The 54,772-nt window shown below is 65.4% G+C and carries 53 protein-coding genes and 1 pseudogene (2 of these 54 running past the window's edge); 28 read left to right on the plus strand and 26 right to left on the minus strand.

Annotation, left to right across the window (positions count from 1 at the left end; translation table 11 throughout):
• From EGM87_RS12820 to aspS, 3 genes are all read right to left on the minus strand, one after another.
• A protein-coding gene (locus EGM87_RS12820) for a polyphosphate kinase 2 family protein (RefSeq protein ID WP_025547463.1) crosses the window boundary here: on the minus strand, positions 1 to 70 show its 5' end (the start). It extends 713 nt beyond the left edge of the window; 70 of the gene's 783 nt are visible here — the first part of the coding sequence; its start codon is at positions 68 to 70; its stop codon lies off the left edge, out of view.
• Positions 67 to 1,449, minus strand: a complete 1,383-nt coding sequence (locus EGM87_RS12825; RefSeq protein ID WP_253719077.1) for an APC family permease — start codon at positions 1,447 to 1,449, stop codon at positions 67 to 69. Before EGM87_RS12825 ends, EGM87_RS12820 begins: the two co-directional genes overlap by 4 nt.
• 93 nt (positions 1,450 to 1,542) lie before the next feature.
• Complete coding sequence (aspS, locus tag EGM87_RS12830; protein ID WP_137710203.1) at positions 1,543 to 3,327, minus strand: aspartate--tRNA ligase; 1,785 nt, start codon at positions 3,325 to 3,327, stop codon at positions 1,543 to 1,545.
• 128 nt (positions 3,328 to 3,455) lie between these two features.
• On the opposite strand from aspS, the gene rnd reads away from it, so the two are divergent.
• The 3 genes from rnd (at position 3,456) to EGM87_RS12845 (ending at position 5,546) form a co-directional block, all read left to right on the plus strand.
• Positions 3,456 to 4,622: a ribonuclease D gene (gene rnd / locus EGM87_RS12835; protein ID WP_025547468.1), complete on the plus strand. Its 1,167-nt coding sequence runs from the start codon at positions 3,456 to 3,458 to the stop codon at positions 4,620 to 4,622.
• Positions 4,623 to 4,635: 13 nt separating this feature from the next.
• Positions 4,636 to 4,932: an I78 family peptidase inhibitor gene (locus tag EGM87_RS12840; protein ID WP_025547470.1), complete on the plus strand. Its 297-nt coding sequence runs from the start codon at positions 4,636 to 4,638 to the stop codon at positions 4,930 to 4,932.
• A gap of 209 nt (positions 4,933 to 5,141) precedes the next feature.
• Positions 5,142 to 5,546 carry a DUF1801 domain-containing protein gene (locus tag EGM87_RS12845; RefSeq protein WP_103000371.1) on the plus strand — a complete coding sequence of 135 codons (405 nt, stop codon included), beginning with the start codon at positions 5,142 to 5,144 and terminating at the stop codon, positions 5,544 to 5,546.
• Between the two features lie 57 nt (positions 5,547 to 5,603).
• Here the strand turns inward: EGM87_RS12845 and EGM87_RS12850 are convergent, their stop codons facing one another.
• Positions 5,604 to 6,287: a hypothetical protein gene (locus EGM87_RS12850; RefSeq protein WP_025547473.1), complete on the minus strand. Its 684-nt coding sequence runs from the start codon at positions 6,285 to 6,287 to the stop codon at positions 5,604 to 5,606.
• Between the two features lie 171 nt (positions 6,288 to 6,458).
• Entirely contained in the window at positions 6,459 to 6,845 is a 387-nt protein-coding gene (locus EGM87_RS12855; protein WP_025547475.1) for a PH domain-containing protein, read from the minus strand.
• Between the two features lie 102 nt (positions 6,846 to 6,947).
• On the opposite strand from EGM87_RS12855, the gene EGM87_RS12860 reads away from it, so the two are divergent.
• Together EGM87_RS12860 and EGM87_RS12865 are read left to right on the plus strand one after the other, a co-directional pair.
• Positions 6,948 to 7,175 carry an AbrB/MazE/SpoVT family DNA-binding domain-containing protein gene (locus EGM87_RS12860; protein WP_025547477.1) on the plus strand — a complete coding sequence of 76 codons (228 nt, stop codon included), beginning with the start codon at positions 6,948 to 6,950 and terminating at the stop codon, positions 7,173 to 7,175.
• Positions 7,176 to 7,178: 3 nt separating this feature from the next.
• Positions 7,179 to 7,568 carry a type II toxin-antitoxin system death-on-curing family toxin gene (locus tag EGM87_RS12865; RefSeq protein ID WP_025547478.1) on the plus strand — a complete coding sequence of 130 codons (390 nt, stop codon included), beginning with the start codon at positions 7,179 to 7,181 and terminating at the stop codon, positions 7,566 to 7,568.
• 50 nt (positions 7,569 to 7,618) lie between these two features.
• On the opposite strand, the gene lepA is transcribed toward EGM87_RS12865, so the two are convergent.
• Positions 7,619 to 9,424 carry a translation elongation factor 4 gene (gene lepA / locus EGM87_RS12870; RefSeq protein WP_025547480.1) on the minus strand — a complete coding sequence of 602 codons (1,806 nt, stop codon included), beginning with the start codon at positions 9,422 to 9,424 and terminating at the stop codon, positions 7,619 to 7,621.
• Between the two features lie 187 nt (positions 9,425 to 9,611).
• On the opposite strand from lepA, the gene EGM87_RS12875 reads away from it, so the two are divergent.
• Positions 9,612 to 10,382: a CsgG/HfaB family protein gene (locus tag EGM87_RS12875; RefSeq protein WP_025547481.1), complete on the plus strand. Its 771-nt coding sequence runs from the start codon at positions 9,612 to 9,614 to the stop codon at positions 10,380 to 10,382.
• Positions 10,383 to 10,484: 102 nt separating this feature from the next.
• Here the strand turns inward: EGM87_RS12875 and EGM87_RS12880 are convergent.
• Together EGM87_RS12880 and EGM87_RS12885 are read right to left on the minus strand one after the other, a co-directional pair.
• Positions 10,485 to 11,236, minus strand: a protein-coding gene (locus EGM87_RS12880) for an IS5 family transposase (protein WP_148564693.1) whose coding sequence is annotated in 2 segments (ribosomal slippage) — positions 10,485 to 10,906 and positions 10,906 to 11,236 — 753 coding nt in all. Because the reading frame shifts where the segments join, the coding sequence is not laid out codon by codon here.
• Positions 11,237 to 11,290: 54 nt separating this feature from the next.
• Positions 11,291 to 11,806 (minus strand): hypothetical protein, encoded by a 516-nt coding sequence (locus tag EGM87_RS12885; protein WP_137710202.1) that lies wholly within the window; start codon positions 11,804 to 11,806, stop codon positions 11,291 to 11,293.
• Positions 11,807 to 11,934: 128 nt separating this feature from the next.
• Here EGM87_RS12885 and EGM87_RS12890 point away from each other — a divergent pair, with 128 nt between their 5' ends.
• The 3 genes from EGM87_RS12890 (at position 11,935) to EGM87_RS12900 (ending at position 16,243) form a co-directional block, all read left to right on the plus strand.
• Positions 11,935 to 13,455 (plus strand): fumarate hydratase, encoded by a 1,521-nt coding sequence (locus tag EGM87_RS12890; RefSeq protein WP_137710201.1) that lies wholly within the window; start codon positions 11,935 to 11,937, stop codon positions 13,453 to 13,455.
• Between the two features lie 409 nt (positions 13,456 to 13,864).
• Positions 13,865 to 14,782: a DMT family transporter gene (locus tag EGM87_RS12895; protein ID WP_044660371.1), complete on the plus strand. Its 918-nt coding sequence runs from the start codon at positions 13,865 to 13,867 to the stop codon at positions 14,780 to 14,782.
• Between the two features lie 96 nt (positions 14,783 to 14,878).
• Positions 14,879 to 16,243, plus strand: coding sequence for a methyl-accepting chemotaxis protein (locus EGM87_RS12900; RefSeq protein WP_025547487.1), 1,365 nt, complete (start codon positions 14,879 to 14,881; stop codon positions 16,241 to 16,243).
• Between the two features lie 277 nt (positions 16,244 to 16,520).
• Here the strand turns inward: EGM87_RS12900 and uvrB are convergent, their stop codons facing one another.
• Positions 16,521 to 18,704, minus strand: coding sequence for an excinuclease ABC subunit UvrB (uvrB, locus tag EGM87_RS12905; protein ID WP_137710200.1), 2,184 nt, complete (start codon positions 18,702 to 18,704; stop codon positions 16,521 to 16,523).
• Between the two features lie 341 nt (positions 18,705 to 19,045).
• On the opposite strand from uvrB, the gene EGM87_RS12910 reads away from it, so the two are divergent.
• Positions 19,046 to 19,591 carry a DUF3617 domain-containing protein gene (locus tag EGM87_RS12910; RefSeq protein WP_137710199.1) on the plus strand — a complete coding sequence of 182 codons (546 nt, stop codon included), beginning with the start codon at positions 19,046 to 19,048 and terminating at the stop codon, positions 19,589 to 19,591.
• Between the two features lie 109 nt (positions 19,592 to 19,700).
• Positions 19,701 to 20,204, plus strand: coding sequence for a DUF3617 domain-containing protein (locus EGM87_RS12915; RefSeq protein WP_137710198.1), 504 nt, complete (start codon positions 19,701 to 19,703; stop codon positions 20,202 to 20,204).
• 319 nt (positions 20,205 to 20,523) lie between these two features.
• Here EGM87_RS12915 and EGM87_RS12920 read toward each other — a convergent pair whose 3' ends face one another.
• Both EGM87_RS12920 and EGM87_RS12925 read right to left on the minus strand, forming a co-directional pair.
• Complete coding sequence (locus EGM87_RS12920; protein ID WP_061937845.1) at positions 20,524 to 22,821, minus strand: putative bifunctional diguanylate cyclase/phosphodiesterase; 2,298 nt, start codon at positions 22,819 to 22,821, stop codon at positions 20,524 to 20,526.
• A gap of 158 nt (positions 22,822 to 22,979) precedes the next feature.
• Entirely contained in the window at positions 22,980 to 24,740 is a 1,761-nt protein-coding gene (locus EGM87_RS12925; RefSeq protein ID WP_137710197.1) for a fatty acyl-AMP ligase, read from the minus strand.
• A gap of 150 nt (positions 24,741 to 24,890) precedes the next feature.
• Here EGM87_RS12925 and EGM87_RS12930 point away from each other — a divergent pair, with 150 nt between their 5' ends.
• The 4 genes and pseudogenes from EGM87_RS12930 to EGM87_RS12945 all read left to right on the plus strand — a co-directional run.
• A complete protein-coding gene (locus tag EGM87_RS12930; RefSeq protein WP_044660375.1) occupies positions 24,891 to 25,415 on the plus strand; it encodes a regulatory protein RecX in 525 nt (174 codons plus the stop codon).
• 49 nt (positions 25,416 to 25,464) lie between these two features.
• The gene (locus EGM87_RS12935; protein ID WP_137710196.1) at positions 25,465 to 25,983 is read left to right on the plus strand and encodes a DUF192 domain-containing protein; all 519 of its coding nucleotides are present in this window, start codon (positions 25,465 to 25,467) and stop codon (positions 25,981 to 25,983) included.
• 49 nt (positions 25,984 to 26,032) lie between these two features.
• Positions 26,033 to 26,431, plus strand: a complete 399-nt coding sequence (locus tag EGM87_RS12940; protein ID WP_025547500.1) for an NADH:ubiquinone oxidoreductase subunit NDUFA12 — start codon at positions 26,033 to 26,035, stop codon at positions 26,429 to 26,431.
• A gap of 227 nt (positions 26,432 to 26,658) precedes the next feature.
• Positions 26,659 to 26,829, plus strand: a pseudogene (locus tag EGM87_RS12945) (DUF2155 domain-containing protein); the annotation flags it as partial.
• A 35-nt stretch (positions 26,830 to 26,864) separates the two neighbouring features.
• On the opposite strand, the gene aat reads toward EGM87_RS12945, so the two are convergent.
• The 6 genes from aat to EGM87_RS12975 all read right to left on the minus strand — a co-directional run bounded on the left by aat (position 26,865) and on the right by EGM87_RS12975 (position 31,485).
• On the minus strand, positions 26,865 to 27,629 hold the full coding sequence (aat, locus tag EGM87_RS12950) for a leucyl/phenylalanyl-tRNA--protein transferase (protein ID WP_044660376.1): 765 nt from the start codon (positions 27,627 to 27,629) through the stop codon (positions 26,865 to 26,867).
• Between the two features lie 114 nt (positions 27,630 to 27,743).
• Positions 27,744 to 28,778 carry a tRNA preQ1(34) S-adenosylmethionine ribosyltransferase-isomerase QueA gene (gene queA, locus EGM87_RS12955; RefSeq protein WP_137710195.1) on the minus strand — a complete coding sequence of 345 codons (1,035 nt, stop codon included), beginning with the start codon at positions 28,776 to 28,778 and terminating at the stop codon, positions 27,744 to 27,746.
• Between the two features lie 111 nt (positions 28,779 to 28,889).
• Positions 28,890 to 29,666: a peptidylprolyl isomerase gene (locus EGM87_RS12960; protein WP_137710194.1), complete on the minus strand. Its 777-nt coding sequence runs from the start codon at positions 29,664 to 29,666 to the stop codon at positions 28,890 to 28,892.
• A gap of 94 nt (positions 29,667 to 29,760) precedes the next feature.
• Positions 29,761 to 30,273 (minus strand): pantetheine-phosphate adenylyltransferase, encoded by a 513-nt coding sequence (gene coaD, locus EGM87_RS12965; RefSeq protein WP_025547507.1) that lies wholly within the window; start codon positions 30,271 to 30,273, stop codon positions 29,761 to 29,763.
• 4 nt (positions 30,274 to 30,277) lie between these two features.
• Positions 30,278 to 31,198, minus strand: a complete 921-nt coding sequence (locus tag EGM87_RS12970; protein ID WP_025547509.1) for a polyprenyl synthetase family protein — start codon at positions 31,196 to 31,198, stop codon at positions 30,278 to 30,280.
• 26 nt (positions 31,199 to 31,224) lie between these two features.
• The gene (locus EGM87_RS12975) at positions 31,225 to 31,485 is read right to left on the minus strand and encodes an exodeoxyribonuclease VII small subunit (protein ID WP_025547511.1); all 261 of its coding nucleotides are present in this window, start codon (positions 31,483 to 31,485) and stop codon (positions 31,225 to 31,227) included.
• A 167-nt stretch (positions 31,486 to 31,652) separates the two neighbouring features.
• On the opposite strand from EGM87_RS12975, the gene EGM87_RS12980 reads away from it, so the two are divergent.
• A complete protein-coding gene (locus EGM87_RS12980) occupies positions 31,653 to 32,033 on the plus strand; it encodes a hypothetical protein (RefSeq protein WP_025547512.1) in 381 nt (126 codons plus the stop codon).
• Between the two features lie 160 nt (positions 32,034 to 32,193).
• Here EGM87_RS12980 and EGM87_RS12985 read toward each other — a convergent pair whose 3' ends face one another.
• Entirely contained in the window at positions 32,194 to 32,622 is a 429-nt protein-coding gene (locus EGM87_RS12985) for a DUF805 domain-containing protein (RefSeq protein WP_025547513.1), read from the minus strand.
• Positions 32,623 to 32,727: 105 nt separating this feature from the next.
• Between EGM87_RS12985 and purL the strand changes: the two genes are divergently transcribed.
• The 3 genes from purL (at position 32,728) to EGM87_RS13000 (ending at position 37,003) form a co-directional block, all read left to right on the plus strand.
• Positions 32,728 to 34,905, plus strand: a complete 2,178-nt coding sequence (gene purL, locus EGM87_RS12990; RefSeq protein ID WP_137710193.1) for a phosphoribosylformylglycinamidine synthase subunit PurL — start codon at positions 32,728 to 32,730, stop codon at positions 34,903 to 34,905.
• Positions 34,906 to 34,988: 83 nt separating this feature from the next.
• On the plus strand, positions 34,989 to 36,158 hold the full coding sequence (gene purT, locus EGM87_RS12995; protein WP_137710192.1) for a formate-dependent phosphoribosylglycinamide formyltransferase: 1,170 nt from the start codon (positions 34,989 to 34,991) through the stop codon (positions 36,156 to 36,158).
• A gap of 125 nt (positions 36,159 to 36,283) precedes the next feature.
• Positions 36,284 to 37,003, plus strand: coding sequence for a dienelactone hydrolase family protein (locus EGM87_RS13000; RefSeq protein ID WP_137710191.1), 720 nt, complete (start codon positions 36,284 to 36,286; stop codon positions 37,001 to 37,003).
• A gap of 17 nt (positions 37,004 to 37,020) precedes the next feature.
• Here EGM87_RS13000 and EGM87_RS13005 read toward each other — a convergent pair whose 3' ends face one another.
• On the minus strand, positions 37,021 to 38,151 hold the full coding sequence (locus EGM87_RS13005) for a M14 family metallopeptidase (RefSeq protein ID WP_044660382.1): 1,131 nt from the start codon (positions 38,149 to 38,151) through the stop codon (positions 37,021 to 37,023).
• Positions 38,148 to 38,762: a DUF4136 domain-containing protein gene (locus EGM87_RS13010; protein WP_083198934.1), complete on the minus strand. Its 615-nt coding sequence runs from the start codon at positions 38,760 to 38,762 to the stop codon at positions 38,148 to 38,150. The genes EGM87_RS13005 and EGM87_RS13010 overlap by 4 nt, the downstream gene beginning before the upstream one ends.
• 208 nt (positions 38,763 to 38,970) lie before the next feature.
• Between EGM87_RS13010 and ykgO the strand changes: the two genes are divergently transcribed.
• Both ykgO and EGM87_RS13020 read left to right on the plus strand, forming a co-directional pair.
• Positions 38,971 to 39,096, plus strand: coding sequence for a type B 50S ribosomal protein L36 (gene ykgO, locus EGM87_RS13015; RefSeq protein ID WP_004210176.1), 126 nt, complete (start codon positions 38,971 to 38,973; stop codon positions 39,094 to 39,096).
• Positions 39,097 to 39,099: 3 nt separating this feature from the next.
• On the plus strand, positions 39,100 to 39,726 hold the full coding sequence (locus EGM87_RS13020) for an HAD family hydrolase (protein WP_025547522.1): 627 nt from the start codon (positions 39,100 to 39,102) through the stop codon (positions 39,724 to 39,726).
• A gap of 53 nt (positions 39,727 to 39,779) precedes the next feature.
• Here EGM87_RS13020 and pyk read toward each other — a convergent pair whose 3' ends face one another.
• Entirely contained in the window at positions 39,780 to 41,237 is a 1,458-nt protein-coding gene (gene pyk / locus EGM87_RS13025; RefSeq protein ID WP_025547524.1) for a pyruvate kinase, read from the minus strand.
• A 102-nt stretch (positions 41,238 to 41,339) separates the two neighbouring features.
• Here pyk and EGM87_RS13030 point away from each other — a divergent pair, with 102 nt between their 5' ends.
• The 5 genes from EGM87_RS13030 (at position 41,340) to ruvC (ending at position 43,768) form a co-directional block, all read left to right on the plus strand.
• On the plus strand, positions 41,340 to 41,639 hold the full coding sequence (locus EGM87_RS13030) for a DUF1244 domain-containing protein (protein WP_025547525.1): 300 nt from the start codon (positions 41,340 to 41,342) through the stop codon (positions 41,637 to 41,639).
• Positions 41,640 to 41,690: 51 nt separating this feature from the next.
• Entirely contained in the window at positions 41,691 to 41,933 is a 243-nt protein-coding gene (locus tag EGM87_RS13035) for a DUF2312 domain-containing protein (RefSeq protein ID WP_007688707.1), read from the plus strand.
• Between the two features lie 23 nt (positions 41,934 to 41,956).
• Positions 41,957 to 42,283 carry a heavy metal-binding domain-containing protein gene (locus tag EGM87_RS13040; RefSeq protein WP_170825568.1) on the plus strand — a complete coding sequence of 109 codons (327 nt, stop codon included), beginning with the start codon at positions 41,957 to 41,959 and terminating at the stop codon, positions 42,281 to 42,283.
• A 68-nt stretch (positions 42,284 to 42,351) separates the two neighbouring features.
• Positions 42,352 to 43,095, plus strand: a complete 744-nt coding sequence (locus EGM87_RS13045; protein ID WP_007688711.1) for a YebC/PmpR family DNA-binding transcriptional regulator — start codon at positions 42,352 to 42,354, stop codon at positions 43,093 to 43,095.
• Between the two features lie 181 nt (positions 43,096 to 43,276).
• A complete protein-coding gene (gene ruvC, locus EGM87_RS13050) occupies positions 43,277 to 43,768 on the plus strand; it encodes a crossover junction endodeoxyribonuclease RuvC (protein ID WP_025547533.1) in 492 nt (163 codons plus the stop codon).
• 189 nt (positions 43,769 to 43,957) lie between these two features.
• On the opposite strand, the gene ppc is transcribed toward ruvC, so the two are convergent.
• Positions 43,958 to 46,657 (minus strand): phosphoenolpyruvate carboxylase, encoded by a 2,700-nt coding sequence (gene ppc, locus EGM87_RS13055; RefSeq protein ID WP_044662821.1) that lies wholly within the window; start codon positions 46,655 to 46,657, stop codon positions 43,958 to 43,960.
• A gap of 139 nt (positions 46,658 to 46,796) precedes the next feature.
• On the opposite strand from ppc, the gene EGM87_RS13060 reads away from it, so the two are divergent.
• Positions 46,797 to 48,251, plus strand: a complete 1,455-nt coding sequence (locus EGM87_RS13060) for a helicase HerA domain-containing protein (protein WP_044662822.1) — start codon at positions 46,797 to 46,799, stop codon at positions 48,249 to 48,251.
• Positions 48,248 to 48,715, plus strand: coding sequence for a low molecular weight protein-tyrosine-phosphatase (locus EGM87_RS13065; protein WP_044660383.1), 468 nt, complete (start codon positions 48,248 to 48,250; stop codon positions 48,713 to 48,715). The genes EGM87_RS13060 and EGM87_RS13065 overlap by 4 nt, the downstream gene beginning before the upstream one ends.
• A gap of 132 nt (positions 48,716 to 48,847) precedes the next feature.
• Here EGM87_RS13065 and EGM87_RS13070 read toward each other — a convergent pair whose 3' ends face one another.
• From EGM87_RS13070 to EGM87_RS13085, 4 genes are all read right to left on the minus strand, one after another.
• Positions 48,848 to 49,633 carry a S1/P1 nuclease gene (locus EGM87_RS13070; protein ID WP_044660384.1) on the minus strand — a complete coding sequence of 262 codons (786 nt, stop codon included), beginning with the start codon at positions 49,631 to 49,633 and terminating at the stop codon, positions 48,848 to 48,850.
• A 159-nt stretch (positions 49,634 to 49,792) separates the two neighbouring features.
• The gene (locus tag EGM87_RS13075; RefSeq protein ID WP_044660385.1) at positions 49,793 to 51,796 is read right to left on the minus strand and encodes a TonB-dependent receptor; all 2,004 of its coding nucleotides are present in this window, start codon (positions 51,794 to 51,796) and stop codon (positions 49,793 to 49,795) included.
• Positions 51,797 to 51,848: 52 nt separating this feature from the next.
• Positions 51,849 to 54,065 (minus strand): aldehyde oxidoreductase molybdenum-binding subunit PaoC, encoded by a 2,217-nt coding sequence (gene paoC, locus EGM87_RS13080; RefSeq protein ID WP_044660386.1) that lies wholly within the window; start codon positions 54,063 to 54,065, stop codon positions 51,849 to 51,851.
• Positions 54,066 to 54,068: 3 nt separating this feature from the next.
• Positions 54,069 to 54,772, minus strand: partial view of an FAD binding domain-containing protein gene (locus EGM87_RS13085; protein WP_044660387.1) — the 3' portion only. 247 nt of this gene lie beyond the right edge of the window; 704 of the gene's 951 nt are visible here — the last part of the coding sequence; the start codon falls outside the window, past its right edge — the gene reads right to left on this strand; the stop codon is at positions 54,069 to 54,071.

A 54,772-nucleotide genomic window follows, 5' to 3' on the forward strand; every position in this document is an offset into this window, starting at 1 on the left:
CGGCCAGCTTCGCCTCATAATCGCCCTTGAACGTCGCGCCCTTCTCATAATCGGCAAGGTCGATGGTCATGTCTGCACCTTCCACTGGCCCCGGCGGCAAAGCACGAGCTTATACCAAAGCACCGAACCCGCAATCTGGGCGGCGGTTGCAATCAGGCCGGGCCGCCCCTCCCCGGCATCGAGCCAGCTGGTCCAGACCACATAGGCCAGCGCGAGCAGGGTGACGACCGGGGCAAGCGGATAAAGCGGCATGCGATAGGGCGCATGGGCGCTCGCCCCGCTGCGCCGCCCGGCCATGGCGGCCAGCGCGATGCCGCCATAGATCGCCACCAGCCCGGTGCCGTTCAGCACCAGCAGCATGGATAGCGGCAGGAAGCAGGCGAGCGTTCCCATCCCGCCGACGATCAGCGTCCCGATCCAGGGCGAATCGAAGCGCGGATGGATCGCCACCAGCCAGTCGTCGATGCGCGGAATCCAGGCCCGGTCCCGCCCGGTCGAATAGAAGAAGCGGGCGCAGGCCAGCACGCAGGCGATGATCGCGTTCACGATCGCAAGCACGATGCCGACCGACACGAGCGCCGAAAGGCCGGCGCTCCCCCGCTGCCGCACCAGCAGGCCAAAGGGATCGTCGACGGCCAGCAGGGTCGCAAGGTCGATCCTCGCCAGCAGCAGCGCGAGCAAGGGCACGCCTTCGAACAGCAGCGCGAGGCCGAGGGCGGCGAGGATGGTTCCGGCGATCCGTCTGGGCGCCTCGTGCATCTCCTCCCCGAAATAGACCGCCATGCCATAGCCGTTGAGCGCGAAGATCGCGATGGTCGTCGCCACCCCGATGGAGGCGGCGCTGGCCGGGACGAAGCCCTGCCCGGCCGCTGCCACCACCGGATCGGTCAGGAATTCCAGCGCCGGCCGCGCATGGTCGGCAAAGCCCAGCACCATCACCACGGCCACGGCTGCCAGTTCGACCAGCAGGAACAGCCCGGTGATGACCGCATTCACGCGGATATTGAGGATCGCGACCAGCGTCGATCCGATCATCACCGCCACCGCGACCGGCACGGCGGGCAGGCCCGGCACCACCGTCGCCATGACCGATGCGATGCCCAGCGCCGCGACCGGCGGGAAGAGCACATTGTTGAAGACATTGACGCCCAGCATGACGAAACCGGCCATCGGCCCCAGCGTCTGCGCCACCGCGACATATTCCCCGCCCGCCACCGGCCAGGCGGAGGAGAGTTCGGCATAGATGAAGGCGGTGGTGACGCAGATCAGGCTGGCGAGGATCATCGCCCAGATCGCGCCGGTCCCCGCCTCCTGCAACATGCCGGGTATGATGACGAAGACGGAGGATGCCGGGGTGGTCGCGGACAGGGTCAGGAACAGGACGCCCGCCACGCCCAGGCTGCGCGCCAGGGCCGGCGGTTTGTCCGGCAACATCTGTTCGTCGAGCATGGCCTGTCCCCCTTGCCCGTCCTTACATCGAAGGTTCGGCGGGAGTGCAAGCCTCTCCTGTCGTTCGGGCTCAGGGCGAGCGGAGGTTGGGAATCAGGCCTTCGCCTGCGGCTCCACGACGCGGATGTGCAGTTCGCGCAACTGCTTGAACTCCGCCGGGCTGGGCGCCCCCATCAGCAGGTCTTCCGCACGCTGGTTCATCGGGAACAGCGTGATCTCGCGCAGGTTCTGCGCCCCGCAAAGCAGCATCACGATGCGGTCCACGCCCGCCGCCATGCCGCCATGGGGCGGCGCGCCATATTGGAACGCGCGATAGAGGCCGCCGAAGCGCTCCTCCACATCGGCCTGGCTGAGGCCCACCTTCTCGAACGCCTTGACCATCAGTTCCGGCGACTGGTTGCGGATCGATCCCGAGGCGATCTCATAGCCGTTGCAGACCATGTCATATTGATAGGCCTTGAGGCTCAGCGGGTCCTGATGCTCCAGCGCATCCAATCCCCCCTGCGGCATGGAGAAGGGGTTGTGCGCGAAATCGATCTTCTTCTCATCCTCGTCATATTCGTAGAAGGGGAAGTCGACGATCCAGCACAATTCGAAGCGATCCCTGTCGATCAGGTCGAGCTGCTCACCCACGCGGATGCGCGCCAGACCCGCCAGCTTGGCCGCCCGGCTTTCCTTGCCCGCCGCGAAGAAGACGCCGTCATTGGGGCCAAGGCCCAACGCCTCGATCAGCTTCGCCGTCCGTTCCTCGCCATGGTTCTTGGCGATGGGACCGCCGGGCACGCCGTCCTTGATGTTGATATAGCCAAGGCCCGAATAGCCTTCGCTGCGCGCCCAATTGTTCATGTCGTCGAAGAATTTCCGGCTGCCCGCGCCTGCGCCCGGTGCGGGAATAGCGCGGATCACGCTGCCGCTCTCCACCAGCGAAGCGAAGATGCCGAAGCCGCTGCCATGGAAATGCTCGGTCACATCGCTGATCAGGATCGGGTTGCGCAGGTCGGGCTTGTCCGACCCATATTTCAGCATCGCCTCGGCATGGGGGATGCGCGGGAAGCTGCCCGCTGGCGTCACCGGCCTGCCGTCGGCGAATGCCTCGAACACCTGCGCGATCACCGGCTCCATGGTGTTCCACACGTCTTCCTGGGTGACGAAGCTCATCTCCAGGTCCAACTGGTAGAATTCGCCCGGCAGGCGGTCGGCGCGCGGGTCCTCGTCGCGGAAGCAGGGCGCGATCTGGAAATAGCGGTCGAAACCCGCGACCATCAGCAACTGCTTATATTGCTGCGGCGCCTGGGGCAGCGCGTAGAATTTGCCCGCATGGATGCGGCTCGGCACCAGAAAGTCTCGGGCGCCTTCGGGGCTCGACGCCGTAAGGATCGGCGTCGAATATTCGGTGAATCCTGCATCCTCCATGCGGCGGCGCATGTCCCGGATGATCTGCGTGCGCTTGACGATGTTCGCGTGCAGCGTCTCGCGCCGCAGATCGAGGAAGCGGTAGCGAAGGCGGATGTCCTCCGGATATTCCTGCTCGCCAGCCACCGGCAGCGGCAGGTCGGCGGCGGCGGACAGCACCACCGCGTCCAGCGCGCGAATCTCGATCTCGCCGGTCGGCAGGTTGGGGTTCACCGCTTCCTTCGCCCGGGCGACGACCTTGCCCGTCACGGTCACGACGCTTTCGGCCCGCAGCGACTCGATCACCCTGAACACCGGCCCATCCACCTCGGTGACGATCTGCACCATGCCATAATGGTCGCGCAGGTCGATGAACACCAGGTCGCCATGGTCCCGCTTGCGATGCACCCAGCCGGACACCCGCACCTCATTGCCGACCTCCGCCGTCGTAAGGGCGCCGCAGGTGTGGGTGCGATAGGCATGCATGGCGTTTTTGGTCTTTCAGCTTCGTTTTACGGAAATGACAAATTGTTGCAGCGCCGCTATGGGCAGTCCTGTCAAGCATTGACGAGCCCGTGCGCGACGGGCCAGCCCATAATAAGATCGAAGACCATATGCAAATCCATCCGCTGATTACCGACAGCAAGACTCTCGCCCAATTCTGCGCCCGGATCGCCAAATCGCCCTATATCGCGGTCGATACCGAATTCATGCGCGAAAACAGCTATTGGCCCGATCTCTGCCTGGTGCAGGTCGCGGACGAGCATGAGGCGGCGGCCATCGACCCCAAGGCGCCCGGCCTCGACCTTTCGCCCCTGCTCGACCTGATGGTCGACAATGAGGATGTGCTGAAGGTCTTCCATGCGGGCGGTCAGGACCTGGAGATCATCTACAACCTGACCGGCAAGACCCCCCATCCGATGTTCGACACGCAGATCGCGGCGATGGCGCTGGGGCTGGGCGAACAGATCGGCTACGGCAATCTGGTCGACGCCTGGCTGGGCGTGCAGCTCGACAAGGGCGCGCGCTTCACCGACTGGGCGCGCCGGCCGCTCGACAAGCGGCAGATCGATTATGCGATCGGCGACGTCACCTACCTGATCCAGATTTTCCCCAAGATGCTGGAGGAACTGCGCCGGACCGGCCGTGGCGACTGGCTGGATCAGGAGATGGAGCGGATCAGCGATCCCTCCAATTATGAGAACAGGCCCGACGAGGCCTGGCAACGCGTCCGCATCGCCAGCCGCAAGGCCGATGTGCTGGGCCGCCTGAAGGCGCTGGCGGCATGGCGCGAGATGGAGGCGCAGGACAAGAATCTGCCACGCGGCCGCATCGTCAAGGATGAGACGCTGGCCGACATCGCCAGCCACCCGCCGCGCACGCAGGAGGATCTGGGCAAGGTGCGCGGCCTGTCTGCCACCTGGAAGACCAACGACATCGGCAATCGGCTGATGCTCGCCCTTGCCGCGCACAAGCCGCTGGCCAAGGAGGAAATGCCGGAGCGCGATCCCAAGCGGCCGGGCCTGGGCAAGGATGGCGCGCTGGTGGCGGACCTTCTGAAGCTGCTGCTGAAAATCCGTTCGCGCGACATCAACGTCGCCGCGCGCCTCATCGCCCGCAGCGACGACATCGACGCGCTGGCGGCCGGCGTGCGGGAAGACCTCGCGATCCTGGAAGGCTGGCGCTATGAACAGTTCGGCCGCGATGCGGTCGACCTGGTCGAGGGCCGCCTTGCCTTCGCGGTCAAGAATGGCCGCCTCAAGATGACCCGCACGCAATAGGAGTTCAGGACGGATGCGAACCGCCATGCTTCCTCTTCTGTCCCTGCTTGCCGCCTGCGCCGGCGCGAACGGCGAAGGCCCCGCCACGCCGCCGCCCACCGCCGAAGGACCATGCCGCGACGAGGGGCTGGACCGCTTCATCGGCCAGACCGCCAGCGCGGCGACCGGCGCCGAATTGCTCAGGCTTTCCGGCGCGCGCACGCTGCGCTGGGGCGCGCCGGGCATGGCGATGACCATGGATTTCCGCCCGGACCGGTTGACGGTCAGCTATGACGGGAAGATGGCGATCACGACCGCGCGCTGCGGCTGAGGATCGCAATGGAATAAACCTTACCGCACAGCCGTATCCCATCCGGCGCCGGTCGCGATCCCCCTGATCGCGGGCGGCCAGCCCCACGGGTGGTCCCCAAAGGGCGGCGTAGCGGTGGCGCGGGGAGGCAGGCCCCTCCTGGCACCATCGCTACGCCATTCCCGTTTCGTTGCGATCCGTTTAGGGTGCCGGGCAAGAGGAGCGGCGCGATGAACGACACTGACTCTCCCTCCGCGCTGATCGACCGGCGCATCGCGGAACTCAGCGATTGGCGGGGAGAAACGCTTGCCCATGTCCGCGCGCTGATCAGGGAAGCCGATCCGCAGGCGGTCGAGGAATGGAAATGGCGGGGCGTCCCGGTCTGGTCGCATGGCGGCATTCTCTGCACCGGGGAAAGCTACAAGGCGGTGGTCAAGCTGACCTTCGCGAAGGGCGCTTCGCTGGAGGACCCGGCAGGCCTGTTCAACGCCAGCCTGGACGGCAATGTGCGCCGCGCCATCGACATAAGGGAAGGCGAGACAATCGATGCCGACGCGTTCAAGGCGCTGATTCGCGCCGCCGCGGCGCTCAACATGAGCAGGCTGAGGAAGAAAAGTCAGATGACATCTGAATAATGGAAGAGCGGCGCGCCCATAACCAACGGATCAGACCACAGCGCCGCCCACGCCCCATCAACATTCCAGCCCGATCAGCGTCCCGCTGCCGATCCGCCCGACATAACGCTTCCCGTCGATCTCCAGCCAGTCGGGCGTCACTTCCAGCCGCCGCCCCCTGATCGTGGTGCGCAGATGCTCGACGGCAATGCGGTTGCGCGCCACGATGCGCAGCACCGCCAGCCCCTCGCCCCGCGCCGCCATCATGCTGTAGCGGTCGCCGCGCAGCAGGAAGTGCCAGCTACCGTCCGTCGGCATCCACTCATTGCCGTTCACGACCTGCACCGGCTCGCCATCGGGGCCACCCATGCGCACGCTGATGCGGGTCGCGCCATTGCTTCGGCGCGGCGGCGCGAAGATCAGGATCGGCTCCCCCTCCAGCGTCAGCGGGATCGGCGTGTCCCTCAGCAATTGCGAACCGCCCATGATCAGCGTCGGCAATTCCGGCGAGAAGGGCAGGCGGTCCCGCGCGAAATGGCGCTGCCGCACGACGGGATTGGCATGGAAGCCCTGCACCTGCATCGGCGTCAGGCGCCCTTCCTCCACCAGCCCATGGCAGGTGGGGCAGAGCAGCGTCACCCCATGACTTTCGGGCAAGCGAAGATAGCGGTAGATGGTCACGCCACAGCGGACGCAGGCGAAACCGCAAGCCTGACGCACTTCGTCCTGCTGCTGCGCGGTCAGTTCTGGCAGCGACGGCATCACACGCAAGCCCATGCACGACGACCCCTTGCTCACCTGCCCGCGCCACTGCGGACCGGCGTTCCTCCGGCGTCCTTCCTGCTGGCCGTGGGCGCTCCAAAGCACCCCTTCTCGCTATTGCACTATCGTTGAAATAAATGCGGACAAGTCAAGAGGCTGTTCACCATTCTCCTACCGCTGGGGCAGCAGGTCGAGATTGCGCGAAGCCGCGATCGCCCGGATGCGGTCGGGCCGCGGCATGGACCTGATCGCGATTTCCGCCATGTCCCCGGCGCTGAACAGTTCCACATTGCCGACGTTGAAGATGCGCTGGCCCAACGTCTGGGTGATGCGCACGCTGCGGATGCTGGAAAGCGCGATCTCCGTCCGCTGCTTGGCCAGAAGGCCCCGTTCCAGCAGCACTTCCCGGTCGGAAAGCGCCAGCCGCTCCCCCTTGTGCAACACCCACCACACGCCGATGGCGAGGATGCCTACGACGGAGATCAGCAGGAGGATGAACAGGAAGGGATGCGCGCGGAACATCGCGGGATGCTCGTCATACAGCCATGTCTCGCTCATGCCGGTCCCCTGCGGTTGGTCGTGAGCATTGACCATGGACGCCCCGCCGCCGTCAAGGCCGCCGGGCTTGCGCCGCGGCCGGATAATGGTTATAACATCCGTATGAACACACCGCTCAAGATCACGAAGATCGGCAATTCCGCCGGGGTCATCCTGCCCAAGGAGGTGCTGGCGCATCTCAATGTCGGCGTCGGCGAGACCCTGTCGGTCGTCACCACGCCGCGCGGCATCGAATTGAGCGCAGCCGAACCCGATTTCGACGCTCAGATGGCGGCAGCGCGGGAAGTCATGCAGCGCCGCAAACGCGCACTGCGCGAGCTTGCGAAATAAACCATGCCCCGCAATTGGGTCTGGGTGAGCGCCGAAGTGGCGCTTGCGGCGCATGCCGAACAGTTGGCCGAGCATGGCGGCGGTGAAGGCGTGCGCGACTCAGGCTTGCTGGAAAGCGCCATGGCCCGCCCGCAGAATCTGGCAGCCTATCATGAACCCGATGCGGCGGAACTGGCGGCTGCCTATGCCTACGGCATTGCGCGCAACCATCCCTTTGTCGACGGCAACAAGCGCACCGCCGCAGTTGTCAGCGAAACCTTCCTGGCGCTGAACGGCTATGTGCTGACGGCCACCGACGCCGAGTTGGTAGTAGCCTTCCTGGCTCTCGCGGCCGGAGAACTGAGCGAGGAGGAAACCACCGCCTGGTTCCGGGACCATCTGGCGGCGGAATGAAGTCCCTTTCGTTCGGACAGGAATAGCGTACTCCTGCACCGGCAGGAGCCTCAGTTCTCATCCCCCATGCGCAGCGCGGCAATGAAGGCTTCCTGGGGGATCTGGACGGACCCATATTCGCGCATCCGCTTCTTGCCCTCCTTCTGCTTCTCCAGCAGCTTCTTCTTGCGGGTGATGTCGCCGCCATAGCATTTCGCAGTCACGTCCTTGCGCATCGCGGCGATCGTTTCGCGGGCGATCACCTTGCCGCCGATCGCCGCCTGGATCGGAATCTTGAACAGGTGGCGGGGGATCAGGTCCTTCAACCGCTCGCACATGCCGCGCCCGCGTGATTCGGCGGTGCCCCGGTGGACGATCATGCTGAGCGCGTCCACCGGCTCATTGTTGACGAGGATGCTCATCTTGACGAGGTCGCCTTCCCGCGCCCCGATCTGATGATAGTCGAAGCTGGCATAGCCGCGCGAAATCGACTTCAGCCGGTCGTAGAAATCGAACACCACCTCGTTGAGCGGCAGTTCATAGGTCACCTGCGCGCGCCCGCCGACATAGGTCAGGTTCTTCTGGATGCCCCGCCGGTCCTGGCAGAGCTTCAGGATCGAACCCAGATATTCGTCGGGGCAGTAGATCACCGCCTCGATCCACGGCTCCTCGATATAGTCGATATGGTTGGCGTCGGGCATGTCGGCGGGGTTGTGCAGATGCCGCACCGTCCCGTCATTCATGTGAATCTCGTACACCACCGACGGCGCAGTCGTGATCAGGTCCAGATCATATTCCCGACTCAGCCGCTCCTGGATGATCTCCAGGTGCAGCAGCCCCAGGAAGCCGCAGCGGAAGCCGAAGCCCAAAGCCGCCGATGTCTCCATCTCGAAGGAGAAGCTGGCGTCGTTCAGCCGCAGCTTGGAAATCGATTCGCGCAGCTTCTCGAAATCATTGGCGTCGACCGGGAACAGGCCGCAGAACACCACCGGCTGCACTTCCTTGAAGCCGGGCAGCGGTTCCTTCGCCGGATTCTTGACCGTGGTGATGGTGTCGCCGACGCGGGTCTGGCTGATGTCCTTGATCTGCGCGGTGATGAAGCCGATCTCGCCCGGCCCCAGTTCGCCCAGTTGCTCGATCTTCGGCCGGAAACAGCCGACGCGGTCGATCAGATGCTCGGTGCCGCCGATCATGAACTTGATGTTCTGGCCCTTCTTGATGACGCCGTTGACGACGCGCACCAGGATGACGACGCCCAGATAGGGGTCGTACCAGCTATCGACCAGCATCGCCTCCAGCGGCGCCTCCCGGTCGCCCTTGGGCGCGGGGATCTTGGCGACCACGGCTTCCAATATGTCGTCGATGCCGATGCCCGCCTTGGCGCTCGCCAGCACGGCTTCCGATGCGTCGAGGCCGATCACCTCCTCGATCTCGGCCTTCACCTTCTCCGGCTCGGCGGCGGGCAGGTCGATCTTGTTGATGACGGGCACGATCTCATGGTCATGCTCGATCGACTGGTAGACGTTGGCCAGCGTCTGCGCCTCCACCCCCTGCGCGGCGTCCACCACCAGCAACGCGCCCTCGCAGGCGGCGAGCGAACGGCTCACCTCATAGGCGAAGTCGACATGGCCCGGCGTGTCCATCAGGTTCAGCTCATAGGTCTCGCCGTTCTTCGCGACATAGTCGAGGCGCACGGTCTGCGCCTTGATGGTGATGCCGCGCTCCTTCTCGATATCCATGTTGTCGAGCACCTGCGCCGACATTTCCCGGTCGGTCAGGCCGCCGGTGCGCTGGATCAGGCGGTCGGCCAGGGTCGACTTGCCATGGTCGATATGGGCGATGATCGAGAAATTGCGGATGTGCGAGAGATCGGTCATGGCCCGCGCCGATAGCAGCCATTTGAGGGCCTGTCAGCAGGCTCGCACATCCCATGCCCGTTAAGGCTATGGCGGTGATAACCGTTCGCATTACTTGCGCGCCCGCGCGGTTGTGCTAGAGCATGGTGCAAATATCGGGGCGCCACAAAATCAAAACGACTTCAGCAACTTTCAGGGGTGCATGACAATGCGTGTGTTCGCGAAGTTCGTCGCTGCCGCAGCCGGTCTGGCTGTCGCGGCTTCTCCGGCGATGGCCGCCGACAAGGGCTCGTCAGCCCGGCAGCAGCAGGCCAAGAAAACCGCCGAAATTCCTCATTGCACCCGTCGCCTCGGCACGGTGGCCATCGTCGAGCCGGACAACCAGTGGTGGCGTGAGCTGAACCTGGGCAGCCCGGAGGCGATCCTCAAGGTGTTCATCCAGCAGTCGGGCTGCTTCGGCATCGTCAACCGCGGCCGCGCCATGGCCAGCCGCAACATGGAGCGCGCCATGGCGGACTCCGGCGAATTGCAGGCGGGGTCCAATCTGGGCAAGGGCCAGGTGAAGGCGGCGGATTATTATCTGCAGCCCGACATCGTCTCCTCCAACAAGAATTCAGGCGGCAATGCGCTGGGCGGCATGCTCGGCGGCTTCCTGGGCGGCCGGACCTTCGGCGCGCTGGCGGGCGGCATTTCGGTCAAGAAGAGCGAGGCCAATGTGACGCTCTCCATCGTCAACGCCCGCACGACCGAGGAAGAGGCGCTGACGGAGGGCTATGCGCGCAAGTCGGACCTGAGCTTCGGCGGCGGCGGCGGCGCCGGCTGGTGGGGCGGCTTCGCCGCGGCCGGCGGCGGCGGCTACCAGAATACGGAGATCGGGCAGGTGATCGTGCTCGCCTATCTCGACGCCTATACCAAGCTGGTGACGCAGCTTGGCGGCCTGCCCGCCAATGCGGCCGCAGCGGCGCCCCGCGCGCAATAAAGGACGGTTTTGAAGGGAAGGGCGCTGCCGGAGCTTCCGGTGGCGCCTTTTTTTCACCGGTCTCGCCATCCTGCTGCGCGATACTCTAGGGTTTGTGGGGATTCATCGTGAGTTGATGATGGCTGCGGCGAGATAGATCATTGCAGAGAAGCTCTGGTCGGTTTTGCAGGCACGCATAGCGATGCGTTTGAATTCCTTAAGTTTGGAGAAGAAGTTTTCGATCAGGTGACGCCATTTGTACATCTCGACGTCGATCTTGAGCTTTTGGGCGCGGCCGGGATGTTGTGAAATGACAACCTTCGCCCCACGCTGATCAAGATCCTGTACAATCCAGTTGGAATCGAAGGCCTTGTCGCCCAGCAGGGCACCGAACTCAATACCGTCGATCAACGGTGCGACGCCTATGGTGTCGTAGCGGTTGCCCGGCAGCAACTCGAAGCGCACCAGATTGCCCAAGGCATCGGTCAGCGCCAGAATCTTGGTCGTCATGCCGCCTTTTGAGCGACCAATGGCCTGGCCCTGAGTCCCCCTTTTGCGCCCTGGCCATGCCGGTGAACCTTGACGATGGTCGCATCGACCATGGCGTATTCCATGTCGGGTTCCTCCGACAGCACATCGAAAATACGCTTGAAAATATCGGCTTCCCGCCAATCGCGAAACCGCCTGAACGCCGTACTCCAGTTGCCGAACATGGCGGGCAGATCACGCCATGGACTGCCCGTGCGAACAATCCACAGCACCGCCTCCATGAATAGCCGGTTGTCCCTTCCGCTCCGCCCAGGGTCAGTCGGCTTACCCAGACAATGTGGCTCCATCTTTGCCCATTGGGCGTCGGTCAGTACGAAACGGTCCATCCAGAGCGTCAATCACATCTCCCAACAAATGGGAATCCTAAATCCCCACAACCCCTAGCCTTCCCATGTCCTGAGCGCCCGTTCATAGCGTTTTGCCGCTGCGTCGCGGGCTTTCTCCAGCGGGTGCCTTTCGGCTTGATGCCGTTTTTCCAGGTCCTGACGCGCGCGCCGAAGGGCGGCTTCGCGGCGGGCCAGTTGACGGCGCTCCGCTTCCTGCTGACGGTCGAGAGCCGCCAATGCCTCCTCCGCCGCCTCCAGCGGTGCGCGGTCGGGGCGGGGCCTGGGCCTGGCCGCGCCGCGCGCCTTCGCCTTTCTGGGGCTTGCGGGCTTCTCCTCAGGCAGCGCGGCGAGATGTTCCGCCATGGAACCGCGCGGGCGCCTGATGACCTGGCCTGGATGGGCGAGCGGCTCGGCCATGAGGGCCGGATCGGTCACGACCTCCGCCATCCCGCGGGCGAAGAGATTGGCGTCGGCGCCCCAGGCCTCCAGCGCCGCCTTCTGGCTGGGCGCGGCGACATAGGCGTCGTGAAAGCCGATGGCGGTGCGATAGGTCTTGAGCGCGCGGGGCATGGGCGGGAAACGCCCGGGACAGGCGGCCGGCTCCCTGCCGCTACTGGACTCACGCGCGATTCCCTACTAGCCGCTCCCCTGCATGGACCCGCCGTGCGGAGCGGGCCTTAGATTAGGGACCAGGGTAGATGACCGTCATCAAGACCGCCGATCTGATCGAGAGCGTGGCCGACGCGCTCCAGTTCATCAGCTATTATCATCCGATGGATTATATCCGCGCGCTGGGCAAAGCCTATGAAGCGGAGGCCAATCCTGCGGCGAAGGACGCCATCGCCCAGATCCTGACCAACAGCCGCATGTGCGCCGAGGGGCATCGCCCGATCTGCCAGGACACCGGCATCGTCAACGTCTTCATCAAATGGGGCATGGACTGCCGGCTGGACGATAACAGCCGCTCCATGCAGGAGGTCGTGGATGAAGGCGTGCGCCGCGCCTATCTGAACCCGGAGAACCGCCTGCGCGCCTCGATCCTGAAGGACCCCGCCTTTTCGCGCGTCAATACGAAGGACAACACGCCCTGCGTGCTGAATGTCGAGATGGTGCCGGGCGACAAGGTCATCGTCGACGTCGCAGCCAAGGGCGGCGGGTCGGAGAACAAGACCAAGTTCAAGATGATGAACCCCAGCGATTCGATCGTCGACTGGGTGCTGGAGATGGTGCCGCAGATGGGCGCGGGCTGGTGCCCGCCCGGCATGCTGGGCATCGGCATCGGCGGCACGGCGGAAAAGGCCGTGGCGCTGGCCAAGGAATCGCTGATGGAGCCCATCGACATGGGCGAATTGAAGGCGCGCGGACCGCAGAACGAGATCGAGAAGCTGCGCATCGAGATTTTCGACAACGTCAACGCGCTCGGCATCGGCGCGCAGGGGCTGGGTGGCCTCGCCACCGTGCTGGACGTCAAGATCTACGACTATCCCTGCCATGCGGCGGGCAAGCCGGTGGCGATGATCCCCAATTGCGCGGCGACCCGCCATGCGCATTTCACGCTCGACGGCTCGGGTCCCGCCTATCTGGAAGCGCCGAAGATTTCGGAATGGCCGCAGGTCGACTGGAAGCCGAGCAAGGAGGCGATCCGCGTCGACCTCGACACGCTGACGCAGGAAGTGGTGCAGAGCTGGAAGCATGGCGACCGCCTGCTGCTCAACGGCAAGATGCTGACCGGGCGTGACGCGGCGCACAAGCGCATCCAGGACATGCTGAGCCGCGGCGAGGAACTGCCGGTCGATTTCAAGGGTCGCGTCATCTATTATGTCGGCCCGGTCGATCCGGTGCGCGACGAGGTGGTGGGCCCGGCCGGTCCGACCACGGCGACCCGCATGGACAAGTTCATGGACATGATGCTGGAACAGGGCCTCGCGGCCTGCGTCGGCAAGGCGGAGCGCGGCCCGGCGGCGACCGACAGCATCGCCAAGCATAAGAGCGCCTATCTGATGGCGGTCGGCGGCGCGGCCTATCTGGTGGCGCGGGCGATCAAGGCGGCCAAAGTGGTCGGCTTCGAAGACCTGGGCATGGAAGCGATCTACGAGTTCGAGGTGCAGGACATGCCCGTCACCGTAGCCGTCGACAGCGAAGGCCAGAATGTCCACCGTCTCGCCCCGCTGGTGTGGCAGGAGAAGATCAAGAAGGAAGGCCTTCTCGAAGGGGTGTGAGGCTCGCCCGATCCTCCCTGTCGGGAGATGGGGAGGGAACCGTTTGCGAAGCAGATGGTGGCGGGGAATCGGCGCAAGGCAGCCGAATGGAAGGAGCGTCGCGCAGGCACGGGAATTGCAGCGCGCTTTGGCGCATCCGAAATCGCGCTGTGAACAGCATCCGGTCGGGCTTTTGTGCTGGATTCCACTGCGCCTCTGTCCGGTTCGCTATGGAGCCGGACAACGGCTTTCATGACCATGCCGAGCAGATGGCGCAGGATGCCCAGCGTGACGCATGGGCGCGTTCTCAGGGGGTTAAGGGTGCTCTGGATCAAGGCTCATGACATAATCCGGGATTTCGACGATGTGGCGCGGCATATTCTGCACCACGGTCGCGCATTTCCCCTCCACCATTCCGGGAAGGACTAGGATGGCGTTTCCCATCTGGCTTCCGGCGACGCTGCTGGCGGGAGCGACGCAGGCCTGGCGGACGGCGGTGCAGCGCCGGGTCAGCAAGGAACTGTCCGTCAACGCGGCGGGTCTGGTGCGCTATCTCTACGGCCTGCCCTTCGCGCTGATGCTGCTGGCGGGCTATCGGCTGATCTATCCCGGCCCGCTCCCCTCGCCCGATCCATCGTTCCTGCTGTTCTGCCTGGGGGGCGGACTGGCGCAGATCGTCGCGACCAATTTGCTGATCATGGCCTTCGCCCATCGCAATTTCGTCGTCGGCACGGCTTATTCCAAGACGGAGGCGGTGCAGGGGGCCATCCTCTCCTTCCTGCTGATGGGGGAGCGTCTGCCCCCCTTGGCCTGGGCAGGGATCGGCTGCGGCGTGGCGGGCATCATGCTGCTGTCGGTCGGCGGCAAAAAGCCCGGCTTCCTCCGCGCGCTGGGGCAACCGGCCGCGCTGTGCGGCATCGCCTCGGGCTTCTTCTTTGCGCTGACCGCGATCGCCATCCGGCGGGGAACGCAGGAGGTGGACGCCGGTGGCGCGAACGCGGACCCGGTCCTGGCCGCGCTGATCGTGCTGGTCGTGACGGTCGCCATGCAGACGGTGATGCAGGGCGGCTTCCTGCTGCTGCGCGAGCCCGGCGAAATGCGCAAGGTGCTGCACGGCTGGCGCATTTCGGGGCAGGTCGGGCTGTTGTCCGCCCTCGGTTCGGCATGCTGGTTCACCGGCTTTGCGACTGCGCCGGTCGCGCTGGTGCGGATCGTCGGGCAGGTGGAGGTCGCCTTCACCCTGGGCTTCGGTCATTTCTACCTGGGCGAACGGATGAAGCAGAGCGAGGTCATGGGGCTGGTGCTGGTGGCCACCGGCGTCGTGCTGGCGCTGACTGGCGCGCTGTAACGGCCCACCGCATCGATAACGGATATTTTACCAACGTCCGATAGCCCGGACGGCGTGGAAAACCAGGCAAGAACCCGGAACGTCGAACAGGCGGTGATGAAGGTGGCCAAGCTGTCCGGCGACCTGGGCATCCGCACGCTCGATCTGCAGGCGGACATCAGCGAGCTGGCGGATCGCGTCACCAATCAGGCCCGCACGATCGAGGCGATCAGCGGCGCGGCGGCGCAGCTTTCCCGGGATGGCGAAAGCGTGTCGCTGGCGGGACAGGATGCGCGCGAAAAGGCTGTGGCCGCGCGGAGCATCATCCAGGATTCCGGGCGCCAATTGTCGGACGCCAACAGCAATTTCGTCGACCTGATCGAGCGGGTGAGCAGCGTCCACGCACAGCTTGACGGCTTTCGCGAGGCGTTGAAGACCGTCGCCCATGTCACCAGCGTGATCAGCGGCATCGCCAGCCAGACCAATTTGCTGGCGCTCAACGCGACCATAGAGGCGGCGCGCGCAGGCGATGCCGGGCGCGGCTTCGCCGTGGTGGCCGCAGAGGTCAAGAAGCTGGCGCAGGAAACCGCGACCGCCACCCAGACCATCGATCAGTCCATCGGAGCGCTGACCGGCGAGGCGGGCAAGATGCTGGAGGGCATCGTCCACGGCGCGGAAACCGCGCGAACGGCGCTTAACGACACCAAGAATATCGAACTGCTGGTCGAACGGCTCGGCGCGCTGATGGAAGACCTGTCCAGCAACAGCGAGGGGGTGGCCGAACGCATCGCCTCCATCGTCGGATCGGCGGGCGAGATCCGCGGTGGGCTGGCGGCGCTGGCGAGCACCTCCACCGACAATGCGGGGGGCCTGCAAAGACTGTCCGGCCGCATCTCCACTGCCAGCGACGACACCAACCGACTGCTGCAACTGGTGGCGGAAAGCGGCGTGGAGATTCCCGATACGCCCTATATCGATTTCTGCCTGGATGCCGCGCAGGCGGTAAGCGACGCGCTGGAACTGGCCGTTGTCGAGGGCCGGCTGACGGAAAGCGAATTGTTCAGCGAATCCTACATGCCGATCCCCGGCACGCAGCCGGTTCAATATAGCCATCCGGTCCAGCCGGTGCTGATCCCCGCTGCGCGGGTGCAGCAGGAAAGGGCGCGCGTCTTTCCAGGGCTGTTCGGCATGACCTTCACCGACCGCAACAGCTTCGGCGCGGTCGCGATGCCGGAACGGTCGCATCCGCAGCGGCCGGGCGACGACAACTGGAATTTCGAATATTCGCGCCAGGGCCTGATCTTCGACTTCCCCGACACGCGCGAGCAGTGCAGGATCACCCAACCCTTCTGCATCAAGGCCTATCGGCGGCTGAACGCCGTGGGCGAGGTCATATTGCTGAAGCAGGTCATCGCCTCCATCCATGTTCGAGGACGGCATTGGGGGATTTTGCAAATGGCCTATCAGGACCAGGACAGGTGAGATTTTCGGCCTGAAGGGTCGGGAGCGATCTTCGCCGCGTTCGGAAGACGGAGCGGCGTATGGAAGCCCCATTCAAACGCCACCATGATCTGCGGAAGGCGGGTGGATCGCGGCCATTCCGCTATTCTTGAGGCACAAAGTGCTCCTGCGAAGGCGGGAGCCCAGTTCCACGACACGATGGTCCACAGACGGCGGAACCGGGCTCTGACGAACCACGCGTCTTGTTCGAGCGCCTTCGAGGAGCATGGCGGGTTCGAACAAGAAACGGACAGCCCCCCTAACGTCCGAACTTCTTCTGCACCTTCCCGTAGCGCAGTTTGCGCGTTCCCGGCTTGCCCTCGGTCGCCCGTCCTCGCGGCGCCGCCACCTGCTGCCCGGCGGGCAGGCCAAGCTCTTCCGCCTCCAGCTTGCGGATTTCGTCCCGGATGCGTCCGGCCTCCTCGAACTCCAGGTCCGCCGCCGCAGCCCGCATCTGCTTTTCCAGATCCTCGATATAGGCGCGCAGATTGTGGCCGACGAGGTGCGGCCTGTCCTCCAGCCCGGTGTCCACCATCACCTGATCCTTCGACGCGACATGGGCGATGATGTCGCCGATGTTGCGCTTGATCGTGGTGGGCGTGATGCCATGTTCCAGATTATAGGCCATCTGCTTCTCGCGCCGGCGCGACGTCTCGTTGAGCGCCCGCTCCATCGATCCGGTGACGCGGTCGGCATAGAGGATCACCCGTCCCTCGACATTGCGCGCCGCGCGCCCGATCGTCTGGATGAGCGAGGTTTCGGAGCGCAAAAAGCCCTCCTTGTCCGCGTCGAGGATCGCGACCAGCCCGCATTCGGGGATGTCCAGCCCCTCGCGCAGCAGGTTGATGCCCACCAGCACGTCATAGACCCCCAGCCGCAGGTCGCGGATCAGCTCTATGCGCTCCAGCGTCTCGACATCGCTATGCATGTAGCGGACCTTGATCCCCGCCTCATGCATGAACTCGGTCAGATCCTCGGCCATGCGCTTGGTGAGCGTCGTGATCAACGTGCGATAGCCCTTCTTCGCCGTCTCCTTCGCCTCATGGATCAGGTCGTCCACCTGGTCCTCCACCGGCTTGATCTCGACAGGGGGGTCGATAAGGCCGGTCGGACGGATCACCTGTTCGGAGAAGGTGCCGCCGGTCTGCTCCATCTCCCACGACCCGGGCGTTGCGGAGACGCTGACCGTCTGCGGCCGCATCGCGTCCCATTCGTTGAAGCGCAAGGGCCGGTTGTCGATGCAGCTCGGCAGGCGGAAGCCATATTCGGCCAGCGTGATCTTCCGCCGATGGTCGCCCCGCGCCATCGCCCCGATCTGGGGCACGGTCTGGTGGCTTTCGTCCACGAACAGCAGCGAATTTTCCGGCAGATATTCGAACAGCGTCGGCGGCGGCTCGCCCGGCAGACGGCCGGTCAGGAAACGCGAATAATTTTCGATCCCCGCGCAGGAGCCGGTGGCAGCGATCATCTCCAGGTCGAAATTGGTCCGCTGCTCCAGCCGCTGCGCCTCCAGCAGCTTGCCCTCGGCCTGCAATTCCTTCAGCCGCTCCGCCAGTTCGAAGCGGATCGCCTCCATCGCCTGCTTCAGCGTCGGGCCCGGCGTCACGTGGTGCGAATTGGGAAAGACCTTCACAAAGTCCAGGCTCGCGACCTTCTTGCCGGTCAGCGGGTCGAATTCGACGATGTCCTCTATCTCATTGCCGAAGAAGCTGACCCGCCAGGCGGTGTCCTCATAGTGCGACGGGAAAATCTCCAGATTGTCGCCCTTCACCCGGAAATTGCCGCGCGCGAACGCCGCGTCGTTGCGCTTGTACTGGAGCGCGACCAGCTTTCGGATGATCTCCCGCTGGTCCTCGACCTGCCCCTTCTTCATCGCGAAGGTCATGGCCGAATAGGTTTCGACCGAGCCGATGCCGTACAGGCAGGACACCGACGCCACGATCAGCACATCGTCGCGTTCCAGCAGCGCACGCGTGGCCGAATGGCGCATCCGGTCGATCGCCTCGTTCACGCTCGACTCCTTCTCGATATAGGTGTCGGAGCGCGGCACATAGGCTTCAGGCTGGTAATAGTCGTAATAGCTGACGAAATATTCGACGGCGTTTTCCGGGAAGAAGCTCTTGAACTCCCCATAAAGCTGCGCGGCCAGTATCTTGTTGGGCGCCAGCACCAGAGCGGGCCGCTGCAACGCCTCGATCACCTTCGCCATGGTGAAGGTCTTGCCCGATCCGGTGACGCCCAGCAGCACCTGGTCCTTCTCGCCAGCCAGCGCGGTTTCCACCAGTTCGGCTATGGCGGTCGGCTGATCGCCCGACGGCTCATAGTCCGACACCAGTTTGAACGGCCTGCCACCCTCGCTCTTTTCCGGGCGCGCGGGGCGGTGGGGGACGAAGCCTTCGCCGGTCTCCGGCTCGTCCAGCGTGGTGCGGATCTGGATAGACATAAGCGGAATATGGGGCCTTTGGCTTGAGACGCAATCGGCTTCACGCTCTCTTATGCCGGGAAGCGGCAAAGCCGCGCGCCTCCGCCCTTTCAGGGCTTCGGTTCGAACAGCCCTTCGGACGGCGACGGATAGACCGCCGGCTGGTCACCCTGGCGCGCGAAGAGCCGAAGTAGGCCCTTCTCCATCTTCCCAGTCCATCAACGCTCACCCGATTGTCGAACACGCATAGCATCGGAATTAGAACAAATAAAGAACATATGGCTTGCCCATTCCGCATTGCATCCTCCCCCTCCCTTGATATGGTCGCGCCCTAAACGGCGTGGAAACAGGGAGAAAAGCTTATGCGTCCGACACTCTCCATCCTGATCGGCCTGACGGGAGCGACCGCCCTGCTCGCGGCGTGCGGCGAAAGGAAGGCGAGCGAGCCGCAAACCCGCGAGGAGGTCCGTCAGGAAGTGCAGAAGGTCCAGCTCAAGCCCGGCCAGTGGGAGGGCAGCTATGAGCTGGAGGACATCGACATGCCGAACATGCCCGGCGGCGGCGACCAGATGAAAGAGCAGATGAAGAAGATGATGAGCCGCACCTCGATCAAATATTGCGTCTCGCCGGAGGAAGCCGCCAACCCCAGCGGCAAGATGTTCTCGGGGCAGGAGAACAAGGACTGCGCCTACAAGGGCTTCGACGCCAGCGGCGGTTCCGTGAAGGGCGAGATAAGCTGCAAGTCGCAGGGCGGCACGATGAACGCCGTCATGTCCGGCAGCTATGCGCCCGAAAGCTATGAGATGCACATGGACATGAAGATGACCGGTGCGCCCAACGGCATGAACATGAGCATGAAGGCCAAGACCAGCGGCAAGTGGATCGGCACGACCTGCGCGGAGAAGTAAGGGCAGGCGACGTGAGCGAAGCGCCTGCAGGCGATAGCAGATTCCTCTTGCGCTTTGCACGGCTTGGCGCGAGCCTGCACCGGTTCCAACAGAGAACAGGGGAGAGGATATGCAGAAATTCGCGCTGGCGGCCTTGCCGCTTGGGCTTGCTCTCGGCTTGGCCGCCTGCGGCAGCAAGCCGGAACCCACGCCCGAAACGACGGAAGCGCCGATCGTCATGAAAGCGGGCGAATGGGCGCTGACGCGCAAGACAACCGGCTATAATACCCCCACCGTCACCCCGGCCGAATATCAGGCAGCGCTGAAACAGGTGAGCGAGGACAAGACCTGCATCGCCGTCGATGCCGCCGGCGTGCCGGACGCCAATGCTCTCGCCGGGGATGAGGGCAAGAACTGCACCTACAAGGACAAGCTGATCCGCAAGGGGCGTCTGATCGCTACGCTGAGCTGCACATCCGGCAAGGGCACATCCGAAATCGTGCTGGAGGGCAATTTCACCGCCGATACGCTGACGCTGGGCAGCACCATGACGAGGACCGAGGGCGGCCAGCCCGTGCTGCGCACCACCCATGACGTCACCGGCAAGCGTGCGGGGGAATGCACCAAGGCGTGACGATAAGGACCGGGCGTGGTTCTCCAACTGTGCCCGGTCCGCAAAGCCCGACGGCGCGGCGCCTTCCTTTCGCGGGATCTCCGGCCTTTCGGAGCATGGCGCGCGGCCCTCGCGGCGATCGAAGGCTGCCGGCCATTATCGCAAGCGCGGGGATGCTTTCCGAGGCGATGGAATTGCGGATCGAGAGCGGCGGATAAGGGGCGGGCGGAGAGCAGCATGGGGGCGAACATGCTGCCGCGACGAACGGGCAAGACTGCGCCATGTTCGATGGACCCCGGAGCGCATCTTGGGTCGCGTCCTTCCATCGCGGCGATGAAGCCTAGGCCCGGGCGCGCACCTGATGTCCGGGGAAGAGCGCCGCCGCGTCGGCCGCCGGCATGGGCCGCCCGAAATAGAAGCCCTGCACCTTGCGGCAGCCCAGGCCCCTGACCATGGCCAGTTCGGCCTCGGTTTCGACGCCCTCCGCCGTGGTCGCCATGCCCAGGCTGTCCGCCAGCGTGACCACCGCGCGGATGATCGCCAGGCTTTCCGCCCTGTTGTTCGCCGCGCCCACGACGAAGCTGCGGTCGATCTTGATCGTGTCGAAACGTGTGCGGCTGAGATAGCCGAGCGAGGAATAGCCCGTCCCGAAATCGTCGAGCGACAGCCGAACGCCCAGCCCCCGCAACTGATCGAGGATCTTGAGCGCCCCGGTATCGGCGTTGACGAACACGCTTTCGGTGACTTCCAGCTCCAGCCGCCGCGCCTCCAGCCCGCTCTGCGCAAGGGCCGATACCACCGCACCGACAAAGCTCGGATGGACCAGCTGCTCGGCCGAGACATTGACCGCGATGCGCACGCCGTCGGGCCAGCATGCCGCTTCCTTGCAGGCGGTCCGCAGCACCCACTCCCCGATCGGTCCGATCAACCGGGCTTCTTCCGCGACCGGAATGAATTTGGCTGGCGAGATCGGCCCCATGTCCGGGTGGGTCCAGCGCACCAGCGCCTCGAACCCGACGACAATGCCCGCCTGCGCCTCCACCACCGGCTGGAACAGCACATGCAGCTGGTTCTTCTCCAGCGCGTCGCGCAACGCGAGTTCCAGTTGGCGGCGCTCCTCCGCCTGCGCATGCAATTGCGGTTCATAGGCGCAATGCACGCCGCCGCCATCGCCCTTTGCGCGATAGAGGGCGAGGTCCGCGCTGCGGATCAGCGCTTCCGATTCATGGCCATCCTGTGGCGACACCGCCGACCCGACGGATGCACCGACGTAAAGCGTATGTTCGTCCACCTGATAAGGGGCTGAAAGGCCGTTGATGATCCGGGCCGCGAGCCTGTCGACGCCGTGATTATCCCCCAGTTGCGGGATGACGACGGCAAATTCGTCGCCGCCGATGCGCCCGCAAAATTCCGCGCCGGAACAGATATGCCGCAATCGCCGCGCCACCTGGGTCAACAGCTTGTCACCGATCTGGTGGCCCAGCGTATCGTTCACCGCCTTGAACCGGTCCAGGTCTATCATCAGGAAGGCGCAGCCGCCGCGCCCTGCGCCCGCCGTCCCGCCGCCGCCCATGGCCTGATCCAGCACATCGCGCAGATGCGTGCGATTGGGCAGGCCGGTCAACGGGTCGAACCGCGCAAGCTGCGCGATCCGTTCCGCGGATTCCTTCTGTTCGGTAATATCGGAGCCGACGCCCCGGAAGCCGAGAAAGGCGCCGCCCTCGTCATAGCGGGGCGAGGCGGACAGTTCCCACCAGCGCACATCCCCCTCCAGCTCGACCGGCAGGACGATGTTGCTGAAGCTTTCCCGCCGCTTCAGATGATCCGCCAACGCATGCAGTTCCGTCGGGAACAGGCCGCTTTCCCAGGCATTTCCAGCCAGCAGTTGCACCAGCAGCACGCCTTCCACTTCGGCCGGTGTACGGCCAAGCATTTCGGCAAGGCGCGGCGACACGCCGCTCAACCGCCGCGCGGGATCGGTCTGCCACAGCCAGTCGGACGCGCCATGTTCATATTCGCGCAGCAGCAGGCTGACGACCTCGCTCTTTTCCTCCAGTTGCACGCTGGCGCTGTGCTGCCGGGCGAAGGTCCGTGCATAAAGGAAGCAGCCGACCAGCAACGACAGCGCATAGCTGGTGGCAAGGGCAAGCAGCGGCGTCTGGTCGCGCGGATCGAACAGCGCGCCAAGCCCGACGATGCAGGGCAGCAGGAAGCCGGTCGCCGCCAGCGGAGTGGCGGCATAGCTGATCGCGCCGCAGACCATGATGCAACTGATCAGCGTCCAGTGCGCCACCAACTGCGCGGCGCCGTGCCCGGACGAGAGCGTCATCATGCACGCCGCCCAGACGAGGCCGTGAAGCAGGCCGGTGAAGCCATGGACCCTGAGATCGGTCGCGCTTGCCGCCGCGCCATTGCGCCTGCGCCGCAGGATGGCGCCGACGGCCATGGAAAGGAGCAGCGCGGCGCTCCAGACCATCAGCCCCGGCACAGAGCCGTGATCGCCGAAGACCTGCCACAGGAACAGCAGGCCGAAGAGGTTCATCGCCTGCCTCAGCAGCGCGACATGATCGGCCGAGCGCAATTGGGCGGCAAGGACGCGTTCCGCCGCATCGCCCGGAACGACGGCAAGACCCATCATCGCCCGAAGCGATATTCGCTCCCGCGAAGCCTGTTCAGAAGATGGCCCTTGCCCGCGTCTCACCCGGCCGGATTAACAGCAAGCGGTTATCAATCCGTAACGGCCGTCAAAAGCAGATGAAAAAAGCGGCCCCCGGCCGGTCGGTTCGCGGCAAAGGGTCAGGCGGCGATGTCGTAGGGCCGGATTTCGCCGGTCAGATAGAGGTTGCGCGCCTTCGACCGGCTGAGCTTGCCCGAGCTGGTGCGCGGCAAAGTGCGCGGCGGCACCAGTTCGACCACGCAGTTCATGCCGGTGATCGCCCGCACGCGTTCGCGGATCTGGTCGCGCAGCCGGGTACGCTCATCATTGTCGGAGGTCCGGCAATGCACCAGCACGGCGGGCGCTTCCTCGCCGCCCGGCGTGGTGATGGCGAAGGCGGCGATGTCGCCCTGCTTGAAGCCGGGAAGCTGCTCCACCGCCCATTCGATGTCCTGCGGCCAGTGATTCTTGCCGTTGATGATGATCATGTCCTTGGCGCGGCCCACGATATAAAGATAGCCGTCGCTCAAATAGCCCATGTCGCCCGTGTCCAGCCAGCCGTCGACCATGCAGGCGTCGGTCGCCTCAGGATCGCGGAAATAGCCGACCATCAGCGACGGCCCGGTGGTCCACACCTTGCCGATCTGACGCTCGTTCAGCTTCGCTCCATCCTCGTCCCGGATTTCCACGACCATGTCGCGCGCCGGCTTGCCGCAATTGACGATCGAGCGGAAGCGCTGCGGCCGGCCTTCGGTCGCGTCGCCGCCGGAAAGGTCGGTTTCCTCCACCAGTTCGACGATGATGCCCTCGCCCGGCGGCATGATGGTGACGGCCAGCGTGGCCTCGGCCAGGCCATAGCTCGGCAGGAACGCCTTGGGGCTGAACCCCGCGTCCCCGAACGCATCGACGAAGCTCTGCATCACGTCCGGGCGGATCATGTCCGCGCCGTTGCCCGCGAGCCTCCAACGGGACAGGTCGAAACGATCCTGCGCCTTGGTCTGGCTCGACATGCGGCGCGCGCAAATGTCGTAGCCGAAGGTCGGGGAATAGCTGATCGAGGTGCCCTCGTTCCGGCTGATGAGGTCCAGCCACGCCAGCGGCCGCCGGGCGAAATCCTCGGTCTTCATATAGTCGGTCGACACCTGGTTGGCGACGACGGACAGGAAGCAGCCGACCAGACCCATGTCATGATACCAGGGCAGCCAGCTTATGCAGCGGTCGCTCTCGACCAGTTCCATGCCATGGCTGTGCGCCGCCAGATTGCTGAGCAGCGCATGATGCGTCACCGCCACGCCATGGGGGAAGCGGGTCGAACCGCTCGAATATTGCAGATAGGCGATCTCCTCGCCCTTCGCCTGCGGCAGATCGCAGGGCACGGCTTCCCGCGCGATGAAATCCTCGAAGGCGATGCTCTCGACCGCCTTTTGACGGCCGGATTCCCCCGCCATCTCCTCCAGTTCCTTGGGAAAGAGGAACAGCATCGGGTCGCAGCTCGAAAGCTGGACGTTCAACTGGTCGATATAGCTTTCCTTGCCGCCGAAGCTGGTCGGCAGCGGCAGCGGCACCGGCCAGGCGCCCGCATAGACGATGCCGAAGAACAATTGCGCGAAATCCGGGCCCGTCTCCGCCACCAGGGCCACGCGATCCTCCGGCTTCACCCCATGGGCGATCAGCCGGTGGGCGCAGGCGACGGCGTCCTCGCGCAGCTCCGCAAAGGGATAGGGTCGCGCCAGATTCCCCCGCGCGTCGTGAAAGTTCAGGCCGCGCCGCCCGGTCGCAGCATAGTCCAGCGCTTCGCCCAGCGTCTCGAAGTCCGAGAAACGGCGGGGCAGATCGTCGGTGGTTGGCGTCGGTGCCATCATGCTTTGCGAACCCATCATATTGGTGTCACCCAATGTCATGTTTGTCATATTCCGGCGCGCCGCTAACAGCTTTCAAGCCGCTTTGCACCGGATAGTTGCATTCCAGCTTGGGCTTTTACCCCAAAAGGGGCGGTAAAATTCCGGCCCGACTGTGGCATAATCAAGGCGCAACAGGCATGAAGCATTGCCATGACCGGCAAACGCCCTCCTGCCCCGCTCGATGAAGAGGCCATGCGCGAACTTGCGCTGCGTTATGTGGCGCGCTTCGCCACCAGCCGGGCCAAATTGCTCGCCTATCTGGGCCGCAAGATCAAGGAACGCGGCTGGGGCGGCGAAGACCCCGCCGATCCGCAGGCGCTGGTCGATCGGCTGAGCGAATTGCGCTATGTCGACGATGCCGGCTATGCCGTGATGAAAAGCGGCGCGCTCAGCCGCCGCGGTTATGGCGCCCGCCGGGTCGCGGAAACCCTGCGCGCCGATGGCATAGCGGAAGCCGACCGGGTGGAAGCCCACGCCCAGACCCAAAGGGAAAGCTGGTCCGCCGCCGACCGCTTCGCCCGGCGCAAGCGGATCGGCCCCTATGCCCAGGAACGACCGGACCTAAAGCAGCGGGAAAAATGGATTGCCGCCTTCCTGCGCGCCGGCCATGATTACGCCACCGCCCGCCGCTGGACCGACGCCGCGCCGGGGGAAGTGCCGGAAGCGGATGAGTAGCCGCTCAGCACCCTGTTTGTTAACCGCCACGCTGTGATACCTCACCCCTATGAAGCCCTTCCTCCTCCTTCTGCTTGCAATTTTCCCGGCCGCCTGCTCCCCATCCGCCCCCAAAGCCGAAAACACCGCCGCGCCCACCGCCACCGGGCAAACCACCCTCCTCCCCCTCACCATCCACACCGCCAAAACCGCTCACCGCTTCACCGTCGAACTCGCCCTTACCGAACAGCAGCAGGAACAGGGCCTGATGTTCCGCAAGTCGCTCGCCCCCGATTCCGGGATGCTCTTCCCCATGTCACCGCCCCGCACGGCCAGCTTCTGGATGAAGAACACGCTGATCCCGCTCGACATGCTGTTCATCCACACCGACGGCAGCATCGCCTTCCTGAAGGCCAACGCCGCCCCTTATTCCCGCGAGCCGGTCTCCGCCGGCATCCCGGTCGCCGCCGTCCTCGAACTGCGCGGCGGCAGGGCGGCGGAGCTGGGCATCAGGGAAGGCGACCGCGTCACCTGGGGCGATTGCGACCGGCCGTCCTCGTCAAACCCCCTCAATTTCTGCCCCCGCTGACCAGAACCGCCTTGCCAAGCGCCAGCCGCAACGGCTAAGCGCTTCGCCCATGGGAATCCTTGGCAAGATCTTCACCTGGTGGGATGGCGCGACCATCGGCACCTCGCTCTACACCTCCCGCAAGGGCACGAAGGTGGGTGAGGACCATCAGGGCAATGTCTATTATGAAGGCGGCACCGACCCCAATGGACTGACCCGGCGCTGGGTCATCTATAATGGCGCGAACGACGCCAGCCGCGTGCCCGCCGAATGGCATGGCTGGCTGCATCATTCGATCGAGGGCGCGCCGGAGAGTTTCCTGCCGCCCCCGCGCATCTGGGAAAGGGACTTCACCCCCAACGCCACCGGCACGGCCCAGGCCTACCGCCCCACCGGCGCGCTGGAAAAGGGCGGCCTGCGCCAGAAGGCGACCGGCGATTATGAGGCGTGGAGCCCCGACGCATCATGATGCGGCGCCCGGCGGGACGTTTCCTGCCGATTCTCGGCTGCACCCTGGTACTGGCCGGTTGCGGCGGCGACGATCTGCCGACGCAGAACCAGGGCGGTCCTGTCCGCATCGAGGGGCAGAAGATCCGCAATGGCGACGAGTCTCCCCTCACCGGCACGCCGATGAACGAGCGGGTGGCGGTGATCGGCCTGCTCAACAAGCGCAACGGCATCACCACCGACCTGACGATGAAACCGGGCGAAGCGCTGCGCGTGGGCGATGCCATTGTTCGGCTGCAGGCCTGCGAAACCACGGCGCCCTGGGAAAATGTGCAGGAAACCGGCGCCTTCGTTCAGCTCGACGTGCGCAGCACCGCCGACAATAAATGGCGCCGCAACTTTTCCGGCTGGCTGTTCCGGGAACGGCCCGACCGCAATGTCGTGCAGCACCCGGTCTACGACGTCTGGGTCAGGAGCTGCACGATGTCATGGCCGGAAACCGGTCCCGATACGGTGAAGCTGGGCGACAAGGGCGAAGTGTCGGACGGCGCGCGGGCCAAGGCGTCCCCGGCAAGCGGCGAAAATGCCAGCTCCGCCCAGACGCCGGAACCGGCCGCCAGCACGCCCCGCCCCGCCCCCAGCGCCACGCCGTCCAATGCGCCCGCCAATGATTGAAGATAGTCGCGCTGGCTGATTTCGATCGCACCCAATGACCGCAGATGATCGGTCATGAACTGGCAGTCGAGCAGGGTGAAACCGCCGAAACGCATGCGGGCGGTCAGCCAGGCCAGCGCCACCTTCGACGCATCGGCGCGCCGCGACACCATGCTTTCCCCGAAAAAGGCCCGCCCCAGCGCCACGCCATAAAGGCCGCCGACCAGTTCCTCCCCCTCCCACACCTCAACGGAGTGGGCGAAACCTATTTCATGCAGATGGCGATAGGCACGCTCGATCGGATGGTTGATCCAGGTGGACGGGCGGTCCGGCGCGGCTTCTGCGCAGAGCCGGACGATGCCTGTGAAATCCCGATTGGCGGTGACCCGAAACCGCTCCCGCCGGATCGTCTTGGCCAGCGAATGGGAGATGTGGAAACCGTCGAGCGGCATGATCGCCCGTCGCTTCGGCTCGATCCAGTACACCTCCTCCGCCTCGCGGTCGTCGGACATGGGAAACACGCCGATCGCGTAAGCCTGCAACAGCACCAGCGGGTCAATCGTCATCAAAGAAAGACTTAACGCGAGACAGGGCAGCGCGCCAGTGCGACTTTCATTCCTTGGACCGCGGGACGGGGCTTCCCGTTTTGCAAGGTCGATGGAGCGTCAACATGAGCGGCCTTAAGGCTGGGGCAGAAGCAGGCTGGAATCGCCATAGCTGTAGAAACGATAGCCGCGATCAATGGCGTGCCGATAGACCGACAGCATTTTCTCCGTACCCATCAAGGCGCTTACCAGCATGAACAGGGTCGATTTGGGCAGGTGGAAATTGGTCATCAACCCGTCGACTGCGCGGAAACGATAGCCCGGCGTGATGAATATCCGCGTCTCGTCCGCGAAAGGACGGATGATGCCGTCCTCCCCCGTCGCGCTTTCCAGCAGGCGCAGGCTGGTGGTGCCGACCGCGATCAGCCGGCCGCCGGCCGCCCGTGCGGCGTTGAGACGGTCCGCCGTCGCCTGGTCGATCCGCCCCCATTCGGCATGCATCCGGTGATCGTCCGTATCCTCCGCCTTTACCGGCAGGAAGGTGCCGGCGCCGACATGCAGCGTCAGCGTTTCGGTCCGGACGCCGGCTTTTTCGACCGCTGCCATCAATTCGGGCGTGAAGTGCAACGCCGCCGTGGGGGCGGCGACCGCGCCGTCCTCCCGCGCGAACATGGTCTGGTAATCGCTGCGGTCGCGCTCGTCGGTCGGGCGCTTGCTGGCGATATAGGGGGGCAGCGGCATCCGGCCCGCCCGTTCCAGCAACAGCTCGACCGGCTCCTCACCCTCGAAGCGGAGCGTGACGCCACCGTCCTCGTCGCGCGGGCCGGCCACAGCGGTGACGCCATTGCCGAAGTCGATCCGGTCGCCATCGCGCACCCGCTTGGCGTTGCGGAGGAAGGCCTGCCATTGGCGCAGACCGAGCCGCTTGTGGAGCGTGGCGCCGACCTTGGCCTGGCCGCGCATCCCCTCCAATTGGGCGGGAATGACCCTGGTGTCGTTGAACACCAGCACGTCGCCGGCGCGCAGCAGGTCCGGCAGATCGCGCACGATCCGGTCCTGGAAGGGCGCGTCGCCGGGCACCAGCAGCAGCCGGGCCGCGTCGCGCGGGGAAGCAGGACGAAGCGCGATGCTTTCAGGCGGGAGGTCGAAATCGAACAGATCTACGCGCATGGTCGAATGCTCTAGAACAGCATATCCAGTGCTCCTGCGAAGGCAGAAGCCCAGTTCAGGCGGCGGGACTGGGCTCCTGCCTTCGCAGGAGCACGCATTCACCCGGCCTGACTATTTCTTCTTCGGCGCGGCCGGCTTCCTTGCGGGCACGGGCTTCTTCGCCGGCGGCGCGACGATCGAGGGCGCGGGCGGAGCAGGCGGCGTCGGCAGTGCCGTCACCGGCGGCCTGCCGTCGCTTTCGATCGAGGCCTGGAGGATGATGGTCGGATCGGCGGGCGGTTCGCCCTGATGGATGGCATCGACATATTGCATGCCCTCGATCACGCGGCCGAACACCGTATATTTCTTGTCGAGCTGCATGCGCGGCAGGAAGACGATGAAGAACTGGCTGTTCGCGCTGTCCTCGCTCTGGGCGCGGGCCATGGAGACGGTGCCGCGCAGATGCGGCATCGGATTGAATTCGGCCTTCAGGTCCGGCAGCGTCGACCCCCCGGTCCCGTCCCCCTTGGGGTCGCCGCCCTGCGCCATGAAGCCGGGAATGACGCGGTGGAATTTGAGCCCGTTGTAGAAGCCCTGGCGCGTCAGCTCCTTGATCCGCTCGACATGGCCGGGCGCGATGTCGGGACGCAACTGGATGCGCACGCGGCCGCCGCTCGACAGGTCCAGATCCCAGACATTCTGGGGATCGACAGGCACCGTGGCCGGCGGCAGCTTGGAAGCGGGATCGAGGCCGAGCTGCTTGGCGGCCTGCTCCGCGCGCACGGCCGCCTCCTCCTTCTTCATCTCCTCGGCATTGCGCCCACCGCCGCCCTGGGCCAGGGCCGCGCCGCTCGATGCATAGAGAGCGAAACCGATCGCCACGGTCTTGAGCGCCGACGTGAACCGCATGAATGAAGCTTTCCTCAAATTTTGCCCAGGTGCGAACTTGCCCTGATAGCGCCCTCTTCGCGATTGGCAACTGAACGAAGGCTGAGTGGAGCCTTCAGCCCTGCCCTTTCAGGCCGATGGCGGCGACCCGCGCCTCCACTTCCTCGCGCACGGCGGGGCTGACGAATTTGTGGATCGGCCCGCCATAGAGCGCGATTTCCTTGACCAGACGGGAAGCGATCGGCTGCAACGACACGTCCGCCATCAGGAAAACGGTTTCGACCCGGCCGTTGATCTGCTGGTTCATCCCCGCCATCTGATATTCATATTCGAAGTCGGCGACGGCGCGCAGGCCCCGGATGATGACGCTCGCCCCCTGCGATTCGGCAAAGTCCATCAGCAGCGAGTTGAAGCCCGTGACGACGATTTCCGTGTCGATGCCCGCGCATTCGCGCCGCACCATATCCAGCCGTTCATCGTCGGAGAACATCGGGGATTTGGAGATGTTGGTGGTGACGCCGATCACCAGCTTGTCGACCAGCTTCGCGCCGCGCCGGATGATGTCCATATGACCCAAGGTGATCGGATCGAATGTCCCGGGATAGACCCCCACCCTCTGCTTGCTCATGCCCCTAACGATCCCTTTCCACGATATAGTCGGCAATGGCGCGCAGCAGGTCGGCCTCCGGCCCGAAGCCGTGCAGATGCGCCTTCGCCTGCTCGACCAGCAGGCGGCCCTGTTCCCGCGCCCGCTCCACCCCCAGCAGGGAGACGAAGGTTTCCTTCCCCGCCGCCGCGTCCTTGCCCAGCGCCTTGCCGGCGAGAACGGCGTCCCCCTCGACGTCGAGCAGGTCGTCCGCGATCTGGAAGGCAAGGCCGATGTCGCGGGCATAGCCGTGCAGGCGCGTTCGCCCCTCCGGCGGGATGCGGGCCATGATCGCCGCCGCATCGACGCAGAAGCCGATCAGCGCGCCGGTCTTCAACTGCTGGAGCCGCGTGACCGTGGGCAGGTCGAAGCTGGTCTTCTCCGCCTCCAGGTCCATCATCTGGCCGCCCGCCATGCCGCTGGTGCCGCTGGCGACGGCCAGCGCCTTCACCAGCTCGACCCGGACGAAAGGATCGGGATGCGTCTCCTCGTCCGCCAGCACTTCGAAAGCCAGGTCGTGCAGGCAATCGCCCGCTAGGATCGCCGTCGCCTCGTCAAATGCCTTGTGCACGGTCGGCTTGCCCCGGCGAAGATCGTCGTCGTCCATCGCCGGAAGATCATCATGCACCAGCGAATAGACATGGATGCATTCCACCGCGACGCCGACCCGCAGCGCCGAATCCCGCGAGATGTTGAACAGGTCGCTGGCCGCCTGCACCAGCAGCGGACGCAGCCGCTTGCCTCCGCCCATGGCCGCATGGCGCATCGCTTCGTGCAGGCGCCGGCGCGGGTCGTCGGGAACCGCCAGCAGCGCGTCGAACAGGCGGTCGATGTCGGCCGCCACCGCCGCAGCGCGGTCGGCCACCAGACCGATCGACCGAGGCGAGGCGGAGTCGGGTCCGCTCATGGCCGCCTCTCCCGCACGCTGCACGCTCAGTCCGAACCGAAGGGCTGAGCGCCGGTCACGGCGCCGCCGGCGTCGATCGTCAGCTTGGCGATGCGCGCTTCGGCCGCCTGCAGCCGTTCCATGCAGCGTTTCCGCAGTTCCTCGCCCTGCGAATAGAGCGAAATGGATTCGTCGAGCGGCACATCCCCGCTCTCCAGCCGCCGGACGATCGATTCGAGCGCGCGCAGCGCATCTTCGAACGACATCTGCGACGGATCGCCCTCATGAGTCATGCTGTCTTGCGCCATGTCCCTGCATTGGCGACCCCCGCCCGCCCGGTCAAGCCCGCATGGGCCCTGGGGGCCGATTCCGGCCGCCATTCACGAAAACGTCATGACGTCGCGCCACTGGCTGGCGGACTCGTGGCAGTTTTGCGTTGACGCTTGGCGTGGCTAGTGCACATAGAAGGACCGCTATGAAATATCATCTCCCCCTGATCTCCGTGGCGGCGCTTGCGCTGCTGTCCGCCTGCAACAAGAATGACGAACCCGAAGTGGTGGGCGGCCCCGCCGATCCCATGGCCGAAAAGCTGGCCAATGCCGCTCCCGTCGAACTGCCGCCGATGGTGAAGGAAAGCCATCAATATCGCTGCAAGGACAACAGCCTGATCTTCGTCGACTTCATGAGCGACGACAAGACGGTGAACGTGCGCACCGAAAAGGACGGCGCCCCCACGAAGCTGACCGCCGCCGAGGCGGGCAAGCCCTTCGAAGGCGGCGGCTTCAAGGTCGAGGGCTCGGGCAAGCAGATCACCGCCACCCTGCCGGGCAAGAGCGCGCTGAGCTGCAAGGCCTGATCCTTTCCGTTTTCCTGCAAGTGCGGGCCGGCCCTCCCCATGGAGGCCGGCCTTTTTCTTTGGGTTTGCGAGAATGTGGCCAATCGACGCCATTCCCCTCCCGCCTGCTGGAGGGGGAATGGCTTGAACCGCCCAATCATGCACGCCCGGACCGACGCGCTCAACGCAATTCCGGCTCTCCCACCTCGACCGGATCGGGGCCGAAGCGGTTGGGCCCCCGCGTGCCGCTCATGATGAAGAAGATCAGCAGGACGATGCTGCCGATGATCGGGAAGAAGACGATCAGCAGCCACCAGCCGCTGCGGTCGGTATCGTGCAGGCGGCGGACGGAAACCGCGATATGGGGAATGATCATCGCCAGTGTGAACAGCCCCGTCAGCGGACCACCGCGGGTGCTGTAGCCCGCGCCCGCCCACCAGGGGCCGCGCTGGAACCAGTGATCGGTCGTGCTGAGGCCCAATATCCCCTCGACCATCGCGACGCCGATATAACAGAGCAGCAGGAACAGGACGAACATCCAATATTCGCGCGGCCGCGCCCGGCCGGAGAATTTGGCGTAGCGACGAAGCGGCAACAGCATCCATTCCATGGGCAACTCCCCTTTTTTTCGTCCGGCCGGGAAAGCTATCATGTTTTCGCCCGGGCGCGAGCCTCAGCATTGTCTATCGGGCGCTCCCCCGCTAAAGGCGCGCACATGTCCAGCACCGCATCCCAGATCACGCCGCAGGTCGTCGCAGACCATGGGCTTTCCCCGGAAGAATATGATCGCGTCCTGAACGCGCTCGGCCGGGAGCCGAATCTCACCGAACTCGGCATTTTCTCGGTGATGTGGTCGGAGCATTGCTCTTACAAAAGTTCGCGGATCCATCTGAAGAAGCTGCCCACGGAAGGGCCGCAGGTCATTTGCGGCCCCGGTGAAAATGCGGGCGTGGTGGACATCGGGGACGGCCAGGCCGCGATCTTCAAGATGGAGAGCCACAACCATCCCAGCTATATCGAACCCTATCAGGGCGCGGCGACGGGCGTGGGCGGCATTTTGCGCGACGTCTTCACCATGGGCGCGCGGCCGGTGGCGAACATGAACGCGCTGCGCTTCGGGCGGCCCGACCATCCGAAGATGAAGCACCTCATCAGCGGCGTGGTGCATGGCATTGGCGGCTACGGCAATTGCGTCGGCGTGCCGACCGTGGGCGGCGAGGTGAATTTCCACCCCGCCTATGACGGCAACATCCTGGTCAATGCGATGACCGTGGGCGTCGCGGAAACGGACAAGATCTTCTATTCCGCCGCTTCGGGCATCGGCAATCCGATCGTCTATGTGGGTTCGAAGACCGGCCGTGACGGCATCCATGGCGCGACCATGGCCTCGGCGGACTTCGGCGACGACGCCGACGCCAAGCGCCCGACGGTGCAGGTCGGCGATCCCTTCACCGAAAAGCTGCTGATCGAAGCCTGCCTCGAACTCATGGCATCCGACGCGATCGTCGCGATCCAGGACATGGGCGCGGCGGGCCTCACCTCCTCCTCGGTGGAAATGGCGTCCAAGGGCGGCGTCGGCATCCAGCTCAACATGGACGATGTGCCGCAGCGCGAAACCGGCATGACCGCCTATGAGATGATGCTGTCGGAGTCGCAGGAGCGCATGCTCATGGTGCTCCAGCCGGGCAAGGAAGCCTTTGCCGAAGCCATTTTCCGCAAGTGGGAGCTGGACTTCGCCGTGATCGGCCATGTGACGGATACCGGCCGCATGGTGCTGGTCCACAAGGGCGAGACGGTGTGCGACATTCCGCTGGCTCCGCTGGCCGACGATGCGCCGCTCTACGACCGTCCGGCGATGGCGAAGGATGAATATAAGGCCTGGTCGGGCGTGCAGCCCTTGGGCGAGATCAGCGAGAGCGCCGACATCGGCGCCGATCTCGTCAGGCTGATGGGATCGCCTGACATCGCCTCTCGCCGCTGGATCTGGGAGCAGTACGATCATATGGTGGGCGCCGACACGGTGCAGCGCCCCGGCGGCGACGCGGCGGTGGTGCGCGTCCATGGCACGCGGAAGGGCATAGCGATCAGCACCGACTGCACGCCGCGCTATTGCTATGCGGACCCCTATGAGGGCGGCAAGCAGGCGATCGCGGAATGCTATCGCAACATCAGCGCCGTCGGCGCGACGCCGCTCGCCGTGACCAATTGCCTGAACTTCGCCAATCCGCAGCGGCCAGAGATCATGGCGCAGTTCACCGGCTGCCTGGAAGGCATGGGGGAGGCTTGCCGCGCGCTGGATTTCCCGATCGTGTCGGGCAATGTCAGCCTGTACAATGAATCCAAGGCGACCGGCGGCGGATCGGCGATCCTGCCCACCCCGGCGATCGGCGGCATCGGCCTGCTCCAGGACATCGACGGGATGGCGACCGTGGCCTTCAAGAATGAGGGCGACGCCATCTGGCTGATCGGCGGGGAAGGCAGCCATCTCGGCCAGTCGATCTGGCTGCGCGAGATTGCCGGCCGGGAAGCGGGCGAGGCGCCGAAGGTCGATCTGGCGGCGGAGCGTGCCCATGCCGAAACCGTCCGGGCGCTGATCGCGGAAGGCAAGGTCAATGCGGTGCATGACATTTCCGACGGCGGCCTGCTGGTCGCGGTGACGGAAATGGCGCTGGCCGGGAAGATCGGCGCGGAGCTGAGCATCGTCCTTACGACCGCCAGCGCCTTTGGCGAGGATCAGGGCCGGTACATCGTCGCCGCCGCCCAGGGAGTGGACATTCCAGGCGCGGTTCGCATCGGCACGACTGGCGGCGACAAGGTGGCGGGCGTGGCGCTGGCGGACCTGCGCAGCGCCCATGAGGGCTTCTTCCCGACACTGATGGACGCTGAACTTTAAAGAATAGAAATGACGTGTTCCTGCGCCGACAGGAGCACGCTGCGCTGAATGCGCTGAAGACGTCCATTTCGAGGAGTCCCGCCATGGCCTTTACCGCGAAGATCCTCCTTCTGGGCTCGGGCGAACTGGGTCGTGAATTCGTGATCTCCGCCAAGCGCCTCGGCGCGCAGGTCATCGCCTGCGACAGCTATGCGGGGGCGCCTGCCATGCAGGTGGCGGACGGGTTTGAAGTCTTTTCCATGCTTGACGCCGACCTGCTCGCCAAAGCCATCGAAAAGCATCGGCCCGACTTCGTGGTCCCCGAAATCGAGGCGATCCGCACCGAGGTCCTGGCCGATTTCGAGGCGCGCGGCGTGACGGTCGTCCCTTCGGCCCGCGCCACCATCATGACCATGAACCGCGACCGCATTCGCGAAGTCGCCGCGGTCGAACTGGGGCTGCGCACCTCCCGCTATCGCTACGCCGAAACGCTGGAGGAAGTGCGGGCGGGGGCGGCGCATACCGGCCTTCCCTGCGTCATCAAGCCGGTCATGTCCTCATCCGGCAAGGGCCAGAGCACGGTCCGCACGATTGAAGAACTGGAAGCCGCCTGGGACTATGCAGTCGCGAACATGCGCGGCGACCGCAGCCGGGTGATCGTCGAGGAATTCATCGCCTTCGACTATGAGATCACGCTGCTGACCGTGCGCAGCCGTGACGGCGTCAGCTTCTGTCCGCCTATCGGCCATCGGCAGGAATGCGGCGACTATCAGGAAAGCTGGCAGCCCACGCCCATGTCCGGCGGCGCGCTGGCCGCCGCCCAGGACATGGCGCGCAAGGTGGTCGACAATCTGGGCGGCTACGGCATTTTCGGCGTGGAGTTCTTCGTGAAGGGAGAGGATGTCATCTTCTCCGAACTCTCGCCCCGGCCGCACGATACCGGCATGGTGACCCTGATCTCCCAGAACTGGAGCGAATTCGATCTTCACGCCCGCGCGATCATGGGCCTGCCGGTGCCGGAAGTGACGCTGCATGGGGCCGCGGCTTCGGCGGTGATATTGGCGGATCGGGAATCGGATGACTTTCGGTTCGAAGGATTGGCCGAAGCGCTCTCGACGCCCGGTGGGGAAGTCGATCTGCGCCTGTTCGGCAAGCCGACGACCCGCCCCTATCGCCGCATGGGCGTCGCCCTGGCCCGCGCGGTCGATGCAGACCAGGCCCGCGCCGTCGCGGCCGAGGCTGCATCGAGAGTGCGGATCATCCATGGTCGATAGGGCGGTTTCCCGCCATTAGGCCCCTCGCCCTGAAGGGGAGGTGCCAACATCCGCAACTGGCCCAATCTTGCCAATCCCGCATGGCATCCCAACATGCGTCCCGACCCCGAAGCAAGGAGCCTTTCATGACCATCACCCGCCGCGTCACCGTGCATGAAGGCCCTGGCGGTCAGTTCGAGAGCATGGCCGTGTTCGACGATGCCGCCGCCGCTCCGTGTCCGGCCATCCTGCTTTTCCCCAATGTTCTGGGCACCAAGGAGGCCGATTTCGCCTATGCCGAAAAGGTCGCGGCGATCGGTTACACCGTGCTCGTCGCGGATGTGTTCGGCCAGGGCAAGCGGACCAGCCGCGCCGATCCGGACATGGGCCGCTACATGGCCGAACTCAATGATGACCGCATTTTGCTGCGGGACCGGACGAACGCCGCCCATGCGCTGCTGAAATCGCTCGATGAGGCGGACGAGAGCCGGACCGCGGCGATCGGCTTCTGCTTCGGCGGCAAATGCGTGCTCGACCTTGCCCGTTCAGGAGCGGATATTGCAGGCGGCGTCAGCTTCCACGGCGTCTATGATGCGCCGCCCCTTCCCCATGCGAAGATCACCGCGCGGCTGCTGATCTGCCACGGCTGGGACGATCCGATCGCGCCGCCGGAAGCCACGGTCGCGCTGGCGAAGGAACTGACCGAAGCGGGATGCGATTGGCAGATCCATGCCTATGGCCATACCGGGCACGCCTTCACCGACCATGACGCGAAGATGCCCGAAAGGGGCCTGGCCTATAATCCCGAAGCCGACCGCCGCAGCTTCCGCGCGATGGCCGATTTCCTGGGCGATCTCTTTGGCTGAACCGCGGCCGGCCGGGTTCAGATTTCGTCGATCATCTCCGCCAGCACGCCCAGGCAGTCCTTGGCGAGTTGGATCGATCGGGCCGGCGACCAGCCGAAATCGGCGTCCGGCAGGTCGTCATTATCCTTGAACGGCATTTCCAGCGTCATTGCCACGGCGCCGAAGCGCTCGGCCAACTGGTTGGTGGACATGGACAAGTTCGCCTTGCCCGCCGGCGCGGTGGGATAGCCCTTCCTCGTCTGGAAATCGGGCGTCCGGGCGGCCAGCGTGTCGCGATAGCGGCGATACAAGGCCGACTTCCGCTCCGTGATGGAGGGGATGCCCTCGAACCCGGCCAGGAACACGGCCGCAATAGCCTCGTCGCCATGCACGTCCATGGCGAAATCGACCCCGACCTCATCCATCGCCCCGCGCACCAGGAACACCTCCGGACTCTTCTCCATCGACGGCTCATGCCATTCGCGGTTGAGGTTGATGCCCACGGCGTTGGTCCGCAAATGGCCGCGACGGCTGCCGTCCGGATTCATGTTCGGCACGATGTAGAAGGTCGCCTCCCTGCGCAGCAGCCGCGCCACGGCGTCCTCCTCGTCGCAGAGCCGCTCCAGCGCGCCCTCCATCCACCATTCGGCCATGCTTTCGCCCGGATGCTGGCGGGCGTAGAGCCAGACCTTCTTCGGTCCTTCCCCCAGCACCAGCAGGTCGAGCGGCTGCCTGTCGAGCGTCAGCCCCAGTTCGCGATGCTCCACCCCCGGCTGGGACGCCGCCCAGGCGACCAGATCATGGTGCCGTTCCATCGAATAGGGCGCGAAATAGGCGAGCCACACCGCATTGCTGTCGGGCGAAAGACGGATCGTCAGCGTCCCGTCGGCATAGCCGGTGTCCGCCAGCAGCCAATTCTCCCGATCCTCGCTATAGCGCGCCTTATAGCCTGGCCAGCCGTCGGGATAGGCCGACGCGCCGCAATTGACGATCGCCAGTTCGACTTCCCGCCCGGCCACGCCAGCCACGCGGAAGTGGAACCATTGGTAGAAGTCGCTCTGCCGGTCCTTAACGATCTCCAGCTCGGCGCGGACGCCTGCGGACGTGGCGGAAATGGAAAGAACGCGAATATTGCCGCTGTCGAAGGCGCTTGTGATCGAGATGCTCATCTGACGGTTATAGTCCGCCCCGATTCGCCCGGATAGCCCCCCAGCAATGCCGTCGCCAGCTTCTGCGCCGCCAAACCCGGCTGCGATGCGGGCGTTCCCTCCCGCGCCCCAGTCTGCGCCCGGCCCTCCCAGATGGTGGTCGAATCGGCGCGGCGGCGTATCTGCACCTGCAATTCGGTGAAGACCTGCCCCTTGGGCTTGCCCGACAGGTTGATGCCGATGCCCAGCCCCAGGCCGGAATAGCCGCCGCTGCCCACGGCGCCGCCCACGCCGACGCTTACCGGCTTGCCATTGGCGCCATAGCTTTCGGGTTCGCGGAAGGTGCGGCGGAAACTCACCAGCGCGACATAGTCGCTCTTCGCCCCCTGTGCGGCCGTGGTGAAGCCCACGCGCTGCAATTCCTGCTCGATCGCGGCGGCATAGGTGCGGAATTCCAGGCCGACATCGGGGTTGCCGGCCATTTCCTCGACGGCGATGGTCCCGTTGCGCGCCGGATCGTCGATATGGAACCGCGTCACCTCCACCGGTGGAACAGCCGTGGCGCAGCCGCTGAGCCCCAGGGCCAGCAGGGACGGAAGGACGATCTTCTTCAACATGGACGGATTCGACATGGATGGCACTCCAGGGGATGAACAGCCTCTACACGACACCGCGCCGCTAATCCCTTAAAAGCGTCAAGCCACGGATTTGCTGCATGCAGGATGAACGGCGCGGCGATGGAGCGAAAAGCGGGCGGCCGCCCTTGACTTTCAGCCGTCCCGCCCATAGGGGCTGCGCTTCGATTTTCGATCACGCAAGATTCATTCAAAGGCTGGTTCCATGAAGATCCGCAATTCGCTCAAGTCGCTCAAGGGCCGTCACCGGGACAACCGCGTGATCCGCCGTCGCGGCCGCACCTATGTCATCAACAAGACCAACCGCCGCTTCAAGGCCCGCCAGGGCTGATTCATGGCGGATATTGCCGCCGTCGTCTTTGACGTTGGCAATGTCTTGTATCACTGGACCCCAAGGGTTCTGTACGAGCGCCTGATCGATGACGATCGGGCGCTCGATGCGTTTCTCCGCGACGTGGTGACGCTGGACTGGCACTTCCAGCATGACCAGGGCCGCCCCTTCGCGGAAACCAGCGCAGAGCTGATCGCGCGCCATCCCGAACATGCGGCGCTGATTCGCCTCTGGGGCGAGAAGTTCATCGACAGCGTAGGACCGGCAGTCGAGGGCATGCCGGAGATCGTCCTTGAATTGCACGAGGGCGGCATTCCGCTCTTCGCCATCACCAATTTCAGCCATGAATTCTGGGCGCCATTCCATGCTCGGGAGTCGGCGCTGTTCGCCCCCTTCCGCGACATCGTGGTCTCCGGCGCGGAAAAGCTGGTGAAGCCCGACCCCGCGATCTACCGGCTGGCGCTGGAGCGATTCGGTTTGAGCGCGGAACAGGCGCTGTTCATTGATGACCGCGAGGAAAATGTCCTGGCGGCCGAGGCGGAAGGCATGCGCGGCCACCTGTTCCGCGATGCGGCGACGCTGCGCCGGGAACTGGCAGAGCTGGCGTTGCTTCGAAGCCCAACCGTCTAAGCTGGACGTGCCCCTGCGAAGGCAGGAGCACGACCCTTAGGAGCGATCGGCATTCAGCCCTCGTCCCGGCCCCTCAGCTCATCTCCGCGAATCGCGGCCACATGCAGCACATTGGTCGACCCCGGCGTCCCGAAAGGCACGCCGGCCAGCACGACGATCTTGCCGCCCTTCTCGACCATATCGTGGCGCAGCGCCATGCGGCGGGCCTTGCCGATCATCTCCTCGAACGTGCCGATGTCCTTGGTCCGGACGGCATGCACGCCCCAGGTCAGCCCCAGCTTGCGCGCCGTATCCTGCCGGGGCGTCAGCGCCAGGATCGGTGTCATCGGCCGCTCGCGCGCCACGCGGCGCACGGTGCTGCCCGAAGAGGTGAAGCAGGTTATCGCGCTCGCCCCGACGACGGACACGATGCTGCCGGCGCCCTCCGCCAGCGCATCGGCGGTGGTGGGATCGGGCTTCGTCTCGGTATAGTGCAGCCGCCCGAAATAGCCCGGGTCGCGCTCCACGCTATGGGCGATGCTGTCCATCATCGTCACCGCCTCGACCGGCCAGTCGCCCGCCGCCGTTTCCGCCGACAGCATGATCGCGTCGGCCCCGTCATAGACCGCGGTCGCGACATCGGACACTTCGGCGCGGGTGGGCGTCGGCGCCTTGATCATGGATTCCAGCATCTGCGTCGCCACCACGACGGGCCGACCCATGCGGCGCGCGGTCGCCACGATCTGCTTCTGCAGCGGCGGCACCGCCTGGGGCGGCAGTTCCACGCCAAGGTCGCCCCGCGCCACCATCACGCCGTCGGCCAGTTCGATGATCTCCTCCAGCCGCTGGACAGCCGCCGGCTTCTCGATCTTCGCCATCAATGCGCCATAGCCGCCCATCAGCTTGCGCGCCTCGGCTAGGTCCTCCGGCCGCTGGACGAAGCTCAGGGCGATCCAGTCGCAGCCCTGCTCGACCGCGAAGCTCAGGTCGCGCCGGTCCTTTTCGGTCAGCGCCGGCACCGGCACGACCACATCGGGCACGTTCACGCCCTTGCGGTTGGAAAGGGTACCGCCGACCTCGACCACCGTGTCGATGCGATCCTCCGCCACCTTCTTGACCCGCAGCACCATCTTGCCGTCGTCCAGCAACAGCCGGGTTTCGGGCACCAGAGCCGCATAGATCTCCGGATGGGGCAGGTTGACCCGCGTCGCATCGCCCGGCGCAGGATCGCTGTCGAACACGAAGGCCGCGCCCGTTTCCAGCACCGCCAGCCCGCGATCGAAGGTCCCGACGCGCAGCTTCGGCCCCTGAAGGTCGCCCAGGATTGTCGTAGGACGTCCGAATTCCTTTTCCAGCGCCCGGATCGTCGCGATGCGCGCGGCATGATCCTCATGCGCGCCATGGCTCATATTGATGCGGAAAGCGTCGGCCCCGGCGACGAACAGCGCCCGGATCATTTCCGGGCTGTCGCTCGCGGGGCCAAGGGTCGCCAATATGCGGACCTTGCGCGAACGGGGCGGTAATTTCGTCATTCCTCTTGTCTCCTGGCCGTCATGGTCGCCTCTGGTTTGCCAGGGCGCGGTTTTCGATTATCCGTGCTGCACGACAGGATGATGATCAGCGAAAGGTTCGCCGTGAGCGATAACATACTCAGTGATGCGGTTGCCGCAACCGCCTTCCGACGGCTGGTGGCGCATTTGCAGCACCGCACCGATGTCCAGAATATCGACCTGATGGGAACGGCGGGCTTCTGCCGCAACTGCCTGGCCGACTGGATCGCGGAGGCGGACGGCACGATCGGCAGGGAGGAAGCGCGGGAGATCATCCATGGCATGCCCTTTGCCGAATGGAAATCCCGCCATCAGGGCGAGGCGACGCCGGAACAGATCGCCCGCATGCAGGAGAGTGTGGCGAAGAACGCCGACAATCATTAGAGGCAGGCGCCGACCGATTCATCAACCGATTCACATTTACTGGAGATTCCCATGAGCGATGGCAATGTCGCCGCCGAACAGCTACGCCTCTTCATCGAGCGCATCGAGCGCCTGGAAGAGGAAAAGAAGGGCATCGCGGACGATATAAAGGACGTCTATCTGGAGGCGAAGGCCAATGGCTATGACGTGAAGACGATGCGGTCCATCGTCCGCCTGCGCAAGATGGAGCGCAATGCCCGCATGGAAGCCGAAGCGCTGCTGGAAACATACAAGACGGCGCTGGGCATCGAATAAATCGCAGCGCGGGGAGAGCGTCCATGACCGGGATCATCGTCAGCACCACCCCTTCGCTGGAAGGCCGGCCTGCGAAGGAATATCTCGGCATCGTCACCGGCGAGGTGATCGTGGGCGCAAACCTGTTCCGCGACCTGTTCGCCAGCGTGCGCGACATCGTCGGCGGGCGCTCTGGCGCCTATGAGGACGTGCTCCAGCGTGCCCGCGAACAGGCGATCGCGGAAATGCGCACCCGCGCCGTGGCGCTGGGCGCCAATGCGGTCGTCGGCGTCGACCTGGATTATGAGACCGTCGGGTCCAGCGGGTCGATGCTGATGGTGACCGCCTCGGGCACCGCGATCCTCGTCTGACATTGCGCATCGAGGGCGCGCTCGCTAGAGAGCCCGCATCGAACAAACAGACAAGTCAGGAGCAGGCCGTGGCCGGCCATAGCAAATTCAAGAACATCATGCATCGCAAGGGCGCGCAGGACAAGAAGCGCTCCTCGATGTTCTCCAAGCTGTCGCGCGAAATCACCGTGGCGGCGAAGATGGGCATGCCCGACCCGGACATGAACCCGCGCCTCCGCCTTGCGGTCAACGCCGCCAAGGCGCAGTCCATGCCAAAGGACAATATCCAGCGCGCGATCGACAAGGCGATCGGCGGCGACATGGAGAATTACGAGGAAATCCGTTACGAGGGCTATGGTCCCGGCGGCGTGGCCATCATCGTCGAGGCGCTGACCGACAACCGCAACCGCACCGCGACCAACGTCCGCACGGCCTTTTCCAAGAATGGCGGCAATCTGGGCGCTTCGGGCGCGGTCAGCCACGGTTTCGACCGCATGGGCCTCATCACCTATCCGGCGAGCGCGGGCGATGCCGACGCGATCTTCGAAGCGGCGCTGGAAGCGGGTGCGGACGACGTCTCCTCGAACGAGGACGAGCATGAGATCTGGACCGCCATGGACGCGCTGCACGAAGTCGCCAGGGCGCTGGAGGCCAAGCTCGGTCCGGCCGAAGGCGCCAAGCTCGCCTGGAAGCCGCAGACCACCGTCGAGGTGGACGAGAGCAATGCGGCGACGCTGATGAAGCTGGTCGACACGCTGGAAGACGATGACGACGTCCAGACCGTCTGGGGCAATTACGAAGTTTCCGACGAAGTCATGGAGAAGCTGGGTTGATCCTTCCCCTTCCCTCTCCCCTGCGGGGAGAGGGATGCGAAGCCCTGGCGGCCCTGCCGCTCGGGCGAAGCCGGGAGGGCGCGGCAGCCGACGCGCCCGGTCCGGTCTCCCTCCAGACGTGCCCGTCCGGCGGACCGGCGAGCCACCCTGTCCTCTCCCGTGAAGGGACGAGGGGAATATCATGATCATCCTGGGCCTGGACCCGGGCCTTGGCACGACCGGCTGGGGCCTGATCGCCGCGGATGGCAACCGCCTCACCCATATCTCCAACGGCCAGATCAAGACCGATTCAGGCATGGCGCTGGCCAGCCGGCTGCTGGTGCTCGATCTGGCGCTGACCGACCTCATCCTCGAACATCAACCCAATGGCGCGGCTGTCGAAGAGGTGTTCCTCAACGTGAACCCGCAATCGACGCTCAAACTCGGCCAGGCCCGTGGCGTGGTGCTGCTGGCGGCTTCGCGATCCGGCATGGAAGTGGGCGAATATGCCGCCCGGCTCGTCAAGAAATCCGTGGTCGGCGTCGGCAATGCATCGAAGGAGCAGGTCCACGCCATGGTCTCCCGCCTCCTCCCCGGCGCAAAGATCGCCGGACCCGATGCCTCGGACGCCCTGGCCGTAGCGATCACGCACGCCCATCATCTGGCCAGCGCACGAAGGATTCCGCGGAAGTAGAAGGTGGGGCGATCCGGGGCGGGAACTGGCCAATTCAGGACCTTCCCCTCCCGTAAACGGGAGGGGTTAGGGGTGGGCGCGAGCGTAGCGAGCTTCTGACTTAGCCGTTGCAAAACAGCGCAGGTGCCGCGCCAGCCCACCCCCTAGCCCCCTCCCGCCTGCGGGAGGGGGAATGGCAGGAATCCACCCCTATCCGCTATTCCTCAGCGCCGTGGCGATCGCGTTGATCGACAATTCTATGCCTTCCTTGATGCGCGGGTCGTCCTCACCGCTGCGGTGGCGCTTCATCAGTTCGACCTGAAGAAGGTTCAGCGGCTCGATATAGGGCAGGCGCAGGCGGATCGACGTGTCGAGCTTGGGATTCTTCTCCAGCAGCCGCGACTGGGCGGTGGCGGCGAGCAAGCCGTCATGGGCCATGTCCCAACCATCGCGGATGCGGTCGAAAATCTCCGCGCCCCGCGCCTGATCCTCGACCAGCGGCAGATAGTGAGCAGCGATACCCAGATCGGACTTGGCCAGCACCATCTCCAGATTGGCGAGCGCCGATTGCAGGAAGGACCAGTGCTGCGCCATGTCGGCCAGCAGCGCCTTGTCCTCGAAGGCGGAAAGCGCGTGGCCGACCCCATACCAGCCCGGCAGCATCACCCGCGCCTGCGCCCAGCTGAACACCCAGGGGATGGCGCGCAAATCCTCGATCCGGGTGCTCTTGGTGCGGCTGGCCGGACGGGAGCCGATCTTGAGGCCGGAGATTTCCTGGATCGGGGTCAATTGCCGGAAGAATTCCTTGAAGCCCTCAGTACCATAAACAAGATCGCGATAGGCGGCGAAGGCGGTCTTCGACAGTTGGTCCATGGCGGCGGCGAAGCGGGCGGCATCGCGATCGGACAGGACTTCGGGTTCCAGACTGGCGAGCAGGGTCGCGCTGGTCATCGCTTCCAAATTGGTCATGGCGACGTCGCGGGTGCCGAATTTGGCGGCGATCACCTCCCCCTGTTCGGTGATGCGGATGCGACCCTGCACCGTGCCCTTGGGCTGCGCCTGTATCGCCGCGAAGGAGGAGCCGCCACCGCGCCCGACCGCGCCGCCGCGGCCATGGAATAGCTGCATCGCCGTGCCCGCTTCGGCAAAGACGGGGGCCAGCGCCTTGCTCGCCTGGAACAGCCCCCAGGTGGAGGTGATGTAGCCGCCGTCCTTGTTGCTGTCGGAATAGCCGATCATCACTTCCTGATGGCCGCGTTCCCGCACCACGCCGCCTATTTCGGGCAGGCCGAAATAGGCGGCCATGATCTTGGGCGCGGCCTCAAGGTCCGCGATGGTTTCGAACAGCGGCACGGCCATGATCGCGGCCTGCGGCGGCGCGCCCTCCGTGCCCGCGCGCCACAGGCCCGCTTCCTTGAGGATGATGTTCACCTCGAGCAGGTCGGAAACGCTCTCCGCCTTGGAGATGATATAATGGGTGATGCATTGCGGGCCGTAGATGCGATGCGCCTCCGCCGCCGAATGGACGATGGCGAGTTCGGACGCGGTCTGTTCCGAATATTCGAAAAAGGCCGTGCCCAGCGGCCGGTTGTTCGCCAACTCCCGCCGAAGCAGGGCGATGCGGGCATATTCGTCGAGCCCGGCATAGTCCGCTTCGACCCCCGCGACTTTCAGCAGTTCGGCCACCACGCTCTGATGGACATCGCTGTTCTGCCGCATGTCGAGCGTGGCGAGATGGAAGCCGAAGGTTTCGACCGCGCGGATCAGGCGGCCAAGCGCGCCGCCGGTCGCCAGAGCGCCATTGCCTTCGCTCGCCAGCCCCTGCGCGACCGTCACCAGGTCGCGGCGCAGGTCGGCGGGGCTGGCATAGGGTTCGCCCTTGAGCGCCGAGGGGCGGGACGGCGCCTTGCCGACCAGCGACCGGTAGGTGGCGGCCAGACGGGCATAGATGCCGGAAATCGCCCGGCGATAGGGCTCGTCCTGACGGCTGGGCGAGACGTCGCCGCTGGCGTCGGCCAGGTCCAGAACGGCCTGCGACACATCGGCCAGTTCGGTCGAGAGCGACAGTTCCGCGCCAAGGGCGTGGAGCGCATCCATATAAAAGCCCAGCGCAGCCTCGCAGCCCCTGGCGAGCGCGAGCCGAAGCTGCGGCGCCTGAACGAAGGGATTGCCGTCGCGGTCGCCGCCGATCCAGTTGCCGACGCGCAGGAAACTCTGCGGGCGCGCGCCCAGCACCCGTTCCCATCGGGCGTAGAGGGCGGGCAGCACGGGCAGGAAGACGTCGCGGAAATAAGCGAGGACATTCTCGATCTCGTCCGCGACGAACAGCTTTTCCCGGCGCAGCGGTCGGGTCTGCCACAGCAGCGCGATCTGGCGGAAGATCGCCTCGTCCAGATTCTCGCCCTCATCGGTTTCCGTCCGGCCGCCGTCCTTGAGCAGCATCAGGTCCGCGATGCGGTTCTTGTGGTCGATCATGCTCTTGCGCCGCACCTCGGTCGGGTGAGCGGTCAGGACCGGCACGATCAGGGCATGGGACAGCAGGTCGAGCACCGCCTCGCGCTCTATTCCATGGGACCGCAGCTTTTCGACGGCGGAGGCGACGTCGGCCCCCGGCTCGGCAGCGACGCCCTGGCGGTCCTCGGCCAGATTGGCCAGCATCGAGAAGAGCATGAAGCCGCGCACGAAGCTCAGCGTGTCGTCGAGGCTCAGCGCGTCGAGTCCGGTGTCGACCACGTCCGCGCCGTGCAGGCCGCGCGCCCGATCGACCGAGGCGGAGCGGATATATTCGGTCTGCTTGTAGATTTTCTCCCCGCCATAGGCGCGGATGACGTCGCCCAACAAACGACCGAGAAAGCGGATGTCCGGGTTCTGCGTGATCGCAGGAGCGGGAGAGGATGCAAGAGTCGCCATGATGGATCGATGCTGCATCGCAACAATGGGATGGTCAAGGGAATCCGCATCGCGTGACGTGATCCCGCGAGGGGCAGGAGGACGGCATCCTTATTCTGTGCACTTGCGCGAAGCCCCCGCCATGGGCCAAAGGAAATCCGTGACCGCCAGCATCAGCATAGGAAATGACAGCAACGGCAATGCCGTTTTGGTCGATGTCGAGGAATTGCTTGCCACCCGTCTGCTCGTCCAGGGCAATTCAGGGTCCGGCAAGTCGCATCTGCTGCGTCGCCTGCTGGAGGAAAGCGCCGCGCTGGTCCAGCAGGTCGTGATCGATCCGGAGGGCGATTTCGTCACGCTGGCGGATGAATATGGCCATGTGGTGATCGACGCGGGCGACTATAATGAGCGCGAGATCGTCAAGATGGCGATGCGCATACGCGAGCATCGCGCATCCGTGGTGCTCAGTCTGGAATCGCTGGAGCTGGAGGCGCAGATGAAATGCGCCGCGACTTTCCTGTCGACGCTGTTCGACGCGCCGCGCGACCACTGGTATCCCGCGCTGGTGGTGGTGGACGAGGCGCAGATGTTCGCCCCCGTGGCGGCGGGCGATGTGTCGGATGAGGCGCGGCGGCTTTCGCTGGCGGCCATGACGAACCTGATGTGCCGGGGGCGCAAGCGCGGCCTGGCGGGCGTGATCGCGACGCAGCGGCTGGCGAAGCTCGCCAAGAATGTCGCGGCCGAGGCATCGAACTTCCTGATGGGGCGCACCTTCCTCGACATCGACATGGCGCGGGCGGCGGACCTTTTGGGCATGGAGCGGCGGCAGGCGGAGCAGATCCGCGATCTGGAGCGCGGCCGCTTTCTGGCGCTGGGCCCGGCCATCTGTCGACGGCCGGTGGCGGTGAAGATCGGGTCGGTGAAGACCAGCACGCGCGGCGGCACGCACAAGCTGATGCCGCCCCCCGTCACCGCGACGGAGGATTTGCAGGAATTGCTGTTCGCAGGCGCGGGCGAGGAAGAGGCGCTGCCCCCGCCTCCACCCCGCGCCGAGCCGCCGGCCTTGCCTGCGGAGGAGTTGATGCGCGCCCTTGCCGCCGCGCCTTCGGCCAAGCCCGCCGCGCCGGAACTGGACTTTGGCCAGAATGAGCCGGTGGTGATCGCCGTGCTGGAGGAGATCGTGGCGGACCTGGGGGAGGCGCAGCCCAGCGTGTCGACGCTCTATCAGGATTTCGGCGTCCGCTGCCGGATGAAGGGACTGCGCCAGCCGCCGCTCGACCTGCCCGCTTTCCGCAAGCGATTCGCCATGGCGCAGGCGGGCATGTTCGATGCCGCCGACCCGCGCTGGGCCGATGCGATGAAGGCCGCCGAACCTGTGCCGGAGGATATGCTCGCTCCCTTCCTGCTGATTGCGCGGGCGGCGATGCAGGGGCTGCCCTGCCCCGACGATGTGGCGCTGGCGCGCGCCTATGGCACCAGTTCGCCGGGGCGCGTGCGGCGGTTGATCGATTATATGGAAAAGCTGGGCGTGATCGTGGCGCGCACCGATTTCGGCGGGCGGCGGTCGATCGGCGTGCCGCAACTGGGCCTGAGCACGGCGGCGGCCGAGGGATGAGCGCTTCGGTCCTGTTCGTGTGCCTGGGGAATATCTGCCGATCGCCGCTGGCCGAAGCCGCGTTGCGTGCGGAGGCGGAGCGGGCGGGCCTTTCGGTAACGGTGGATTCGGCGGGTACCGGCGACTGGCATGTCGGATCGCCGCCGGACCGGCGCGCGCAGGCGGTGGCGCTGCGGCATGGGATCGACATTTCCGGCTACCGTGGGCGGCAGGTGACGGCGGGGGATTTCCGGCGGTTCGACCATGTCTTCGCGCTGGATGCGGAAAATTTGAAGAATCTGCGGCGGATTCAGCCTTCGGACGGGACGGCGGACGTGCGGCTGCTGATGGATTTGGTGCCAGGGCGCGAGGGGAGCGGCGTGACCGATCCCTATTTCGGGGACGATGCCGGCTTCGACATGACCTGGGACGATGTCACGCGGGCCGCGCGCGCCATCGTGGAGCGGCTGCGGGAGCGGGGGTAGAGTGGTCGCAGGAGCGCGCTGCGCTTCAATTCGGTCCGGAAACCCGGAGCATTTTTCACATTGAGCGGAAAACCCCTGTTTTTCGCGACCGCCATTCCGAGTCGTCGACCATGAACGGACTGTCGACCGGTCCTAGGGCTGCCGGGGCGAATCGAAAATCGCATTCAGGCAGGCGGCGATGCGGACACCTGCCCGCCGCAACCGGTCGTCCAACTCGGCGCGATGCCGATAGGCATAGTCCCAGGACAGGTTCGGGTCCGCCGGATAGACGGTCTTGCGCAGCGCGATGCTTTCGCGGGTCCAGATGTCCGGATCACACAGGCTCCAGGCAATCGTCTGTTCCGGCGTGATCGACCGCGACAGCCAGTCCGCATATTCCGAATAGGACAGGGCGCGCTGGTCGATCAGGCCGGAATCCCAGACCGAATGCAGGTTGCTCTGCGCGCCGAAGAAAGTGACCTTCACATCATTGCCGCCCCGGTCGTCACCACCGCCGACATGCAGCGGCTGATGCAGGTCGCCAATGATGTGAACGACGAAGCGCAGCGCCATGCGGCGGTCGTCCAGCGACGCCTTGGGGTCGCGAAGCGTCGCCGTAAAGCGGGTCAGCGCCGTCATCGCGTCCCCCTCCTTCGGCGCGTCCGCGGCGGTGTAACGATCGCCCTCCCTCACCGTGACATAATGCCAGGGGCTGGCCGTCTTGCGCCAATATTCGGCGGGGTCGGACCGCATGTCGTCCGGCCAGGTCGCCGCTTCGGCCAGATCTTCCGACCCCAGCAGCAGGCGGACCTGGGCGCGTGCAGCGCCACTCAGGTTGCGGTCGGCTATGGCGCCGGTGACGCGATGGCCGATCGGTCCCCAGGCCTGGGCAGGCGCAGCGGCGAGAAACGGCAGGGCGAGGAGAAGGGCAAAGCGCATGAGGACCTCATACAGCTTTGCCCCGGCGGAACCAGCGGGCTTTTTCAGAGGGTTGCCCTAAAGCGATCAGCAAGCGACCGGAACCGATCGCTTGCCGCGAAATCGCGCAAAACAAGGAATCTGGAGCAGCGATCTGATTCCATCAGATCGAAACCGGCTCTAGCTTGCGAACCGGAAGCCGATCCACAGCGTCCGGGGGGTGCCGAGGTCGATGGACCCTCCGGCGTTGCGGGTGATCACTTCCTCATCGAAGAGATTCTCGCCCCGGGCAACCAGGGTGACGCCATGGCCCAGCGGCAGGCGCGCCACCGCATCGACGGTCAGCGCATCGGGCAAGACATCGGTCTGGAGGTCATCCTCATATTGCTTGCCGACATAGCGCAGCGTCGCGGAAAGCGCCGGTCCCTGCTCCGGCTCCCAGGCCAGCGTGGCGCTCGCGGCATGACGGGGGCTCTGCGCGGGGGTGAGGCCGTCAAAGCCCATGCCCGGCGCATGGACGGTGCTGTGGCTATAGGCATAGGATGCCGAAAGCAGGAAGTCGTCCACCCGGCCGACGGCGGTCAATTCGATCCCCTTGGCGGTGATGCGGTCGACATTTTGCCGCTCGCGCGTATTGGCGACATTGGTGAGGGTGACATTGGCTATGGCATCGTCCAGCCGGTTGATGAAGCCGGTGGCGGAGAGGGTCAGGCCCGGAATGGGCGTGAGGTCGATGCCCGCCTCCACGCCCTTCAGCTTTTCGGGCGTCAGCGCGGCATTGGCGCGGGTCGTGATCGGGAAGACCACGAACGGCCGATATAGCTCGTTCAGCGTCGGCAGGCGGAAACCGCTATAGGCCGCGCCGCGTAGCGCGACTGCATCGCTGATGCGGTAGAGAGCGCCCGCCCTTCCGGAGAACTGCCAGTCCGAACGGTCGGCAAAGCTGTTGTTGGCCGCACCGGTGCCGGTGGCGCGATAGAAGCCGTTGCTGATCGTCCAGCGATCCGCCCGCACCCCGCCTGTCAGGACCAGCCGGCCCAGCGTCCAGTCATCCTCGGCAAAGAGGCCGGTGGTCATCTGCTCGCCGCCGGCATGACGGCGGGAAGTGACCGGATTGGCCGCTATATTCGCGTTATAGCCATCCTCGAACATGTCGCCGGTGGCGAAGCGGGTGTCGGCCCCGATGCGCAGCACATGGTCGGGGCCGACCGGTGGGCGCAGCTCGATCTTGCCGCCAATGCCAGTCGAGGGCGTATTGCGCTGGTCGAGCGACTTGCGGAAGGTGGATGCCGAGATCACGATGTTGGAGAAGTTGCGCGCCTGGATATAGGCCAGCGCATCGACCTGCCATGCACCGCGGGATATGAAGCGGATGCTGGCGTCCTGCCCTTCGCTCATGCTGTCCGCGCCCTTGAAGCGCAGGGTGCGCTCGTCGTGGAAGATGGTGCCGCGGAACTGGATCTCCGATGTGGCGGACAGGGGCGCGACGGCCCGCAAATTGGTCGACCAGCCGTCATAGGCGGCGGGCGAAGTCGCGGCGACGCGCTGGTTCCGGGGCGTGGTCTGGAAGCCGTCGCCCCGGTCCCAGCGGCCCGAAAGCGAGACATAGCCGCCGCCCAGATCCGGCGTCAGGCTGGCGGTCAGTTCGGTCGCATCCTTGCTGCCGTAGAAGGCGCTGGCGCCGAAGGTCGGAAGCTGATCGCGCGTCGCGCTGGCGAGTTCGATGGTCCCGGCCACCGCGCCCGCGCCGAAGGCCCCAATGCCGCCGCCGCGCGTCACCCGCACCACCGACAGGCGGTCGGGCACCAGTGCGCTGAAGGGGATATAGCCGAAAAAGGGATCGGCCATCGGCACGCCGTCCAGCAGCACCAGCGTCCGGCTGGAAGCGTTGCCGCCCAAGGCGCGCAATGTCGCTCCCTGGGCGGAAGGATTGGCGGAGCGGCTGTCGGAACGGCGGAACTGCTGGAATCCGGCCACATCGCCCAGCACGCTCTCGATCCGGCCGGAAGCGCCGTTGGTCAGCCGGTCCCGGTCGATGATCACCGACCCATAGGCCGGCGTCCCCGGCGGCAGGGAAAGCCCCTCCCCCGTCACGACGATGCGGTCCGTGTCGGACGCCTCCGTCCCGGCGGCCGCAACCGTCGGAATTGCGGCCAGAACCAGTGACAGCGAAAGATATTTCATCGGCGCCCTTTCCTCTCTTTGGGAGAGGGACTAGGGGCGCCGCGCAGGAAGTTCAAGCGACCCTTTTTCCGGTTGACGCCGCCAGAATCTTGTCGATCGTCAGCGGATAGTCGCGCAGGCGCACGCCCGTGGCGTTGTAGATCGCGTTGGCGACCGCCGCGCCAGCCCCGCAAATGCCCAGTTCACCGACGCCCTTGGCCTTCATGGGCGAGCTTTTGTCGTCCAGTTCATCGATGAACAGCACGTCCTGATGCGGGATGTCGGCATGCACCGGCACCAGATATTCGGCCATGTCGTGGTTGACGAAGAAGCCGAACCGCGTGTCGACGCTCAGCTCCTCCATCAACGCCGCGCCCACGCCCATGGTCATCGCGCCGATCACCTGGCTGCGCGCCGATTTGGGATTGAGGATACGCCCGGCGGCAAAGGCCCCGCCCATGCGGCGGACGCGGACTTCGGCGGTGTCGATGTCGACGCCCACCTCGCAGAAATGCGCGCCGAACGTGGCCTGCGCATAGCGTTTGGTGAGGTCGCCATAGTCCATGCTGTCCTCTGCCCAAAGGCCCTCGCGCCCCGCCAGCGTCCCTAGCGGCTGGGACTGGTTGCCCAGGCGCACCAGACCATCCTCGAACAGCGCCTTGTCCACCGGGAAGCCCGCCTTTTCGGCCAATTTGGCGCGCAGGGCCATGGCGGCGGCATAGACGCCCGCGGTTGAGCTGTTCCCGCCCCACTGGCCGCCCGAACCGGACGACGCGGGAAAGCGGCTGTCGCCCAGCCGCACGGTCACGGCGTCCAGCGGCACGCCCAGCATTTCCGCCGCCGTTTGGCCGATGATCGTGTAGCTGCCGGTGCCGATGTCGGTCATGTCGGTTTCGACCGTCACATGCCCCTTGGCATCGACGCCGATGCGCGCACCCGACTTCGTGACCAGATTGTTGCGGAAGGCGGAGGCGACGCCCATGCCGACCAGCCAGCGGCCATCGCGCACCTGCCCAGGCTTCGGATTGCGGCGGTTCCAGCCGAAACGTTCCGCGCCCTCGCGCAGGCATTCGACCAGCTTGCGGCTGGAAAAGGGGCGCTGCGGCCCGGCTTCGGGATCATATTGCACATCGTTGCGGATGCGCAGTTCGACCGGATCGACGCCGCAGGCCTCGGCCAGCTCGTCCATCGCGACTTCGAGCGCCAGCAGGCCCACCGCCTCGCCCGGGGCGCGCATGGCGTTGCCTTCCGGCAGGTCCAGCGTCGACAGGCGATGCGTCGTCAGCCGATTGGGGCCGCGATAAAGCAGGCGCGTCTGCTGCGCCGCCGTCTCCGCGCCGCCGCCGGGCAGGTCGCCCGACCAGACCTCATGCGCGATGGCGTCGATCACGCCCTGCCTGTCGGCGCCGATGCGGATGCGCTGGATGGTGGCGGGGCGGTGAGTGGTGTTGTTGGGGATTTGCGGCCGGGCGATCGCGACCTTCACCGGGCGGCCGACCATGCGCGCGCCCAGCGCCGCCAGCAGCGCATCGGCACGCAGGAACAGCTTCGCGCCGAAACCGCCACCGATATAGGGTGAGACGAGGCGGATATTCTCCTTCGGAATCTTCAGCGTCGCCGCCATTTCGCCCACGCTCCAGGCGATCATCTGGTTAGAGGTCCAGAGCGTGAGTTTGTCGCCATTCCAGGCGGCGATGGTCGCGTGCGGCTCCATCATCGCATGGCTCTGGTCGGGCGTGGTGTAGTGCTGGTCGATCTTCACCGCCGCCTTGGCGAAACCGGCTTCGAAATCGCCCGCTTTGGTATCAGCAGGGCCGCCGAAGCCGCCTTCGGGCGGAACGCCCTTGTCGCGCTCCGCCGCCAAGTTGAAGCGGCCCTGATCCGGCGCATAATCGATGCGGACGAGCCGGGCGGCGTCGCGCGCATTTTCCAGCGTGTCGGCAATGACCAGCGCCACCGCCTGCTCATAATGTTCGATCTGCGGACCGCCCAGCAGATGGGCGGTGTTCATATTGCCTTTGCCGAGCGGCCCCGCATTCTGGTGGGTGACGATGCCCAGCACACCGGGCGCGGCTTCAGCGGCCCGCAGGTCCATGGCGTTGATCCGTCCCTTGGCGATGGCCGACCCGACGATCCAGCCATAGGCGGCGTTGGGCGCGGCATCGTGCCGTTCATAGGCATAGGGCGCGGTGCCGGTGACCTTCGCGGCGCCGTCGATGCGGTCATGGGGAATGCCGATGACGCGGCCCCGGTCGATCGGGTTGGTGGTGGCTGGCGTGTCGAACTTCATGGCTCAGGCCCCCTTCTGACGGTAGAGCGAGGCAAGGGTGCGGGCGGTCAGTTGCTGCTTGAACGCATTATGCGCGGTGGGTCGAGCGCCGCTGAGCGCCGCCTCCGCCACGGCCGCCGCGCCGGACGGGGCGGCGGCATCTGCGGCATCGGTACGCCAGGGCTTGGCCCCTATGCCCCCGAAGGCGAAGCGCGCCCGGCCGTCCTTCTCAAACACCGCCGCCACGGACACCAGCGCAAAGGCATAGGAGGTGCGGTCGCGCACCTTGCGATAGACATGGGTGCCGCCCAGAGGCTTCGGCAAGGTGACGGAAGTGATAAGTTCGCCGGGCTTCAGCGCATTTTCGATATGCGGCGTCTCGCCCGGCAGCAGGTGGAAATCCGCGATCGGGATGGAGCGACGGCCGCCATCGGCGCCCACCGTATCGACCTGCGCATCGAGCAGGCGCAGCGCCACCGCCATGTCGGACGGATGCTGCGCGATGCAGGCGTCGCTGGTGCCCAGGATCGCCAGGCTGCGGCTCATCCCCTTGAGCGCGCCGCAGCCGCTGCCGGGCTTGCGCTTGTTGCAGGGCATGCGCGTGTCGTAGAAATAGGGGCAGCGGGTGCGCTGGAGCAGGTTGCCTCCGGTCGTCGCCTTGTTGCGAAGCTGACCCGAAGCGCCGGCCAGCAGCGCGCGGCTGAGCACCGCATAATCGCGGCGGACGG

This window comes from Sphingobium sp. RSMS (assembly GCF_005406185.4).
Taxonomy (GTDB): Bacteria; Pseudomonadota; Alphaproteobacteria; order Sphingomonadales; family Sphingomonadaceae; genus Sphingobium; species Sphingobium fuliginis.

Excerpts from the sequence above, each read along its gene's own strand:
- EGM87_RS12915 (WP_137710198.1), top strand. The coding sequence starts at position 19,701 with ATGCAGAAATTCGCGCTGGCGGCCTTGCCGCTTGGGCTTGCTCTCGGC.
- EGM87_RS12935 (WP_137710196.1), top strand. The coding sequence starts at position 25,465 with ATGAAGCCCTTCCTCCTCCTTCTGCTTGCAATTTTCCCGGCCGCCTGC.
- EGM87_RS13070 (WP_044660384.1), bottom strand. The coding sequence starts at position 49,633 with ATGCGCTTTGCCCTTCTCCTCGCCCTGCCGTTTCTCGCCGCTGCGCCT.
- EGM87_RS12895 (WP_044660371.1), top strand. The coding sequence starts at position 13,865 with ATGGCGTTTCCCATCTGGCTTCCGGCGACGCTGCTGGCGGGAGCGACG.
- EGM87_RS12850 (WP_025547473.1), bottom strand. The coding sequence starts at position 6,287 with ATGCCGTCGCTGCCAGAACTGACCGCGCAGCAGCAGGACGAAGTGCGT.
- EGM87_RS12900 (WP_025547487.1), top strand. The coding sequence starts at position 14,879 with ATGAAGGTGGCCAAGCTGTCCGGCGACCTGGGCATCCGCACGCTCGAT.
- uvrB (WP_137710200.1), bottom strand. The coding sequence starts at position 18,704 with ATGTCTATCCAGATCCGCACCACGCTGGACGAGCCGGAGACCGGCGAA.
- EGM87_RS13065 (WP_044660383.1), top strand. The coding sequence starts at position 48,248 with ATGAGCGCTTCGGTCCTGTTCGTGTGCCTGGGGAATATCTGCCGATCG.
- EGM87_RS13040 (WP_170825568.1), top strand. The coding sequence starts at position 41,957 with ATGACCGGGATCATCGTCAGCACCACCCCTTCGCTGGAAGGCCGGCCT.
- EGM87_RS12875 (WP_025547481.1), top strand. The coding sequence starts at position 9,612 with ATGCGTGTGTTCGCGAAGTTCGTCGCTGCCGCAGCCGGTCTGGCTGTC.
- EGM87_RS12985 (WP_025547513.1), bottom strand. The coding sequence starts at position 32,622 with ATGGAATGGATGCTGTTGCCGCTTCGTCGCTACGCCAAATTCTCCGGC.
- EGM87_RS12980 (WP_025547512.1), top strand. The coding sequence starts at position 31,653 with ATGAAATATCATCTCCCCCTGATCTCCGTGGCGGCGCTTGCGCTGCTG.
- EGM87_RS13010 (WP_083198934.1), bottom strand. The coding sequence starts at position 38,762 with ATGTCGAATCCGTCCATGTTGAAGAAGATCGTCCTTCCGTCCCTGCTG.
- rnd (WP_025547468.1), top strand. The coding sequence starts at position 3,456 with ATGCAAATCCATCCGCTGATTACCGACAGCAAGACTCTCGCCCAATTC.
- aat (WP_044660376.1), bottom strand. The coding sequence starts at position 27,629 with ATGACGATTGACCCGCTGGTGCTGTTGCAGGCTTACGCGATCGGCGTG.
- EGM87_RS12890 (WP_137710201.1), top strand. The coding sequence starts at position 11,935 with ATGACCGTCATCAAGACCGCCGATCTGATCGAGAGCGTGGCCGACGCG.
- paoC (WP_044660386.1), bottom strand. The coding sequence starts at position 54,065 with ATGAAGTTCGACACGCCAGCCACCACCAACCCGATCGACCGGGGCCGC.
- pyk (WP_025547524.1), bottom strand. The coding sequence starts at position 41,237 with ATGACGAAATTACCGCCCCGTTCGCGCAAGGTCCGCATATTGGCGACC.
- EGM87_RS12860 (WP_025547477.1), top strand. The coding sequence starts at position 6,948 with ATGAACACACCGCTCAAGATCACGAAGATCGGCAATTCCGCCGGGGTC.
- ykgO (WP_004210176.1), top strand. The coding sequence starts at position 38,971 with ATGAAGATCCGCAATTCGCTCAAGTCGCTCAAGGGCCGTCACCGGGAC.
- queA (WP_137710195.1), bottom strand. The coding sequence starts at position 28,778 with ATGCGCGTAGATCTGTTCGATTTCGACCTCCCGCCTGAAAGCATCGCG.
- EGM87_RS13005 (WP_044660382.1), bottom strand. The coding sequence starts at position 38,151 with ATGAGCATCTCGATCACAAGCGCCTTCGACAGCGGCAATATTCGCGTT.
- lepA (WP_025547480.1), bottom strand. The coding sequence starts at position 9,424 with ATGACCGATCTCTCGCACATCCGCAATTTCTCGATCATCGCCCATATC.
- aspS (WP_137710203.1), bottom strand. The coding sequence starts at position 3,327 with ATGCATGCCTATCGCACCCACACCTGCGGCGCCCTTACGACGGCGGAG.
- EGM87_RS12925 (WP_137710197.1), bottom strand. The coding sequence starts at position 24,740 with ATGACATTGGGTGACACCAATATGATGGGTTCGCAAAGCATGATGGCA.
- ppc (WP_044662821.1), bottom strand. The coding sequence starts at position 46,657 with ATGGCGACTCTTGCATCCTCTCCCGCTCCTGCGATCACGCAGAACCCG.
- purL (WP_137710193.1), top strand. The coding sequence starts at position 32,728 with ATGTCCAGCACCGCATCCCAGATCACGCCGCAGGTCGTCGCAGACCAT.
- EGM87_RS12960 (WP_137710194.1), bottom strand. The coding sequence starts at position 29,666 with ATGCGGTTCACGTCGGCGCTCAAGACCGTGGCGATCGGTTTCGCTCTC.
- EGM87_RS13020 (WP_025547522.1), top strand. The coding sequence starts at position 39,100 with ATGGCGGATATTGCCGCCGTCGTCTTTGACGTTGGCAATGTCTTGTAT.
- EGM87_RS12910 (WP_137710199.1), top strand. The coding sequence starts at position 19,046 with ATGCGTCCGACACTCTCCATCCTGATCGGCCTGACGGGAGCGACCGCC.
- EGM87_RS12845 (WP_103000371.1), top strand. The coding sequence starts at position 5,142 with ATGAACGACACTGACTCTCCCTCCGCGCTGATCGACCGGCGCATCGCG.
- purT (WP_137710192.1), top strand. The coding sequence starts at position 34,989 with ATGGCCTTTACCGCGAAGATCCTCCTTCTGGGCTCGGGCGAACTGGGT.
- EGM87_RS13035 (WP_007688707.1), top strand. The coding sequence starts at position 41,691 with ATGAGCGATGGCAATGTCGCCGCCGAACAGCTACGCCTCTTCATCGAG.
- EGM87_RS12865 (WP_025547478.1), top strand. The coding sequence starts at position 7,179 with ATGCCCCGCAATTGGGTCTGGGTGAGCGCCGAAGTGGCGCTTGCGGCG.
- ruvC (WP_025547533.1), top strand. The coding sequence starts at position 43,277 with ATGATCATCCTGGGCCTGGACCCGGGCCTTGGCACGACCGGCTGGGGC.
- EGM87_RS12920 (WP_061937845.1), bottom strand. The coding sequence starts at position 22,821 with ATGATGGGTCTTGCCGTCGTTCCGGGCGATGCGGCGGAACGCGTCCTT.
- EGM87_RS12825 (WP_253719077.1), bottom strand. The coding sequence starts at position 1,449 with ATGCTCGACGAACAGATGTTGCCGGACAAACCGCCGGCCCTGGCGCGC.
- EGM87_RS12930 (WP_044660375.1), top strand. The coding sequence starts at position 24,891 with ATGACCGGCAAACGCCCTCCTGCCCCGCTCGATGAAGAGGCCATGCGC.
- EGM87_RS12855 (WP_025547475.1), bottom strand. The coding sequence starts at position 6,845 with ATGAGCGAGACATGGCTGTATGACGAGCATCCCGCGATGTTCCGCGCG.
- EGM87_RS13075 (WP_044660385.1), bottom strand. The coding sequence starts at position 51,796 with ATGAAATATCTTTCGCTGTCACTGGTTCTGGCCGCAATTCCGACGGTT.
- EGM87_RS12970 (WP_025547509.1), bottom strand. The coding sequence starts at position 31,198 with ATGAGCGGACCCGACTCCGCCTCGCCTCGGTCGATCGGTCTGGTGGCC.
- EGM87_RS12975 (WP_025547511.1), bottom strand. The coding sequence starts at position 31,485 with ATGGCGCAAGACAGCATGACTCATGAGGGCGATCCGTCGCAGATGTCG.
- EGM87_RS12885 (WP_137710202.1), bottom strand. The coding sequence starts at position 11,806 with ATGCCCCGCGCGCTCAAGACCTATCGCACCGCCATCGGCTTTCACGAC.
- EGM87_RS12940 (WP_025547500.1), top strand. The coding sequence starts at position 26,033 with ATGGGAATCCTTGGCAAGATCTTCACCTGGTGGGATGGCGCGACCATC.
- EGM87_RS13000 (WP_137710191.1), top strand. The coding sequence starts at position 36,284 with ATGACCATCACCCGCCGCGTCACCGTGCATGAAGGCCCTGGCGGTCAG.
- coaD (WP_025547507.1), bottom strand. The coding sequence starts at position 30,273 with ATGAGCAAGCAGAGGGTGGGGGTCTATCCCGGGACATTCGATCCGATC.
- EGM87_RS12840 (WP_025547470.1), top strand. The coding sequence starts at position 4,636 with ATGCGAACCGCCATGCTTCCTCTTCTGTCCCTGCTTGCCGCCTGCGCC.